General features: G+C 38.5%; 50 protein-coding genes, 1 pseudogene and 1 riboswitch. Of the genes and pseudogenes, 14 read left to right on the top strand and 37 right to left on the bottom strand.

All coding sequences use genetic code 11. The annotated features are described in order from the left end of the window. Positions 1 to 81: 81 nt before the first annotated feature. From ESP02_RS04640 to ESP02_RS04610, 7 genes are all read right to left on the bottom strand, one after another. Entirely contained in the window at positions 82 to 789 is a 708-nt protein-coding gene (locus tag ESP02_RS04640) for a zinc metallopeptidase (RefSeq protein WP_002373878.1), read from the bottom strand. A gap of 78 nt (positions 790 to 867) precedes the next feature. Further along, positions 868 to 1,206, bottom strand: coding sequence for a zinc ribbon domain-containing protein YjdM (locus ESP02_RS04635; RefSeq protein WP_002291014.1), 339 nt, complete (start codon positions 1,204 to 1,206; stop codon positions 868 to 870). 111 nt (positions 1,207 to 1,317) lie between these two features. After that, on the bottom strand, positions 1,318 to 2,280 hold the full coding sequence (locus ESP02_RS04630) for a bifunctional oligoribonuclease/PAP phosphatase NrnA (RefSeq protein ID WP_002291016.1): 963 nt from the start codon (positions 2,278 to 2,280) through the stop codon (positions 1,318 to 1,320). Between the two features lie 14 nt (positions 2,281 to 2,294). Continuing rightward, entirely contained in the window at positions 2,295 to 3,626 is a 1,332-nt protein-coding gene (locus tag ESP02_RS04625) for a DRTGG domain-containing protein (protein WP_002373880.1), read from the bottom strand. Positions 3,627 to 3,633: 7 nt separating this feature from the next. Then, positions 3,634 to 4,314, bottom strand: a complete 681-nt coding sequence (locus ESP02_RS04620; protein ID WP_002373881.1) for a metal-dependent hydrolase — start codon at positions 4,312 to 4,314, stop codon at positions 3,634 to 3,636. 213 nt (positions 4,315 to 4,527) lie between these two features. Beyond that, the gene (locus tag ESP02_RS04615; protein ID WP_002373882.1) at positions 4,528 to 5,007 is read right to left on the bottom strand and encodes a YbaK/EbsC family protein; all 480 of its coding nucleotides are present in this window, start codon (positions 5,005 to 5,007) and stop codon (positions 4,528 to 4,530) included. Positions 5,008 to 5,132: 125 nt separating this feature from the next. After that, positions 5,133 to 6,812 carry a ribonuclease J gene (locus tag ESP02_RS04610; RefSeq protein WP_010732994.1) on the bottom strand — a complete coding sequence of 560 codons (1,680 nt, stop codon included), beginning with the start codon at positions 6,810 to 6,812 and terminating at the stop codon, positions 5,133 to 5,135. 547 nt (positions 6,813 to 7,359) lie between these two features. On the opposite strand from ESP02_RS04610, the gene ESP02_RS04605 reads away from it, so the two are divergent. Then, a complete protein-coding gene (locus ESP02_RS04605) occupies positions 7,360 to 8,856 on the top strand; it encodes an ABC transporter permease (RefSeq protein WP_025478448.1) in 1,497 nt (498 codons plus the stop codon). Positions 8,857 to 8,868: 12 nt separating this feature from the next. Then, positions 8,869 to 9,531 (top strand): ABC transporter ATP-binding protein, encoded by a 663-nt coding sequence (locus ESP02_RS04600; RefSeq protein ID WP_002373886.1) that lies wholly within the window; start codon positions 8,869 to 8,871, stop codon positions 9,529 to 9,531. A 99-nt stretch (positions 9,532 to 9,630) separates the two neighbouring features. Here the strand turns inward: ESP02_RS04600 and ESP02_RS04595 are convergent, their stop codons facing one another. The 8 genes from ESP02_RS04595 to ESP02_RS04550 all read right to left on the bottom strand — a co-directional run bounded on the left by ESP02_RS04595 (position 9,631) and on the right by ESP02_RS04550 (position 20,043). After that, positions 9,631 to 9,834, bottom strand: coding sequence for a CsbD family protein (locus ESP02_RS04595; RefSeq protein WP_002373888.1), 204 nt, complete (start codon positions 9,832 to 9,834; stop codon positions 9,631 to 9,633). 111 nt (positions 9,835 to 9,945) lie between these two features. After that, positions 9,946 to 11,130 (bottom strand): beta-aspartyl-peptidase, encoded by a 1,185-nt coding sequence (gene iadA / locus ESP02_RS04590; RefSeq protein WP_002315780.1) that lies wholly within the window; start codon positions 11,128 to 11,130, stop codon positions 9,946 to 9,948. 159 nt (positions 11,131 to 11,289) lie between these two features. Continuing rightward, the gene (yfcC, locus tag ESP02_RS04585) at positions 11,290 to 13,029 is read right to left on the bottom strand and encodes a putative basic amino acid antiporter YfcC (RefSeq protein WP_002291032.1); all 1,740 of its coding nucleotides are present in this window, start codon (positions 13,027 to 13,029) and stop codon (positions 11,290 to 11,292) included. A 773-nt stretch (positions 13,030 to 13,802) separates the two neighbouring features. Further along, positions 13,803 to 14,417, bottom strand: coding sequence for an SIS domain-containing protein (locus ESP02_RS04570; protein ID WP_002291034.1), 615 nt, complete (start codon positions 14,415 to 14,417; stop codon positions 13,803 to 13,805). 605 nt (positions 14,418 to 15,022) lie between these two features. Beyond that, a complete protein-coding gene (locus ESP02_RS04565; protein WP_002291036.1) occupies positions 15,023 to 15,400 on the bottom strand; it encodes a hypothetical protein in 378 nt (125 codons plus the stop codon). Positions 15,401 to 15,700: 300 nt separating this feature from the next. Further along, positions 15,701 to 16,582: a UTP--glucose-1-phosphate uridylyltransferase GalU gene (gene galU, locus ESP02_RS04560; RefSeq protein ID WP_002373892.1), complete on the bottom strand. Its 882-nt coding sequence runs from the start codon at positions 16,580 to 16,582 to the stop codon at positions 15,701 to 15,703. A 42-nt stretch (positions 16,583 to 16,624) separates the two neighbouring features. Continuing rightward, a complete protein-coding gene (locus ESP02_RS04555) occupies positions 16,625 to 17,644 on the bottom strand; it encodes an NAD(P)H-dependent glycerol-3-phosphate dehydrogenase (RefSeq protein WP_002291040.1) in 1,020 nt (339 codons plus the stop codon). A 662-nt stretch (positions 17,645 to 18,306) separates the two neighbouring features. Then, positions 18,307 to 20,043 carry a fibronectin type III domain-containing protein gene (locus ESP02_RS04550; RefSeq protein WP_002373894.1) on the bottom strand — a complete coding sequence of 579 codons (1,737 nt, stop codon included), beginning with the start codon at positions 20,041 to 20,043 and terminating at the stop codon, positions 18,307 to 18,309. A gap of 206 nt (positions 20,044 to 20,249) precedes the next feature. Here ESP02_RS04550 and ESP02_RS04545 point away from each other — a divergent pair, with 206 nt between their 5' ends. Together ESP02_RS04545 and ESP02_RS04540 are read left to right on the top strand one after the other, a co-directional pair. Then, positions 20,250 to 21,134 (top strand): helix-turn-helix domain-containing protein, encoded by an 885-nt coding sequence (locus ESP02_RS04545; protein WP_010732988.1) that lies wholly within the window; start codon positions 20,250 to 20,252, stop codon positions 21,132 to 21,134. 131 nt (positions 21,135 to 21,265) lie between these two features. Further along, a complete protein-coding gene (locus ESP02_RS04540; RefSeq protein ID WP_002373899.1) occupies positions 21,266 to 21,910 on the top strand; it encodes a lytic polysaccharide monooxygenase in 645 nt (214 codons plus the stop codon). Between the two features lie 63 nt (positions 21,911 to 21,973). Here ESP02_RS04540 and ESP02_RS04535 read toward each other — a convergent pair whose 3' ends face one another. The 7 genes from ESP02_RS04535 to ESP02_RS04505 all read right to left on the bottom strand — a co-directional run bounded on the left by ESP02_RS04535 (position 21,974) and on the right by ESP02_RS04505 (position 29,419). Further along, positions 21,974 to 22,978 carry an SIS domain-containing protein gene (locus tag ESP02_RS04535; protein WP_002373906.1) on the bottom strand — a complete coding sequence of 335 codons (1,005 nt, stop codon included), beginning with the start codon at positions 22,976 to 22,978 and terminating at the stop codon, positions 21,974 to 21,976. Positions 22,979 to 22,990: 12 nt separating this feature from the next. Continuing rightward, positions 22,991 to 24,040, bottom strand: a complete 1,050-nt coding sequence (locus tag ESP02_RS04530) for an SIS domain-containing protein (RefSeq protein WP_002373908.1) — start codon at positions 24,038 to 24,040, stop codon at positions 22,991 to 22,993. A gap of 16 nt (positions 24,041 to 24,056) precedes the next feature. Beyond that, positions 24,057 to 24,878: a PTS system mannose/fructose/sorbose family transporter subunit IID gene (locus ESP02_RS04525; protein WP_002291048.1), complete on the bottom strand. Its 822-nt coding sequence runs from the start codon at positions 24,876 to 24,878 to the stop codon at positions 24,057 to 24,059. After that, positions 24,865 to 25,644 (bottom strand): PTS sugar transporter subunit IIC, encoded by a 780-nt coding sequence (locus ESP02_RS04520; RefSeq protein ID WP_002335477.1) that lies wholly within the window; start codon positions 25,642 to 25,644, stop codon positions 24,865 to 24,867. The genes ESP02_RS04525 and ESP02_RS04520 overlap by 14 nt, the downstream gene beginning before the upstream one ends. A 16-nt stretch (positions 25,645 to 25,660) precedes the next feature. Beyond that, positions 25,661 to 26,131, bottom strand: coding sequence for a PTS sugar transporter subunit IIB (locus ESP02_RS04515; protein WP_002287114.1), 471 nt, complete (start codon positions 26,129 to 26,131; stop codon positions 25,661 to 25,663). 11 nt (positions 26,132 to 26,142) lie between these two features. Next, entirely contained in the window at positions 26,143 to 26,562 is a 420-nt protein-coding gene (locus tag ESP02_RS04510) for a PTS sugar transporter subunit IIA (RefSeq protein ID WP_002373911.1), read from the bottom strand. Between the two features lie 79 nt (positions 26,563 to 26,641). Then, on the bottom strand, positions 26,642 to 29,419 hold the full coding sequence (locus ESP02_RS04505; RefSeq protein WP_002373913.1) for a sigma 54-interacting transcriptional regulator: 2,778 nt from the start codon (positions 29,417 to 29,419) through the stop codon (positions 26,642 to 26,644). A 193-nt stretch (positions 29,420 to 29,612) separates the two neighbouring features. On the opposite strand from ESP02_RS04505, the gene ESP02_RS04500 reads away from it, so the two are divergent. Beyond that, a complete protein-coding gene (locus ESP02_RS04500) occupies positions 29,613 to 29,837 on the top strand; it encodes a hypothetical protein (RefSeq protein WP_038399067.1) in 225 nt (74 codons plus the stop codon). Positions 29,838 to 30,086: 249 nt separating this feature from the next. Here ESP02_RS04500 and ESP02_RS04495 read toward each other — a convergent pair whose 3' ends face one another. Continuing rightward, positions 30,087 to 30,680: a hypothetical protein gene (locus ESP02_RS04495; protein ID WP_228262959.1), complete on the bottom strand. Its 594-nt coding sequence runs from the start codon at positions 30,678 to 30,680 to the stop codon at positions 30,087 to 30,089. A 630-nt stretch (positions 30,681 to 31,310) separates the two neighbouring features. On the opposite strand from ESP02_RS04495, the gene ESP02_RS04485 reads away from it, so the two are divergent. Beyond that, positions 31,311 to 33,026 (top strand): ABC transporter ATP-binding protein, encoded by a 1,716-nt coding sequence (locus ESP02_RS04485; RefSeq protein WP_002373920.1) that lies wholly within the window; start codon positions 31,311 to 31,313, stop codon positions 33,024 to 33,026. A 2-nt stretch (positions 33,027 to 33,028) separates the two neighbouring features. Further along, the gene (locus ESP02_RS04480) at positions 33,029 to 34,792 is read left to right on the top strand and encodes an ABC transporter ATP-binding protein (protein WP_002373922.1); all 1,764 of its coding nucleotides are present in this window, start codon (positions 33,029 to 33,031) and stop codon (positions 34,790 to 34,792) included. Positions 34,793 to 34,831: 39 nt separating this feature from the next. Here ESP02_RS04480 and ESP02_RS04475 read toward each other — a convergent pair whose 3' ends face one another. Further along, positions 34,832 to 35,368 (bottom strand): folate family ECF transporter S component, encoded by a 537-nt coding sequence (locus ESP02_RS04475; protein WP_002289509.1) that lies wholly within the window; start codon positions 35,366 to 35,368, stop codon positions 34,832 to 34,834. A gap of 37 nt (positions 35,369 to 35,405) precedes the next feature. Next, positions 35,406 to 35,504: riboswitch (THF riboswitch) on the bottom strand. A 186-nt stretch (positions 35,505 to 35,690) separates the two neighbouring features. Beyond that, positions 35,691 to 36,113 (bottom strand): methylglyoxal synthase, encoded by a 423-nt coding sequence (gene mgsA, locus ESP02_RS04470; protein WP_002291069.1) that lies wholly within the window; start codon positions 36,111 to 36,113, stop codon positions 35,691 to 35,693. Between the two features lie 208 nt (positions 36,114 to 36,321). Here mgsA and ESP02_RS04465 point away from each other — a divergent pair, with 208 nt between their 5' ends. After that, positions 36,322 to 37,431, top strand: coding sequence for an ABC transporter ATP-binding protein (locus tag ESP02_RS04465; RefSeq protein ID WP_002291070.1), 1,110 nt, complete (start codon positions 36,322 to 36,324; stop codon positions 37,429 to 37,431). Positions 37,432 to 37,549: 118 nt separating this feature from the next. Here the strand turns inward: ESP02_RS04465 and ESP02_RS04460 are convergent, their stop codons facing one another. From ESP02_RS04460 to ESP02_RS04435, 5 genes are all read right to left on the bottom strand, one after another. Beyond that, positions 37,550 to 38,179, bottom strand: coding sequence for a hypothetical protein (locus tag ESP02_RS04460; protein WP_002291071.1), 630 nt, complete (start codon positions 38,177 to 38,179; stop codon positions 37,550 to 37,552). 313 nt (positions 38,180 to 38,492) lie between these two features. After that, positions 38,493 to 39,377, bottom strand: coding sequence for a 16S rRNA (adenine(1518)-N(6)/adenine(1519)-N(6))-dimethyltransferase RsmA (gene rsmA, locus ESP02_RS04450; RefSeq protein ID WP_002373930.1), 885 nt, complete (start codon positions 39,375 to 39,377; stop codon positions 38,493 to 38,495). After that, positions 39,370 to 39,939: a ribonuclease M5 gene (gene rnmV / locus ESP02_RS04445; protein ID WP_002315760.1), complete on the bottom strand. Its 570-nt coding sequence runs from the start codon at positions 39,937 to 39,939 to the stop codon at positions 39,370 to 39,372. The genes rsmA and rnmV overlap by 8 nt, the downstream gene beginning before the upstream one ends. Continuing rightward, positions 39,932 to 40,708 carry a TatD family hydrolase gene (locus tag ESP02_RS04440; RefSeq protein WP_002373932.1) on the bottom strand — a complete coding sequence of 259 codons (777 nt, stop codon included), beginning with the start codon at positions 40,706 to 40,708 and terminating at the stop codon, positions 39,932 to 39,934. The genes rnmV and ESP02_RS04440 overlap by 8 nt, the downstream gene beginning before the upstream one ends. A 154-nt stretch (positions 40,709 to 40,862) precedes the next feature. Further along, positions 40,863 to 42,185 (bottom strand): APC family permease, encoded by a 1,323-nt coding sequence (locus ESP02_RS04435; RefSeq protein WP_010732978.1) that lies wholly within the window; start codon positions 42,183 to 42,185, stop codon positions 40,863 to 40,865. A 174-nt stretch (positions 42,186 to 42,359) separates the two neighbouring features. Between ESP02_RS04435 and ESP02_RS04430 the strand changes: the two genes are divergently transcribed. Next, positions 42,360 to 42,947 carry a hypothetical protein gene (locus ESP02_RS04430; protein ID WP_025478451.1) on the top strand — a complete coding sequence of 196 codons (588 nt, stop codon included), beginning with the start codon at positions 42,360 to 42,362 and terminating at the stop codon, positions 42,945 to 42,947. A 149-nt stretch (positions 42,948 to 43,096) separates the two neighbouring features. Beyond that, a complete protein-coding gene (locus tag ESP02_RS04425) occupies positions 43,097 to 43,369 on the top strand; it encodes a hypothetical protein (protein ID WP_025478452.1) in 273 nt (90 codons plus the stop codon). Positions 43,370 to 43,424: 55 nt separating this feature from the next. On the opposite strand, the gene metG is transcribed toward ESP02_RS04425, so the two are convergent. Next, positions 43,425 to 45,434: a methionine--tRNA ligase gene (gene metG, locus ESP02_RS04420; protein WP_002293583.1), complete on the bottom strand. Its 2,010-nt coding sequence runs from the start codon at positions 45,432 to 45,434 to the stop codon at positions 43,425 to 43,427. A gap of 268 nt (positions 45,435 to 45,702) precedes the next feature. On the opposite strand from metG, the gene ESP02_RS04415 reads away from it, so the two are divergent. Beyond that, positions 45,703 to 45,981: a hypothetical protein gene (locus tag ESP02_RS04415; RefSeq protein ID WP_002293582.1), complete on the top strand. Its 279-nt coding sequence runs from the start codon at positions 45,703 to 45,705 to the stop codon at positions 45,979 to 45,981. Positions 45,982 to 46,078: 97 nt separating this feature from the next. Next, positions 46,079 to 46,900 carry an NUDIX hydrolase gene (locus ESP02_RS04410; RefSeq protein WP_002293580.1) on the top strand — a complete coding sequence of 274 codons (822 nt, stop codon included), beginning with the start codon at positions 46,079 to 46,081 and terminating at the stop codon, positions 46,898 to 46,900. A 282-nt stretch (positions 46,901 to 47,182) separates the two neighbouring features. On the opposite strand, the gene ESP02_RS04405 is transcribed toward ESP02_RS04410, so the two are convergent. The 5 genes from ESP02_RS04405 to opp3b are packed head-to-tail and all read right to left on the bottom strand — an operon-like array spanning position 47,183 to position 52,214. Next, positions 47,183 to 48,193 (bottom strand): RNA-guided endonuclease TnpB family protein, encoded by a 1,011-nt coding sequence (locus tag ESP02_RS04405; RefSeq protein WP_002373941.1) that lies wholly within the window; start codon positions 48,191 to 48,193, stop codon positions 47,183 to 47,185. A gap of 11 nt (positions 48,194 to 48,204) precedes the next feature. Next, the gene (locus ESP02_RS04400) at positions 48,205 to 49,158 is read right to left on the bottom strand and encodes an ABC transporter ATP-binding protein (protein ID WP_038399071.1); all 954 of its coding nucleotides are present in this window, start codon (positions 49,156 to 49,158) and stop codon (positions 48,205 to 48,207) included. After that, on the bottom strand, positions 49,148 to 50,218 hold the full coding sequence (locus ESP02_RS04395; protein WP_002315752.1) for an ABC transporter ATP-binding protein: 1,071 nt from the start codon (positions 50,216 to 50,218) through the stop codon (positions 49,148 to 49,150). The genes ESP02_RS04400 and ESP02_RS04395 overlap by 11 nt, the downstream gene beginning before the upstream one ends. A 10-nt stretch (positions 50,219 to 50,228) precedes the next feature. After that, a complete protein-coding gene (locus tag ESP02_RS04390; RefSeq protein ID WP_002293574.1) occupies positions 50,229 to 51,272 on the bottom strand; it encodes an ABC transporter permease in 1,044 nt (347 codons plus the stop codon). Continuing rightward, complete coding sequence (gene opp3b / locus ESP02_RS04385; protein WP_002325415.1) at positions 51,273 to 52,214, bottom strand: oligopeptide ABC transporter permease; 942 nt, start codon at positions 52,212 to 52,214, stop codon at positions 51,273 to 51,275. An 83-nt stretch (positions 52,215 to 52,297) separates the two neighbouring features. Here opp3b and ESP02_RS04380 point away from each other — a divergent pair, with 83 nt between their 5' ends. Next, entirely contained in the window at positions 52,298 to 52,645 is a 348-nt protein-coding gene (locus tag ESP02_RS04380) for a DUF3899 domain-containing protein (protein WP_002293992.1), read from the top strand. A 69-nt stretch (positions 52,646 to 52,714) separates the two neighbouring features. Here the strand turns inward: ESP02_RS04380 and ESP02_RS04375 are convergent, their stop codons facing one another. Then, positions 52,715 to 54,376 (bottom strand): peptide ABC transporter substrate-binding protein, encoded by a 1,662-nt coding sequence (locus ESP02_RS04375; protein ID WP_002289796.1) that lies wholly within the window; start codon positions 54,374 to 54,376, stop codon positions 52,715 to 52,717. 194 nt (positions 54,377 to 54,570) lie between these two features. Between ESP02_RS04375 and ESP02_RS13585 the strand changes: the two are divergent. Next, a pseudogene (locus ESP02_RS13585) lies at positions 54,571 to 54,675 on the top strand (ribonuclease P); the annotation flags it as partial. Between the last annotated feature and the right edge of the window lie 14 nt (positions 54,676 to 54,689).

Raw genomic sequence — 54,689 nt, 5'->3', positions numbered from 1 at the left:
TTCACAAAAATTTGAAAAGCAATTTTCGCGAATTCCTTCTTATTTCTTGGAGTTAAACGCTTCTGTCCCAGCCTCTTTATGTTAATCTCTTCGGTTACCGCCAAACAATAAAATCAGACGCAGTAGTTGCAAGAATGTCGAAAGCGCCGCTGCAACGTAAGTCAATGCCGCTGCAAACAATACGTGTCTTGCCATCGGTACTTCTTCTTCCGTCAGCAGTCCGCCTTCACTCAAAATTTGGATTGCTCGACGAGATGCGTTGAATTCAACTGGTAATGTCACCAATTGGAAGAGTAACGCTAAAGAAAAAGCAAAAATCCCGATATTGATCAACGTAGAGTTCCAACTAAGCAATACACCTACCATAATCAATGGGAACGAAATCATCGAACCAAAGTTAGCTGCGGGAACAAGTGCCGCACGGATCTTCAATGGGACATACCCCGAAGCATCTTGCACCGCATGTCCACATTCATGTGCTGCTACACCTATCGCAGCAACTGAAGTAGATTGCGCAGTCGCTTGAGACAGGCTCAGCATCTTATTACCTGAATTATAGTTATCTGTGAGATCTCCGGCAATTTGTTGAACGCCAACATTATTTATTTGTTGGCTTTGCAATATATATTGTGCTGCTTGTGTACCAGTCACGTTGTTTTTGCTTCTCACTTGATCATATTTGCGGAAAGTACTATTGACATAAGCTGACGCAATTCCGGAAATGGCTAATCCAAGAATGACCAAAAGAAATGTCGGATCTAAAAAACCATACATTCCATAACCATACATTGTCGTTTCACTCCTTTTTATTTCCTCTATTTTATCATTAGTAGCAAGAAAAGAATGTGAAAAGACCTTGAATATTCTTTAATTTTTTTTCACAAATTCCGATTTCAGTTTCATCGGTCCAAATCCTTCTACCTTGCAATCGATATTATGGTCGCCTTCTACTAAGCGGATGTTCTTGACTTTCGTTCCTTGTTTAATGGCACCTGATGCACCTTTTACTTTCAAATCTTTGATCACTGTCACGCTATCGCCTTCTGACAGACGGTTTCCATTTGCATCTAATACCACTAATCCGTCTTCTATGACAGTTTTTTGTTCTTCTTTGCTCCATTCGTTCCCGCATTCTGGGCAAATCAACAAACCTCGATCTTCATATGTGTACTCTGAGCCGCATTCTGGGCAATTTGGTAATGTCATCTTCTTTCTCCTTTAAAATCTTTAGTGAGCACTATTGTAACGGAAAAAGAAGATGTTGAAAAGATACATTTGTGATTTTTACCACAAAAGGAACGTTTTCGAATGAAGTTGTCACTTCGTTTCTCTACTCTTATACGATTGGCAAATGTCTTGAATCTCTTTATAGATTTCCTCTACTTCTGCTAAATCTTTTGCATTCGCACCACTTGCTAATGGGTGGCCTCCCCCATGATGGCGTTTCGCTAATTCATTGATGACTGGTCCCTTAGAACGTAAGCGTACGCGGTAATGTCCTGAAGGCTGCTGAACAAAAATACCCCAAGCTAGTACTTCGTCGATCACTCCAGGAAGAGAAACGATTGAAGCCGTCTCTGAATCATCGATTCCATATTTATCAAGAATTTCTTGCGGAAGGATTATTCTTCCTGCACCATTTTCATCCACCTGGATATTTTGATAAAGATAACCGGAAAGTTTAGCGACTTTCATCGGCATTTGCTCAATCTCTCTATTCAAAGCACTTGCATCAAATGGATAATTTCTCAATATCGATGCAATCTCTAATGTACGGGACGTCGTGGAGGGATACAAAAAGCGCCCTGTATCTCCGACGATTCCCGCATAAAGTAACCGTGCAGCTTCCACGTTCATCTTAAATAATTCAGGAAACATCAAAGCAAATTCTGCAATCATCTCACTACAACTGCTTGCTTTTGTATTTACCCACACAAGATCTCCATAAGGGTCATCATTGGGATGATGATCAATTTTGATCAGCTTTTCAGCTAACTGATATCTTTGATCACTGATTCTGGGTGAATTAGCTGTATCGGTCACGATGACTAGCGCTCCTTGATAGAAGGCATCTTCAACCTCTTGCATTTCTGCTAAAAAGCGAAGACCTTCAATTGTTTCACCTACTTGTCGTATTTCTTTTTCTGGGAAACTTTCCCGTAATAGTTCGGCTAATCCTACTTGTGATCCTAACGCATCAGGATCAGGACGCAAATGCCTGTGGATAATAATTTTATCGTATTTTTTTATTGTATCTACTATTTCTTGCTGTACTGTCATTTCACTCCTGCTTTCTAAGAACGTTCCATTACTTGACAAACAACGATTGCTTTGGAAACGATGGTATTTTCAATAAATACTTCGATATCCAATTTAGCGGAACGTCTGCCGATTTCCAATACACGTGGACGAATGTCCAACTCGCTTTCCAATTGGATCAGCCGCAAATAATGTAGGTTCACTTGTTCAATCAAGATATTTCGTTTTTGGTTCATCACCATTGTTTTTTGTGCGGCATCAGAAATGATTTCGCTAAGTACACCAAAAGAAATGGTTCCAACACCATTGACCATTTGTGGTGTCACTATAAATTTGAACTTAGGGTTTTCCAAACGGTTCCCTTCGCGATCGGTATCAATTGTATGGATATTTCCAGATATCTGATCTGAAATCGTATCTGCAATCTGCGGTTGTCGCTGGACAAGCTGCATCGCTTTCATTACATCTTGCCGGGTAATCAAGCCTTCCAATGTCAAGTCATCGGAAACGACTGGCATGACTTCCAGCCCATCCCAGATCATTTGATGGCTAACAGAAGCAATACTCATTGTTTTCTTTACACTGATTGGTTCTTTCGTCATCACTCGATCAATGATCTGATTTGGTGATTTCCCTAAAACGTCTTTTGCCGTAACAATCCCCATCAAACGTTGATGGCGGTTAACGACTGGAAAACGTGAATGTTGCGTTTCTTCTGACAAACGTTGATAATCAGAAATCGTATCCATCTGATGCAAATAATGTGTCTTTTCCGCCGGCATGTAGATATCGCTGACAAGCATGATATCTTTTTTGATCAATTGGTCACTTAATGCTCGGTTGATCATGGTAGCGACTGTAAATGTATCATAAGAGGTGCGCAAGATTGGCATTTCAAGTTCATCGGCTAGCTTTGCAATTTCAGCAGTCGTATTGAATCCGCCTGTGATCAATACTGCAGCGCCATCTTCCAATGCTAATTTTTGGACTTCCGCTCGGTTGCCGACGATCATCAGTGATCCTGGTGTAATATAGCGTTCCATGGCATGTTTAGTCATCGCACCGATGACGAATTTATTCAAGACCTTATCTAATCCTGCCGAGCCGCCTAAAACGTCCCCTTCAATGATTCGGACGACTTCGCCAAATGTCAAACGTTCAATATGTTTTTTTAATTTACGTTCGATACGGATCGTTCCTACTCGTTGAATCGTTGAAACTAGTCCGACATTTTCCGCATCTTTGATTGCACGGTACGCTGTTCCTTCACTGACATTCAATTCTTTTGCGATGCTTCTTACAGAAATTCGATTGCCCACAGGTAAACTTTCAATATATTCTAAAATCAAATCATGTTTTGTCGCCATTTTCTGCCTACACTTCCAGCGTTTCCGAGACGCTCATTATTTTTCCTTCGCTACCTTCCAGTAATGCTACAAAAGATTCAGGATCTTGTTCAATAACAGGGAACGTATTGTAATGGATTGGAACGACTTTCTTGGCACGAATTGTTTGTGCAGCCCGAGCCGCATCCTCTGGTCCCATCGTATAGTTATCACCAATCGGCAAGAAAGCAACATCAATATCGAATTCTTCTGCAAGCAATCCTAAATCACTGAAATAAGCTGTATCTCCTGCATGATAAATCGTTTTGCCTTCTGCTTGGATAATGATTCCGCTAGGCTCACCCATATACTGAACGATACCGTCTACTTCATAGCTTGAACTATGCTGTGCATGTACGAATTTTACTGTGCCGAATGGAAATGCATGTTTTCCGCCGATATTCATACCGAATGAATCTACTCCTCTGCTATTTGCATAATCAGCGATCTCAACAATACTGATAACCGTGGCTTGATTTTCTTTTGCAATAGGGATCATATCTCCTATATGGTCACTATGTCCATGAGTAATTAGCAACCAATCTGTCTTTACTTCTTCTGCAGTTAAATCTGACAATGGGTTTCCTGTAATAAACGGGTCAATCATCACACGTTGGCCATTTTCCATTTCAATCGTTAAACAAGAATGTCCATGATACGTAATTTTCATATTCTACACCTCACGTTTTCTCTGTCTCTTTTTTATTAAAACCGATTTCATTACTTGCATATCAATGAAAAAATATAGTTACTAAATATATTTTCATTAGATTGATAGTACAGTATGCACAAAGCAATTGTAACAGATAATACAGGATGCACCAAGTACCAAGCAGATATAATCTCAAGTTTGAGCTCTCTGCTTGGCTCCCCTTCTCGTCACTTAACTAATTAAATCAGCGTAAATAGGATGGACGATTTTTTCTAAATCAGCTACTTTTATCTGGAGGCTTCTCCCGATTTCACCGCTCGACACAATCACTTCTTCTTTTTCTTTTAAAGAACTGTCTGCTAAAAAACAATAATCAGGATGTGCGAGTTTTATTCCAATAGGGGTATTCGCTCCGTGAGGATAGCCTGTATGTGTTAATACAAAATCCATTCCAGGAAAACCGACTTTACGATCTTTCGTCACTTGTCTCGTTTTTTTATAATCTAAATGATCATTCAAAGGAATCAATGCGATGATCACCCCAGTTTTGTTCCCTTTTACTACGAGAGTTTTACATATCAAAGCTGGATCAATCCCTCTTTTTTGTAGTTCTTCTGTGAAAGATCCCTCTACTATATGACTAAAATCAAGTGGTTGATAGCTGATTTTTTGCTCTTCTAAATAACGTTCGACTTTTGTTTGACTCATCATTGATCCACTCCCTTTATTCTATCGTTTATTATAAAGCGAGGGATACTGTATTCAAAAATCATTTGTTTCCCTCAAAAAAAAGAGCAAGACGAGCGCTCTATAGAGAGAGCCATCTTACTCTTTGTTTATTTCTTATTTCGACGTTGAGTAGCTTCCATAATGACTGGCAAGATCACCGGGCGTCGTTTTGTTTGTTCAAATAAGTAACGACCTAATTGATCACGAATGTCTTGCTTTAATTTGCTCCACTCAAAATCATTGCTTTCTAAATGTTTCTCAACGATAGTTTCGATCATACTGCTACTTTCTTTCATCAGATCACGGCTAGCTTTTACGTAAACGAATCCTCGTGAAGTGATTTGAGGTTTTGAGATGATTTTCTTCTCTCTTCTGCTGATAGTGACAACCGCTACGAAAATCCCATCTTCTGATAAGATTTTCCGATCACGTAAAACAATGTTTCCGATATCGCCTATGCCTAAACCATCAATCATTACATTTTCTGCACTTGTAGTTCCTGCAACACTCATACGCTTATTCTTATATTCCAGCACATCTCCGCGTCCAGTAATATAGATATTTTTGTAAGGCATCCCTACTGCATGAGCCAAATCTGCGTGAGCAGCTAATTCCCGATATTCCCCTTGAACTGGCACAAAATATGTCGGCTTCATCAAATTGATCATCAATTGCAAATCATTAGGATTGGCATGACCAGAAACACGCATATTCTCAGAGATCAATTTCACTGTTCCACCAGCTCGATAAATGATATCTTCCGTTTTCGCCACGATTGTTTCCATCGCGATGCTTGGCGTAGTAGTGATATAAACCAAATCGCCTTCTTCGATCTTGACATTACGGTGTGTGCCGTTTGCCATTTTTTGCAGAGACTTGATGGGTTCACCCATTCGGCCAGTTTCTAAAATGATCAGTTCTTCTGGATCATAGTTTTTCATGTCTTTCAATGTAACAAGCAAATCTTCACTTGGTAATTGAAGTTTTTCTAAACGCATCGCTGTTCGAATAATTCGTTCAAAATCTTGACCAGTCAAGACAACTTTTCGTTGTGCTTTTTCTGCTGCGTCCAATACTTGTTGCACTCGTTGCAAATTACTTGCTACACAGGCGACGATGATGCGTCCTTCCCAATATTTGATCGTATCAAATACTTCATCTGCTATCTGAGCTTCAGAAGCTACAGGTTGAGGATTCTCTGCGTTTGCCGATTCACTCAGTAAAGCTAAGACTCCTTCTTTGCCGATTTCTGCCAATCGTGCATAATCTGTTTGATACATCGGGATAGCCGTTTGATCAAATTTAAAATCTCCCGTATAAACGATACTACCTTCTTTTGTTTTCAGATTGATCCCCACTGAATCTGGTATCGTGTGAGTGGTACGGAAAAAGCTCACTACTGTTTCACCAAAGTCGATTTCTGTATGCTCATCTACCACATGGAAATCCTTAAATCCTTTGGCTGCTTCGTTACGACTGACATTCAATTTTGCTAACTCGATCGTCAACTCCGTTCCAAATACTGGTACAGAAATTTTCGACAACAAGTAAGGAAGCGCCCCGATCGCATCTGCGTGCCCATGTGTTAAAAAGACACCAGCTACACGATCAATGTTTTCTTCTAAATACGTAAAATCTGGGATGACGACGTCGATCCCCAACAACTCATTTTCAGGATATTTTAGCCCACAATCTAATATGAAAATATCCTCGCCCACTTCTGCGACATACATGTTTTTTCCATTTTCGCGAACGCCGCCTAATGGGATAATTTTAATGGTACTCACAAATTTCACCTCTTCTTATGACATCCAAGTTTAAAGATGTCGATTTTCTTCTTTATCTAAATTTACGAGCCATTCCAATGAAGCACATGCAAAATCACTAGTTCTCAACTTATGGAGAATCAGCAGGAAAATTACCAGCACATCCGCGTTCTGACAGTTGGATGGGCATTTTATTTTGGATATACTTCATTAACAAAATGGATCTTTTGCGAAACGCTATAGCCAGAATCCTTATATAAGTATTCGGCTGTTCCCCATTATTATACAACAAATGAACTAAATCGCTAGTATCAGCAATTGTTAGAATCACTAAGCAAATGAAAATTCCTCTGTAACATCTAGGATTTCTTTTGCTGTTTCTCTTTCATCTCTTCTTCGTCGGTTTGAAACATACTTTTTTCATTTTACCACATTTTTTGCAATAACTATAGTGACTTTATATATATACAGAACCTCGTGTTGATGATATGCAAACAGCATAAGATTTAAGCTAGCTTTAAGATAGGTTGTCTATTATCAAGTGCATCTACTAGGAGGGATGCAAGATATGAATTTTATGAAACGTGCATGGAAAAGTACAAAAGTAAAATGGGGACGTTCATTGTTATTGTTTGCCGTGTTCACAGCCATTCTTATTTTTGTGCTAGCTGGACTCACGATTCGAAGCGCTGCAGAAGAAGCAGCGAATCAAGCACAAAAAGAAGTTGGAGCAACAGTGACTTTAAGTGCCAATCGAGAAGCTTCATTTAAAAAACAGGAACAAACTTCTTCAAGCAATTCTACCGCTGAAGAACGTCCAGATCCGGGCAGTTTTTCTCTTACCCCAGTATCCTTAACGGACGCGGAAAAAATAGCTAAATTAGATAATGTAAAAAGCTATTCCTTTGAAAGTTCCGCCTCAGCTATGGCAAAAGATGGAATAACTGCCATCACTAGTTCTGATTCAAGTGAAGACAGTTCAGAAACTACCGATGCAGGCGGTGGTCCTGCCGGAGGAATGGGTGGAAATCCGCAAATGACTCAAGCAGATTTTCAAATCAGCGGTGTGTCAGCAACTGCACAAAATAGTACTTTTTCTGATGGAACAGCAAAAATCACGGATGGTGAAGGAATAAATGACAGCGACAAAGGCACAAACAACGTAGTCATTGATTCTACGCTAGCAGAAGCAAATGACCTGACAGTCGGAGATACTTTCACAATCACAAGTACTGAAGATGAAGATACCACTTATGAAATGACGGTCAAAGGAATTTATGAATCTAGCGAAACAAGTAGCAGTATGGGGATGAAATTCAACTTCATGAATCCGTCGAATACACTTTACACCTCTTATACTTTTGCAAATGAACTAAATGGGACATCTGACGATAACACGATAGATTCTGCTGTTTACACTCTATCTGATCCAGATGAAATGGATGAGTTTCTCGAAGGAGCAGAGAAGCTGATCGACACAGATACATTTAGCTTACAATCAAATGATTCCATGTATCAGTCAATGTTGGAACCTTTAAACAATGTGGCAAGTTTTTCTAAAAATGTTGTTTTACTAGTGGCTGTAGCCGGTATTATCATACTTACTCTGATCATTATGATTACCATCCGGGAGCGTCGGCATGAGTTAGGCGTCTTGTTATCTTTAGGAGAATCCAGAAGTAAAATCATTCTCCAATTGTTTACCGAAGTTGCTATTTGTATGATTCTTGCATTAGGAGTTGCTTCGATTAGCGGGAACGTCGTCGCGAATGCCGTGGGGCAGCAGCTACTTGACCAACAGACAGAAACCACGACACAAGACCAACAAGCTCCTGGCGGTGGACAAATGCCAGATAACGGACAAGGCGGTCAACGTGGTGGTCAGCAAGGAAACACGAATAATCCATTTGCTGTTTCTGATCAAGTCAGCGAATTGGAAATCAATGTCAAACCTACACAATTAGGACTACTAGCCGGAGTAGCATTTGGAATCAGCCTGCTTTCTGTCTTTTTAGCTTCTATAGGGATATTAAGATTAAACCCAAGAAAAATCCTATTAAATTAAAGGAGGAATTTGATGTTACGGACAGAACAATTGGGATTTTGGTATCAAGATCCGCAAGATGCGCTTTACAAAGATGTAGAACTGAATTTCGAAGCTGGAAAAATGTACGCTATTTTAGGAGCAAGTGGTTCTGGAAAAACGACTTTTCTTTCTCTTATTTCCGGATTAGATACACCAAAAGAAGGAAAGGTATACTATCAAGATCGTTCACTGAACAAAATCGGATTAAGAAATTATCGTAAAAATGATGTCTCGATTATTTTCCAAGCTTATAACTTGCTTCCTTATTTATCAGCTCTAGACAATGTCATAACAGCAATGGAAATCACTAAGACCAAACACGAGAATTATCGACAAGTTGCTTTAGATCGACTGGCTCGTGTAGGAATTGATGAAGTATTAGCAAAAAAACAGGTGACCAAACTTTCGGGAGGTCAGCAACAGCGAGTCGCTATCGTTCGTGCTATCTGTTGCGAACATCAACTGATTGTAGCTGATGAACCTACTGGGAATCTGGATGAGACCACTTCACAAGATATCGTCAAACTTTTCCAAGAAATCGCCCATGAGCAAAATCGCTGTATTATCATCGTGACCCATGAGGTCGAAGTAGCAAAAAGTTGCGATGAAGTCTTTGAACTAAAAAATAAAGAATTTGAAAAAATAGAAGTTTAAAAAACAGGATAACGTTCAAACAAGAAATCCGAACCATATCTGTGAAGCAGATACGGTTCGGATTTCTATTTGCTTGATTCATTTAGTAATGAACGTTGTTTATTTGTTTTCATCTTTTCGAGAGAATTTGTCTTTGATTTCATCGCCCAAATCACGAGCTTTTTCTTTGATATCAGAACCTAGTGATTGTGCTTTTCCTTCTGTTTCTTTGCTCTTGTCGTCTGTTGCCTTGCCGTATGCTTCTTTTCCTTCACCGACTACTTTGTCTTTCATGTCTTTAGAACGTCCTTTTAAATCTGCCATGGTGTTTCCTCCTCTTAATTTGTTTATTGATCTACTTTCAGGGTAACATCAACAACAGATACAGACAAACAGAACGCTCGTTTTCTAAAAAAGGATGAGTCAGATAGTGGATCAAAAACTTTTTTCGAAAGTTCCCCATACTTTGACTTCTTTTTCTTGGACCATTATTTCTCCTTTAGCAATAACTGTATCGATATCAAGCGTTTCTTTGTCCAAGATACACAAGTCTGCATCTGCGCCAATTTCAATTTTTCCTTTTTTATCTAATTTCAATATACGTGCTGGGTTACTGGTTATAGCTCGCAAGGCGATTTCCAGAGGAATATTTTCTTTTTGCACAGCTTCTTTGATCCCTACTAGCAATGCCTTGGCACTTCCTACTCCTAACCCTAGGAAATGATTGTTTTCATCAAAATAAGGCAAGCTTCCTTGTCCATCTGAGGTCATCGTGAAATTATCTAAAGAAACATCTTCCTCAATCAATCGTTTCAATGCTTTACTGAAGCGCACTTCCCCATCTGTCTTCTCCCAAAAATCAGGATCTTCGCTAGCGGTGAAGTCAATCGTGCCGCCACGTTTAGCAAATGCCACGCAAGCTTCAAATAATTCTGGTGTGCGATTCGCATGAGTAGGCAAAAACTGTGTGATCGGAATTTCTGTTTCTTCTACAATTCGTGTCAATAACTCTAGCTTTCTTTTTCCTCCGCCTAAGTGGACATTGATGATCCCAGCTTTTCCCGACAACATGCCTCCTACACGAGCATCTGCTGCTGCACGGGCAAATTCTTCAAAACTTGGCTGAGAAGAACGGTGATCGGATACTGCGATTTCTCCGATTCCGATGATTTTATCGATTGTTAAAAAGTCTTTAATGATCGAATCTGTTACTGTTTTTACCGGCAATCGGTACGAACCCTCGTACACATAAGTGGAGATTCCTTCTGCTTCAAGTCCTTTCGCTTTGCTGATCAAAGCAGTCATATCTCGACCTTCTCCGTCTGTTCCCAAGCAACCGACAACTGTCGTTACACCAGCTGTAGTCAATTGACTTAATGTAACTTCTGGCGTTCTGTTTTGATAACCGCCTTCTCCTCCTCCGCCTAAAATATGGAAATGACAATCAATGAAACCTGGAGTCAGTACTTTCCCCTCACCTGAAAGTTCTTCTACTTCCACTCCTTCGTAGCCGCCTTCTAACTGTTCTTCTACAGCCAAAATCTTCCCACCGGCAATCAATACGTCCATTTTTCCTAAGTAATCTGGTGCAAACACTTCAATTTGTCGGATGATCTTCATACATTTTTCCTCTTTCTTTAAGTATAGCTGATGATAGGATCTTAAAAAATAATCCAAACGATAGAATCTTTACTCCTTTGATTTTACCGTAAAATGACGGTTCTTGGAGTCATTTATCTACTGTTTGGATTACTTTTTTATTTACTTATGTCTCCAGGACTACTGCAGACCGATCGCAATAGCAATCATGATGAAAATAGTTCCCAAAACAAACAGGAATCCTTGCATCTTGATTTGGAACCTTGCCCATTTTGCCCATTCGATTCGTGCAACACCTAACACACCAATCAAGCTAGCTGATACGGGCGTAAAAGCATCCATGAAACCAGAACCAAGCTGATAAGCAAGAACTGCTACTTGTCTAGATACACCTACTAAATCTGCCAATGGAGCCATAATCGGCATGGTCAAAGCTGCTTGTCCTGAATTTGATGTAACAACCAAGTTGAACAAACTTTGGAAGATATACATCGCCCAAGCGCCAATGACAGCTGGCACACCGGTCAATGCCGTCCCGATTCCATGCAAAATCGTATTCAAAGCTGAAGGAACAGACGCATCGGATCCACCTAAGACGAGAAGGATTCCTTTGGCCATCCCTACTACGATTGCTGTACCAGCTAAATCAGCTGCACCAGATTGGAAAGAAGAAGCGATGTCATTGACTTTCATTCCATCTAATTTGAAAAGAACAGCAATGATTCCGGCAACTAATCCCATCACAAAGAATTGAGAAGCGATTTCGGGGATGTAATAGCCTTTTTGAGTCACGCCCCAAACGATCCAAACAAGAACAGCTAACATCTCTACTAAAATCAGTTTATGCCCAAGCATGAATTTTTTATTTTCATCAGATGTCTTTTTGATATGAGAACGAAAATAATCATCTGATTTGTAAGTCAACGAACTTTCCGGTTTTTTACGGATTTTTTCTGCATATATCATCATATAGCCAGCTGCTAAGGCAGTAACAACTACCCACATAATCAATCGGAATGTCGCACCAGACAACACTGGGATTCCAGCAATCCCTTGAGCCACAGCTACGCTAAACGGGCTCATCCAAGAGGTCGCATTTCCGACTTGAGATGCGACATAAGTCACGGTTACTGCTACGATTGAGTCATATCCTAAGGCAATGACGAATGGAACCATCACCATTGAGAATGGAATCACCTCTTCTGCCATCCCAAATGTAGCGCCCCCGAATGAAAAAGCAAAGAATAATAGCGGTAAAGCTAAACGCTCCAGTCCCTTCGTTTTACTGATAAACGCATAGATTCCTGCATCAATCGCTCCGGTACGCATAATAATACCAAAAGCACCTCCGACAACAAGGATCAATGCAGCAATCCCTACAGCAGATCCATATTTATCTCCAGATACTAGACCTTCAAAAACAAAATTTAAGAAGCCAAAGCCACCAAAATCGTCTGTTCCCCATATTTTGGCTGTTTTATGCAATTTTTTAGAAGTATCATAGATATTTTCGCCATACTCATCGTAAAGAACATCATCTGTTAAGGAAATTTCATCTAGTTTTTCTTGCGTAAGATTTTTTTCTCCGTCAGCAATGACTTTTTCCAATCCTTTTTCAGGAACATCCAATTTTTCACGTTCTGCTGGATGGTCTTGCAGTTCTTCTAATTGATCAAATACATACGATTTATCCAGCTCGTAAGCATAACGGAAGGAATCTTGGCGTAAAACAGTACGAGTACTTGTTTCGCCATTCGCATCTTTATATTCAATGTCTTGCGTGCTGAACTTTCCTGCTGGTACGACAAAAGTCAGTATCCATGCAAAGATGACTACACCAAAAATAATGACATACGTATGCGGTGTCGATAATTTAGTGAAGTCACGTTTCGGTTTTCCTGAAGAATTTGTTTTCTTCAAATTTATTTCTTCCTTTCTTTTCTCAGTAATTTTGATGAATAAAAAATGGATAATCAAATGAATTATACAGTAAAAATGTCTATTCCACATGAATAATTTATTAGAAAATCACTTTTTTCTATTTTGCTTTTTTTCTCATATGTATGACTATTTTTTTCTTTTTCCATTTATATTAAGTATTTTATTTCTCTGTTTTTCCTTAAAATTCTTTTTTCATTTTTAGATTAGCGGAAATCCCGTCCTGATTTTTTCATTTTATAATCGTGAATAAATTGTATTTCATTGCAAAAAAGCAAAAAATAATAATAAATATCCATCTCATATCTTTCATTTTTTGTATATTTTCTTTCTATTAGAAAAAGGAATCTTCTTCGACAATTTTATTATATCAGGTAAACTTCATTGCAATAATGATAACAAATGTACTATAATTACATTGTAAAGAGTTTTGGGGAAGACTCTTTCATCAACGTGTATTAAGAGACAAGAAAGAATCCATGCGGATTCTTTCTTGTCTCTTTTTCCGCTATTTTTTTGTCTATCTAGCATTGCATATTTTTGTAGCTCTTTTTTTCTCATTGTGAAACAACTTATAAAAATAACGTACTTTCGAAAAAAAAGGCTGACATCTAGAGCTAAACAAACTTAAAATAACGAAAAACAAAAGATGATTATTACTGTTTTTCTTGGAAAATCGTTTTCTTTGTTTCAAACACTCCATATTTACGTGGAACACCGTTTTTTTAAAGAAACTTTGGTCATTGTGTGGAAAACTATTTTCCTCTTGTTTCCTGAACTAGCTGTTTTGCTGTAAAATACAAAACCTGTTGAAGCAAAAAGATCGTTGCAAGAGAGGCTGTTCCACAGATTGCTGGATCTAAATTCGGCAAAGTCAAGACTGCATCATGCAGATTGGCATGGTTATCCAAAACTAAATCAGCAAATTCAAATAATCTCAAACCACTGCTATGCTGGGACTTGATGCTTCGTGACAAATCAAATCCAGTAACAATGATCAAAGGATGTCCATTTTCTTTGATCCATTGAGCCAACTCAATGATTGCTGGATTTCTTCCTTCATTCGAAAGAAGAAGAAAAATGTCTTCTGGTTTGACAGAAAGCTCATCAATAATCGCTTGTCCTGCCCCTTCTAGCGTTTCATAGACACCTCCGGCTGGGTTCTCAATCAATATACTTGGCACAAGGTCCGGTGTTTGATCCCAAAATTCAAATGCTACACCACTTAGTGTGCGACTAGCATATATCTGCAATCTTCCGCCTTGATTGATTTGTTTCGCAATCCAAGTTCCTGCTTGAACCATCAACGGCTCTTCTATCCTTAATTTCTCTTCCAATTGGTAATAATAGTCAAAATAACATAAACTCATTTTTCTCTCCCGCCTAGCTATACTTGACATGAATAGAAACAGCTGCCTAATCTAAGGAAATACATAAAAAACAGAAGATAAACAGTAACACATGCGGTCTTTGCTGTTTCAAACGCAAAAAAGGTATTGAACGAATACGCCCAATACCTTGACATAGCAAATAAAACAACGTGCAGACCATAGAAAATCTCTACATAGGGGTAGAATTTTCCCCTTAGATTAGGTACAATAAATAAGGTCGATGCACTGCATTGACTATGGCAAAATGATCGGTCAGGGTGTATGAGTGTGACTGGTCATTCCCTGATTCTTAGCGCCAACTAAGGGTCAGGGAGCCTTTTTTTATTCAGCTGTTTCTATCTGAACTCATTGTAAGTAATCTCTTATTCAAGTGCAAGTACGAAAACACAAAAAAACATTGGTATGATTTTTTTACAAATAAATAACATAAAAAAAAGGAATGACTTGTCCTTATGTAGCAAGCATTCCTTTTTGAAAAGATTCTTTTAAATAAGTAAAAAAAGTTTTTTTCACCAATTAAATAAATCTCTCAATTCAATATTTTATCCATTATTTTATCTTTTTTTGCGTATACATACTAAATATTACCGTCTTCTTCTCGCTCTTCTGCTTTGTTCTGGAGAATCTGTACTAGAAAAAGTAGCGGCATGTCTACCCTTTTTTCCGATTCGAGACTTTCTTTTCCTATAAGGAATATAAATGATCAGATACAATACAGCAAAAAATAAGGCAAATATGCAGGCTTCCCAACTACCTAACGCCAGTTCAATCATCAAGCTAGCAACTGCAACTGACGCTGCATACCAGATAAAAATCAGGAATCTTTCTTTTTTTCTGACCATTTTGAACATGATAAATAGACTAATGAGCAATAGTGGTAACACAAATACCCAATTACTTCCTTCCATCAGCCACTTGAGTATATCAAGTAGCGACTGCGCAACAGCGACTAATTTTCCCATAGTGGACACACACCTTTTTTATAATTAAAAAAATTCGCCTTTTTATTCTACTATGAATCTTCTGGATTGGCTTTCATTTCTCTTATGTAATCATTTTCTTTTATGTAACTTAAAAAAAAATTAAACCATTAGCAGAAAATTTTCTAAATATATTCACGAAAGTCTTTTTTTATCTTTCATTTTTCCTCGTCTTCATTCACTTAGCGTCAAAAAATAAAAACGACAGTTGCGCAAATGATGCACAAGCTGCCGCTTTAATACCCATTTGATTTTTATTCTCAGCAGGTCACTTATTTCCAGTTAATTTTCTGTTCTTAGCTCTTTGCCCAACTGGATAATATAGGCGCTTAACGATGCACCGATTTCCGAATGATGAAGTCCATATTCAATATTTGTCTTCATATATCCTAGCTTATCGCCTACGTCATATCTTTTTCCTTTAAATTCTCTCGCATAGACCGCTTCTGTTTGGTTAAGGGTCTGGAGCGCATCCGTTAGTTGTATCTCGTTCCCTGCTCCTAGTTCTTGAGTTGCTAATATCTCAAATATTTTGGGAGTCAGCAGATAACGTCCGATAATGGCTAAATTGCTTGGTGCTTTTCCAAGTTCAGGTTTTTCTACAAAACCATTTACTCTGCAACGTCCCTTTTCGTTATCCGTTTTAGGATCAATAATTCCATATTTAGAGGTTTCATTTTCTGGTACACGCATGACGGCAACAGCAGAAGATTGTGTTTCTTCATAATCCATCATCAATTGTTGAGTCAGTGGGATATCATCTTTCATCAAATCATCCCCGAGCATGACAACAAATGGTTCATTCCCTATGAATGCTTTTGCTTGAAGCACAGCATCCCCCAGTCCTCTTGGATGAGATTGACGGATGAAGTGAAGATTGACATGAGTCGTTTCTTCAACTAAAGCGAGTAGTTCTGTTTTTTCCTTTTCCCGCAAATTGTTTTCCAATTCGATATTTGCATCAAAATGATCTTCAATGGGTCTCTTTTCTTTTCCCGTTACGATCAAGATATCTTCGATTCCTGAATCCAATGCTTCCTCCACAATAAACTGGATCGTTGGCTTATCCACGATTGGAAGCATTTCTTTTGCCATGGCTTTTGTTGCCGGCAAAAAACGTGTTCCTAGCCCAGCGGCAGGAATAACTGCTTTTTTGACCTTCACTTGCTGTTCCTCCTAAACGACGCTTACCTGTTGATCATCTATTTAACGAAGAGAAAATTCATTCTCCATTTTTCCGTCACGTAGCATGATTTCTTTTGCTGCTTTTTTGATATCTTCCCCATTATACAAAACATTATAGATGGTTTGAGTAATTGGCATCTCAACACCTAGCTGTTGTGCTAGCTCGACTGCTGCTTTTGTCGTTGCCACACCTTCAACGACCATTCCCATGTTTTCCAAAACTTCTTCCAGTTTATGCCCTTGTCCTAATAAGTTACCGGCACGCCAATTACGGGAATGAACACTTGTACAAGTAACAATCAAGTCCCCAACGCCGCTCAAACCGATAAACGTCAGCGGATTGGCCCCCATTGCTACACCAAGACGACTAATTTCTGCTAATCCGCGAGTCATGATTGCCGCTTTTGCATCGTCTCCGAACCCTAGCCCATGGATAGCACCGGCACCAATAGCAATGATATTTTTTAATGCTGCGCCAGTTTCTACACCAATCACATCATTATTTGTATAAATCCTGAAATAATCATTCATGAATAATTCTTGTACATAAGCAGCTGCTTTTTGATCAATACTTGCAGCTGTAATCGTTGTGATATCATGAACTGCTACTTCTTCCGCATGACTAGGGCCAGATAATACGACGATTGCCTGTCGTTTTTCTTCTGGAATTTCTTCAGCCAAAACTTCTGAGATCCGTTTATGCGTATCTTGTTCTAGGCCTTTACTTGCATGGATAATGACGGGCTTAGTATTCATTTTACCAATAAGTTCCTGGGCTACTGAACGGATCGCTTTTGTCGGAACGACAAACAAAATAGCATCTGCGTCATCTACTGCTTCTGCCAATTCTTTATATCCGATAATCGATTCTGGAATCGTCAAATCAGGTAAAAAATGTTGATTTGTATGATACGTATTGATTTCGTCAATCTGTTCAGGTACATTTCCCCAAATCCGGACATCATGCCCGTTTTCTGCCAATGTCTGTGCTAAAGCAGTGCCCCATGATCCAGGACCAAGAACTGCGATTTTTTGTTTCATGGATATTCCTCCAAATAAATAATTGATAATTTCCATTATAGTATACATTTCTTAAAGTTTGGACTAATTTCCATTGTTTTTAAGTGTTTGTTTAATTCTTTTATCGACTTTCACTTGAAATAATCTATTAAATGTTGCAATAGCGTACATTTTAATTTTTTTCTTTTTACACTTGTTATACTTTATTTGTCACTAAGAGAAAGGAGGTTTGACTATGTTTCCATTACCATTACCATTGGGAGGCTGGGAAGTTTCTCCTAACAACCCTTAATTGAAGCTACATACAAGAAGAGGCTGGGACAGAAGCGTTTAACTCCAAGAAATAAAAAGGAGTTGCTTCTGTTTCCGCCGTTTATACGTGTTTAGAGCGTGAGGCAAAAGTAAAGAACACTTTTGCCTCACGCTCTTTGTTTAAGTCAATACATGGTAGAAATTTTGATAAAAGTCATATCCTCCTTATTCCGACACGCAGTTATACATCAGGCTTATCATTTCTTGATACACAGTGTTCAATCAGCTCACCCTCAATATTAGATTAAAAAACGGCAAAATATGAAAAACTATTTTGCCGTTTTATTTCTGTAATACTTAGGTCAAAGTATTGATTTCACAACCGCTTTATAAACGGTGTTACAGAAGTAGCTTCTATCACGACCTCATCATCAACTTATTTTTTGCCATAAAGTGAAGGCCGTATCTGGTGCCCAATGTGCAGCTGCAATATGCGCTTGCAAGCAACGATATTGAATACCATTATATGTGACTATGTCTCCTACTTGATAAAAAGTACCGACCGTCCAAGAATTTCCTTGGCCGTTCTCGTCTAGGGTTCTTGCCGTAACAGACTGGCTTAGTAAAGAAGCGCCTGTCTGATTAACTGCACGAACTTGATAACGATATGCAGTAGAAGCTGTTAAGTTTTGATCTTCAAATACAGCGGTTTGTGAGGTAGCGATCTTCTTGCCATCTCTGTATATTTCATAATAAAGTACTTCTTCCAATAAGCTATTTTCCTGCCATACCAAATGAACTGTTGATTGTGTCACACTGTTGACGCTCAACCCGTTTGGTATAGAAGGTGCTGGTAAAGCTGCTGCTTCTTGCGTACGGATATTCAATCTATCGGAACGTGCAGAAATATTTCCTGATGGATCGACAGCTTCAATCGTATAAGAATAAGTCGTTTCTGGTTGTAAACCTGTATGTATATAATTCGTAGTGTTGCTTGTTCCTACTAATCGATTGTTTTCATAAATATTATAATGTGACACACGAACGTTATCTGTTGACGCAGTCCAAGACAATGTGACTGTCGTACTTGTTGCTGTTCCTCGAAAATTGGTAGGTTTAGAAGGTTTCTCTGTATCTGGTTCTTGTTCCGTAAACAGATTTTGATAAGCTTTCGCAAATGATTCATTATAAGAAATACCAGCTGAGTTTACCCCTTCGTCCCAGTTCACGCTCCAAGTCATCAAACCTTTCAAAGGTGTACGTTCTTTTTCCATTTGTTCGAATACTTGATAGACAACGGATGGATCTTGCACATAACCGTTGGCTGCCGCATCGTTATTTGCTGGAATCCCCAAAGCCAGACGATCTGCTGGTATCCGAATGTATCCACTCTCTCCGTTATGCAAGGCTTTTGACATACCATATAAGAAATCATATTTTCGACTGTCATTGTTCTGAGCAATCCATTCGTCGCCCACGCTTAATCCGTCGCCCGCCTGATTATATAGTTGTGGTGCAATAAAATCATACTCATTTTCTAATGCAGTGATATATGGGACATAGCCTCCCGCTGTTCTCAAATAAGGGAATTCAGGTGCCATAGAAATAATAAAGTGTTTTCCTTGCTTTTTATAATGATCTCGTACGATTTTCAACGCTTCTGGGATCACTTGCTGGTTATCTCCTGCCGTAATGGCGCTTTGTTCTAAATCAATGTCTAAACCATCAAAACCATAAGTTTCTACCAACCGAATCACTTCATCTGCAAATGCTTGTTCTTGTCCTCTGTGCAATTCGATATGAGAATCAGCTCCGCCTAAAGAAATGATAACTGATCGTCCTTCTTCATTTAAGGTGGCCACTTTGCTTCTGAATTCTTCATCACTCATATTAAATGGCTCAAATGTAGGGATTCCTTCGCCTTTCATAAAAGATACTGCGATGACATTGTAAAACGGATTGATCTTTCCTAAGTCTGTCTCTGCTGGTTTCCCACCTCTATATCCCGCACCTTGCTCTGGTACCCAATTATGATAATATCCAACAGCAATTTGCTTTTCTGAGATATCCGGCATCAATGCCGCAGAATCTTGTGCAGCATATATAGTTTGTCCACCTCCAGCGAAACAGCCGATTGCTGCCAATGACAGCCAAAAAATTTTTTTCATTCATCATACCTCCTAATATTTGGTAACTATAGTTTATTTTAACAACGTCTGTTTTTCATTTTTTGTATGTTATTACAACATAAATAAAAATTGCTTTTAAAGCATGTGCACTTTTTATCAAAAATAGTACATAATTGACATTTTCGTCCTTAGATAACAGCCTTGTGTTATCTTATATTCATAAAAAACGTATGGAGGTAACTTACATGATAAAACATGCTTCTTTAATTCGAAAACTAAGAAAAGAACGTGGCCTGACACAAGCTCAATTAACAGAGGGGCTTTCTCAGCGAGGGACATTAGCTGCTTTTGAATCTAGAGGAACAAAAATCAGTTTTGAATTGTTAGTGGATTACCTTGAACGGATGAATGTTACACTTGAAGAATATCAATTTTTGCTGAACAACAATACTCTTACAGGTAAACAAAAACTTTCTAATTACCTGATCACAACAAAATATTTAACAAAAGAGCAAGAGAATGAACTACTAAAAGAATTTAAAAAAACTGGGAATATTTATTATCGCCTGCTATATACGCAACGTATACTAATTGATCAATATCTGGGAAACCGAAAGCTCACTCGTTCGGAAACTTTGACAGAAGTTTCTATTATCAAAAAGTACTTGGAAGGTATCGATACATGGGGACATTATGAACTTTCTATTTTTTCCAATTGTTTATTTATATTCGATGACGAGTATATTTATCATTCTTTTCAGCGTAGTGTCACAAAAATGAAAGCATATGTCGATACTGCTCATTATTCCGAATTATTATCAAATTTTCTTTTGAACGGTATACATCTATCTTTTCATCGTTCTTCTGTTTTTCTTAGAAAACTATTTTTAGGAGAATGGAAAAAAGTAAGTGACCGTTATAAACATACTTTAGACTTGGCCCGTTACCGATCATTCACTGCTTTAGCTCAATTAGCAGATGGCAATGAACGAGCACTAAAAGAAATTGACGAAGCAATCCATTTCTTTGAATGGCTAGGACTAGAGGAAGTGAAAGAAGAGATCATTGAATTGAGAGATTCTCTTTTGAAAAAAACTATACATAAAAATGATAAGGCTATTTATCAATAGTCATTCTTCTAGTTTTTTATTTTTGTTGCAATACCATACAAAAAAATAATATTTAAATAATACATTTTATACTATCTTACGAAAAGGAAACCTTTTCTTAAAATATTTTATCTAACTGGAGGAATTATCAAATGAAAAAAAGTACTTTATTGGGATTAGGAATGTTACTTGCTACAACAGGAATCGCCGCTTTGTCTTCTGTAGATGTCTCGGCTCATGGCTATGTTTCACAACCTATCAGCCGTGGCTATCAAGGTTCTCTAGACAGTAGGAATAATTGGCAAAGTGCTTTTGAAAAGTATGGTCGTATCATCAACGAACCACAATCTTTAGAGGCCCCAAAAGGATTCCCTTCGGCTGGACCTGCAAATGGTCGGATTGCTTCTGCTAATGGTGCAGTAGGTGACTTTGTTTTGGATAAACAAACAGCTACGTTATGGACAAAAAACAACTTAACTACTGGGGCAAACCGATTCACTTGGCATTTCACAGCTGACCACGCAACGACGAAATGGCACTATTACATGACTAAAAATGGTTGGAATCCAAATGCCCCATTGAATAGAAATGACCTGGAATTCATTGGTGAAGTAAATAATGGTGGTAATTCGTCTATTACTAATCCGACTCATACAATCAATATTCCTAGCAATCGTCTGGGGTATCATGTCATTTTAGCAGTTTGGGATGTAGCTGATACAAATAACGCATTTTATAATGTAATCGATGTCAATGTTCAAAATCGTAATGCATTAACTGACTTGGAAAACAACTAAAAAATAAAGGGAGCAGTTGTCGCTGCTCTCTTTATTTTTTATCTTCTTTTCATCCAATCGATCCTAATAATCAAACTGACGATAGTAGCGGCGTATCTCTAATGGATGACAATTCAGCTGTTCGACATGTGCATCGATACGCTGTGTCACTGCATGCATCAATAAGAAAGACAACACACGTCCGCGATATTTTTCGCTGATACCTTCTACTGGATAGTCTTTTGTATCTATCAATGTATAATTACTACAAATTTTTGGCAAAAGTTTAGCTACACGTTCAGATAACACTCTCTGTTCATCTTCGCCTAAAAATAAAGTGACTGGGGTCGTTTCTTCAACGATCTCTAACGTCCCGTGAAGAAACTCGGCAGCATGGATAGATTTCGATGGGAGCCAGCTTTGTTCTTCCCAATAACACATGGCATATGAATAAACTGCTCCCCATTGATTCCCTGCTCCAATAAAATAATGCATGCTATCACGTCGATGCTTTTCTGCAAATGATAAGCCAAATGCATCTGCTTTTTTCTCTGCTTCCACTAACCCTGTTGGCAAATAATGTTCGAGCTGTTCATAGTACTCTGAGTAATCTTCGAATTCCCCATGCAAATACATCAATCGATCTGCTACCATAAAAAATTTGATTTGTTCTGTTCCGGGAGCTGGATAAGTAACCACAAAATCGCATAGTTGAGACAACTTACTCTCCGCTTTATCGATAAATCCAATCAGTGTCGCTCCTACTTTCTTGATTTCTTCTACTGCTTTCACTACTTCTTGGGTTGTCCCAGTAACAGAGGACACGACAACGATAGAATCTTTTGTTAATCTTTTGTTCCCAGTAGTGTAATATTCTGCAGCATGCTGTACAAAGACAGGCAAGTTGCTTTTCCCATTCATATAAGTGACAGCTTGCATCGAAGAAGCATATGTTCCACCAATTCCTAAATAATAGACAGCATCGAATTTTTCCGTATAAAGTTTATCGATGATTTTTTCTACTTGCGGACGTAAAGCTAGTGCACCTTTTATTGCTTTGATTTGTTCTTCTTCATTGAATTTCAACATGATTTCCACCTCTTATAATTTACTTTTCAAGACTGTATCAAAGTCTTCAAAGATCTTTTTGTTCAAGTCGATTCCTTTAGCTACTGCGGTTTTATAAGCGAATAGTTGAAATGGAATGACAAGTGGTAATATAGACAGATATTCATCACATTCTATTGCTAATCCAAGTGTTTTCTCGTTTCTTGCTTTTTTTGTGGTAATTGTGAGAGTCTCTCCAACATACTGACTCATATATCTCCGCAACTTTTGTGAACGTTCCTTATTTTCATTGTCCCCTTCAATAAAGAACAGCAAATGGGAAGCATCAGCCTCTAGATATGGGCCATGCATGTAAGCTTCTAACTCAAAACCTTGTGACGGGACACGGATTGTTTCCGTCAATTTCGTTTCTGCTTCTTTAGCTGTTCCCCAGTTTGGACCATAGCCAATAGTGATGAAGCGTTGTGTTAAACGAAACAAACTTTGATGCTCATCAAAAAATTCTTCCGTTTTTTGAATAATCACTGGTAAATGATCGATTATTTTTTGTAACTGTTGCATGTAGTTTTGTTCTATTTCTTTGCTGATATTATTTTTACTTATCCCAATTCCTAGCCCTAAGAGTAGTAACTGTAAGACAGTAGCAGAATAGCCTTTTGTAACGAAGCCAACTGTTTCTATCCCAGCACCTAAATCAATAATCTGTGTAGCTTCTAAAGCAAGTGGACTTTGTACGTCATTTGTGACAGCAATAATCGGTATTTCTTGTTTTTGGATCATTTTTACTGCTTCAACAGTAGAAGCACTTTTCCCACTTTGTGACACAGCAATCACAGTATCGATTGATGGAGAAAGTTTTCCATAATGAGCAAAATGAAAAGGTTCTTGAATATCGACAGTTAGCTCGCCATAAGATTCCAATGCCGGCTTCGCTGCTAAACAAGCGTTGTAAGAAGAACCCGTTGCTAGCATCAGCAGATTCGTTGTTTTTTTCATTTGTTTTCTTGTCGAAAAATCATTCTTTTTCAAGATCGTACTTAGTACTTCCTTTTCTTCATAAATATAATCTTGCATCGTAACCATTTTCTCTGCTCCTTTTCTAAAAAATCCCTATCCACGAACCAAAAATCCCAAAGAAAGCTAATCCGATCAAAATCGTTAATGGTTTTACTTCTTTTTTCAATAGATAAAACACGACACCAAATGCACCCAGACATAAGATATTTGGGACGATATCATCAAAAATACTTTGAACAGTCACAGCATTTTCTCCTGAACCGATTTTTAAAGGGATATTGATGGTAATCATCGTGGCAGTCATTGCTCCGACGACCATCAACCCAATGATAGACGCGCCTAATGTCAAACTTTCCATCATCCCGTTTGCCTGAATCTTTTTCAAAAAACCCGTTCCTAAGCGATAACCCCAACCTGTTGCTAGATAGCGGAACAGAATGTGCGGAATATTGAAAATCAAAATGAACAAGATAGGTCCTAAAATATTTCCTTGCATAGCTAAAGAGGTGCCCACACCTGTGGCAATCAATCGTAAAGTTCCCCAAAAGAAAGAATCCCCTAACCCTGCAAGTGGTCCCATCAAAGATGTTTTGATACTGTCGATTGCGGTCACATCAAATTCAGGATCATCCTTATTTTCTTCCTCCATTGCAGCCGTGATCCCTAAAATCAATGTAACGATATGTGGGGTCGTGTTGAAAAACTCTAGATGCCGTTTCAAAGCTGCTGCCATTTCTTCTTTCGACTGATATAACTTTTTCAAAATCGGAATCATTGCGTAAACATAAGCCATATTCATCTGTCGTTCATAGTTCCAAGAAAACTCCATTTGAAAAGAACGCCAGAATACATGATTCAGTTCTTTTTTCGTTATTTTGCTATTTTTACTCTCAGAATTCTTCATCTTCTTCGACCTCCCCTGCAGTGGTTTGAAGTGGCAGTTGACGGACATTCATGATATTGACTACCACAACGGCTAAAATTGCACCAAAAATAGCTACTCCGGTCACAGGAATCTTTAAGTAAGAAGCTATAGCGAAACCTAAGAAAAAGTATGGTGCAACTTGTTTGTTAATCAGCAAGCGAGCGAGCATCGCGAAACCAAGAGCTGGAATCAACCCTGTAGCTACTGACAAACCATTCTGAACGAAGTCAGGAATCTTATTGAGTAGATTTCCGATCGTATTGCTTCCCACCATATACGAAACCATTACCACAACACCAAGCATCAAGGAAAGACCGAAACCGGCAAGCAAGTGCATATGCTCGACTCCTTTATAGTTTCCTTCTTCTGCATAACTGTCCGCTTTATGGTTCATAATTGGAATCAAAAGACCTAAGTAAATATTTTTCAATATCAATGTCAACGTAGCAATTGGTAAACCTAGTAAAAGTGCCGTTTCCGTACCAGCTCCAGCTGTGATAGCAAAAGCCGTGCCTAAAATTCCTCCGGTCACCACATCAGGGGGGATCGAAGCACCTACTGAGAATGATCCGATAAATGCTAACTCCAAAGTGGCGCCCATGACGATCCCAGTTTTTACATCACCTAACACGATTCCTGTAAACAGTCCCGTCACAATTGGACGAGAAAGCAGTGATGTCCCTAATGCATATTCTGATTGTGCGATAAATGCAACGATACCTAATAAGACTGCTTGTACAATCATTGAGTTTCTTCCTTTCTTACAAAACTTCCCTTACGTCCACTTTTTTATCTGCCGGTACTTGACGGATCTCCACTTCTATTTGTTTGTCAATCAATCTTTTCAATCGTTCCTCCTCTTCTGGTAAAATATTCACCGCTTTTCCAATACTGCGAGTACCAGGTTTCGCCTTGATCCCTCCTAAGTTGATGGTTTTGATTTCTGGATACGCTTCTGCCAGCTTATATGCGTCCTCGATTGATTCCACTACGATGAATAGCTTGTATTTATCTGTCACCCCGCTTTTCAATGCGGCAATCGAGTCATCAATGGATTTGATTACTAGTTTGACTCCTTGCGGCTTGGCTAATTTGATCGTTGTCTTTCGTATCTCATTAGTAGGCACATCATCATTCGCAATCAAAATACAATCTGCACCTATTGTTTGTGTCCAAGAAAAAGCGACTTGTCCGTGTAATAACCGATGGTCAACTCTTGTCAATACAATCATTCTTCTTCCTCCTAAAATTCGTCTTCTTCTATTTCCTGATTGATCCGTTCGTTACAAAACTGGATCATTTTTTTTGAATCAGTTAGCACCTGCTGGATCAAAACAGTCGTCTCCACTTCAGCGTCTAGCTGAGATACTAGCTCAATCAAGAGTGGCAAATTCAATCCGGCAACAAGATAGACATGATCCTGATTGATATATTGTAAGAATTCATTGTTGACACTTCCTCCAAAAAGATCCGTCAGAACAATGATTTCTTTATCTTTGTACCTCATAAACAGCTGACTTACTGATTCCGTTAAATCAAAATTCTCATCAGTATAGCAGTCCAATGCAGTAATAGAATGATTTTTCCCATAGATTAGCTCTAATGAATCTAGTATCCCTGAAGCAAATTTACCATGGGAAGCTAAGATAATTTCTCTGTCCACTTTTTCATCTCCTCTTTTTACTTACACATACAAAAAAGCAAGTTGCGTGCCAAAGTTAGTGGCCACAACTTGCTTATGTTCAAAATTCTTCTTCTATCGAGAGTAACTCTGTACTTTCACTCAAAATATCACAGATATAGGCAATCTCAGAATGAGGGATCATGACACTATAATGCTCTTCAATGACACTAAACGCAGATTTAATAGCAGATACCTCTTCTATTTGACACTGTTCCCATTTCTCTAATCCTTGATAGGTTTCAATTGGCATTTGTCGGATCAAACGTTCGATTAGACAGCTCACATGGACATATAACGCTAGTTTTTTGGGATTACTGATTCTTCGATTCAACTGCACCTCTAATTCTCGCATAAAATGATCGATTTCCTCCATCACCTTTTCTGTATCTAGAATAGTCACAGAGTCCAGTACTTTCTCCAATGAAAAATTGCGAATGATGTTCTGGTTGAATGTTTCCTTATCTGAAACATTCATAGCAGAATCCAACCATTCTGCTAGTACAGACATCTTCTCTCCTGAGATGAGGTCTTCTAATGAAAGATAGTCGATATCGGTGATAGCAGGATCTGCGGTACCTATGATCCCTACGATTTCGTATATGGAAAACAATGGTTCACTGTTTTTCTTATCTTTTAATCGCTGATATTCATATGGGATGATTTTCAACTGACAAGTCGTAGGCAAGCTTTTCTCTAGCAGTTCACTTAGGTGAGCCGCCGTGCCGATTCCAGTGAAGCAGGTAGTAATGAGTGCTTTGGGTTTATTTTCTTGTGGATAGAGGAGCCGCCATTCTGGTTGGATTTGACGAACGGCCTCTTCTGCTATTTCTTCTAAAGCTGCATTTTTTTGCAAGCATTCCCCTACTGTGATGGCTAAAGGTGTCGTCACATTATTCAAAATCAAAAGTGGTACAGATAATTGTTTTTTAAAAAACTGATGGATTTCTTTCAGAGATCCCATATCTACTAATATGATCAACCCATTTGAAACATCGCTGTTTTCGCAATAATCCACGATTTCTGAAGCAATCTGCTGTGGTGTGACATCTAGCGGCATATCAAATGATTCAAATAGATCTTCTTGTAATAAACGATTGACCACATTTGCCATACTGCTGGCAGTTGCATAACCATGCGCAGCAATCATTGCTTTTGGCAGTCGTTTTTCTTTTGACCATTTTGCTTTTTTTAGATAGATCGTCAGTAAAATCCGATCCATACTAGTGACTTCAATATCTAATTTAATCTTACTCAGTTCCAAGATTCGCTGGATATAATGATAGCTAGATGGATAAGATTGAGAAACCTGTTTTTCTAATTCTTTGATTAGTTGGATAATCGCATGTTCTTCCGGTAACCATTTGACGGTGCTTCGCTGATAAAGATAGTAACTCAAGGCATAGACACTGTTTCCATCGAACTTGATTTGATAGGCAGACTCCATTTGTCGAAAGGTCTCACGGATAGATTGAGTCCAATAAACCAACAGCTCGTGTTTTTCTTGTCTACTGGTCTCAAACAGCAAAAAATCAAATAATTGGATCACTTCTTGTTTTAGCTTTCCTTCGCAAGAATATAGAAGACACTCATTTCTTTTGAAATCAAGTAGGATTTGCTCAAAACTTTTAACGATTCGTTGCTGTTCTGGCTGTTGCTTTTCCATCAATTGTTCTAAGGTCTGCTCTTGCGTGATATAGATTCCTTGCTGTGCTGTATTTTTGGTAATGGGCTGAGTGAGTAGTTCTTTTTGCAAATGATGGATGGTGATATGGATCTCCGACTGTTCACGTTGTTCAGCATACGCTTTTGCCGCTGAAACTTTGACAATATTTTTCAGTTCTCCTATGTTTCCAGATAATTTTTGACCTGCTAGAAGTGACAAAACTGGGCCACTGACTGACAAAGGGCTCCCCATTTTTCTTTGTTCCTCGATAAAAAAAGAGTAAACCAGTTCTAGCCGTTCATTTCGACTACGCTGATTGAGTGCAGGTAGTTCGATTCGGATAGGTATTCTTCGAATGAAAGTGGTTAAGAAATGACTAGTGGCCTCTTCTGTCGTGGCAAAAAAAAGACGTGTTTTGATCCGCCGTGACAAATTAGGTTCTCCCATACGATAAATCACACCTTGATCAAGATAGGTGAATAGTTTTTCCTGCCCTTCTGGTGTTAAGCGATGTACCTCGTCTAAAAACAAGATTCCACCATCTGCTGCTTCGAAAGCCCCTTTTTTATTTTCTTCTGCTCCAGTGTAAGCTCCTTTGACATGTCCAAACAAATTGCTAGTCAGCAGTTCAGGATTATCTGCATATTGTGCACAATTGAAAGTGATGAATGGTGCAGAGTCCTCTAGTAAACCATGAAGCAGACAATACTGATAGACTAAATGGACTAAATAACTTTTACCTGTGCCGCTTTCACCTGTGATCAAAAGTGGCAATCCGCCATCTGGATAGTAAAGAGCTGTTTTGATTTGTTCGATACTTTCTTTCAAACTGGCGTCGTGTCCGATCATAAAAGAGAATAAATCTTTTGGTTGTGCGAAAAAAGGCTGTTCTTCTTTAAGATCATTGATAGAAAAATAAAAATTCGTACGTAACTTAAAAAATTGTTTTTCAAAAGCTTCTTTGTGGAAATAAACCACTGGACGAGAATTGATTTTGACTAGTAGTTTCTCCTCATTCAACTGGTTCAAATAATGACTGACTGTGTTTCTTTTTACCCCAAAATGTTCAGCCAATCTTTTTGCTGTAAAGACCTCGTTCATATGGTTGAGATCGAAAAAGGCTGTCTGGTTCTCTAAGTAGCATAAAATTTCGTGTTTTAACAACTTATCCACCCCTACTCCATCATAGAAAACGGATTCATTTTGTCAATAAAATCTTTAATAAAGGGTTGAAAAATATGTCTTGTTATAGACAGCAGCTCACTTATCCCTTATAATTTTTATTCTAAAAAAGAACAGTTCCTTCCGGTTTTTATACTGGAATTTCCAAACAAGAAAGAAAGAACAAGGAGGCTATGACTATTCAATGAAATCGGATAAATCTAAAAAGAGGAAGTATACTTCTTGGAAAACTTTTCGCGAAATCATCGGATCTTATCTCACTGTGGTTGTGTTTTTACCTTTGCTTTATATGGCTATGACAGAACAAACCCGTTTTATCGATGTAGATACGCAATATATAGCCGAAACAGGATTTTTATTTATCTTTATCTTGATTTTTGCGTTCTATAAATCCTTCCACACAAAATAGGAGGCACAGCTCTCAATTTTTCTGTCTGCTTTTTGTTATTACAAATCCTTATATCTGGTATAACAACAATTTATTGGCGTAACGAGGAAAAACGAGTTATGATGCTTTCAGAGAGTAAAGAGGTACTGTTGTCACCATCCTTTTTATTGATTACGTACACCACTCTTAGTTTTTTCCCATTGATTAAGAAAACAAGGTAGAAACATCACTGTTCCTGCCTTGTTTTCTTTTTCGTGTGCTGTTTTGATATCAAAATCGCAAATGGCTTTCTACATAGCAATATTGATAATGAGAGGTTGTATTCGTTACACCAAACTTAATAGAAGCGTTTCTTCCTACTCCGATATTCACCCCTGCATTCCAAGTTGTCGAACCATTATTGAAGAAGTCGCCATTTACAATGTAAAAAATACGGTTAGCATCTTCTAAATGAACATAAACAGTTCCTCCAAATTGTTTCGACAAACCATTATATCCACGGATCATTTCAACTCGTACGATTCTTTTGATAGCCCTAAAATTTCCACTTTCACTGGTCTCGCAATAAAAGCGCATCGTGGGTCTATAACTAACATTATCTGTCAAAGATTGCGATAATGCTCTGTATGTTGCCCTTGCTGTACGTGCTTGTCTTGCACTTTTAGCCGTGAATCCAAGCTCTTGTTGTGCTTGGATAATAGAGATGCCGTTTTCTTTTGCTACTTCTCGTACCATTTCATCAAAAGTGAGTACGGGACTTATGTTTATCTCTTTATTTTTATTTAATATGTCGATAACTGACGTATCACCATCTACAGTAAACACATGCTGTCCGATATTATTTATCCCCCCTAAAGTTGCCATACATAATAAACCAATCAACAATTTTTTTATTTTCATAGTCCTTCCTTCAACATTAATTAGGTTTCCCTCAAACAATTTGTGACAATAACTTTATAGCATGAGAAGAAAACGATTTCAACAACTTTATAAAAAGAAGAATAAACTATAAAAAACAAACTTTTTATTAGATTTAATAACATCGTTACTTTTAATTTTTTCGCTCAAAAATAACAATAGTTTTCATGAAAAATGAAGCTTCGCCCTCTCCATTTTATGAGATTCTATTCATTACTAAGATCATTTGCTTTATACTCGCTGTTTTTTACTTAAATCATGGAATCACTACTTTTTTATTTTCAAAAAATAAATAGCGCTCCATTGTTGATTCTGTACCTGATCCACCTTTTACACATGATTCATTTATAAGAAATCGGACAAAATAGACGTTTGGAGGACTGAAGAGACCGGGATGATTTTCCCGTTCTCTTTCTTTTTTTCTAAAAAATACTCTATTCAATCTCTAAAATCTCTTCATAATAAAACTTTCATTTATGAAAAGGCTTGTTCTCTTTTCATTCTAAATTTCCTAAGCTACAATGTGGTAGTGCTTGTTTTTTCAACTGTAGACAAATAAATAATAGGAGGAATCATATGATTCAGTTATTACGTTATGCAAAAGATTATCGTAAGCAAATCATTTTGGGTCCGTTCTTCAAGTTTCTTGAGGCTGTCTTCGAACTTGTCCTACCTTTAATGATGGCTTCCTTGATCGATAATGGACTAAAAATGAATGACCGAGGAAAAATCATTGAAATGGGCTTATGGATGGTCGCTATGTCTGTGATTGGTCTGATTTGTGCCATCATTTGTCAATACTACGCTTCAGTAGCTTCACAAGGATTTGGTACAGAGTTACGAAATCAGCTGATCAAAAAAATCAATACTTTCTCTCACAACGAGTTGAATCATTTTGGAACAGATACCTTGATCACTCGAATGACAAACGACATCAATCAGCTTCAACTAGCTTTAGCAATGGTCATTCGTTTATTGATTAGAGCACCATTTTTAAGCATTGGTTCAGTAGTCATGGCTTTTGTGATCGACTGGGAAGTAGGTCTGTTTTTCTTAGCATTATTACCTATTTTCTCCATCATTTTATTTTTTATCATCAGAAAAACTGTTCCTCTCTATCAAAAAGTGCAAGAAAAACTAGATCAGCTCAATGAACACGTCAGCCAGAATCTTAGCGGCGTTCGTGTCATACGTGCATTTGCACAGACAAAAAAAGAAACAGAAAAGTTTGATAAAAGCACAAATGATCTAGCGAACAATTATTTACGTGTTTCCAATATCTCTGCCCTTTTATCACCTGCTACGACCTTGATCATGAATGTCGGAATCATCTGTTTGCTAACAGTCGGCGGGATCAAAGTAAACATTGGCAGTTTGGAACAAGGACAAGTTCTTGCTTTGATCAATTATATGAATCAAATGCTTTTGGCACTGATCGTTGTTTCAAACCTCGTCGTGATCTTCACACGTGCCGAAGCTTCAGGTAATCGAGTAAAAGAGGTTCTAGACACAGAGAATTCGATTCTTGAAGCCGAGGTCAGTACTACTCCCGATTTTTCTTCTGAAGCGATACTCGTTTTTGATCATGTTGACTTTCGTTATACTCCTGATTCTGGGCTTTCTCTTCAAGGGATTACATTTCAGCTGAAGCGAAATACGGTTCTTGGAATCATTGGTCCAACGGGAAGCGGGAAAACGACTTTGACTCAATTGATTCCGCGCTTCTATGATGTCAGTTCCGGTACAGTCATAATGGATGGAATGGACGTTCGTTCTTGGCAGCTGGATCATCTTCGTCAGCAAATCGCCCTTGTTCCCCAAACTTCCGTGTTGTTTACTGGGACTATTCGTGAAAACCTTCAATGGGGTAAGCAAGATGCCACAGAAGATGAGTGTTGGGAAGCCCTGAAAATCGCTCAGGCAGAAGAATTTGTACGTCAGCTTCCAAATGGTTTAGATACAAAAGTCATGGAAAACGGAAAAAATTTCTCCGGCGGTCAAAAACAGCGACTGACGATTGCCAGAGCTTTGATCGCCAAGCCAGAATTACTGATTTTAGATGACTCTTTGAGTGCGTTGGATTATCAGACTGATTTGGATTTGCGTAAGGCGCTGCAGACTTATCTTGGCAGTACAGTGATCATTATCTCCCAACGTGTCCGCTCCATTCAAGAAGCACACCATATCTTAGTGATGGATCAAGGAAAGATTGCTGCTCAAGGTACACATGAAGAATTACTTGCTCAATCAGCGGAATATCAGGAAATCGTCGCATCACAGGAGGAAGAATAGTTATGAAAGTAAAAAAATTATCCTTGCAGACACTCCGTCGCTTCATCCCTTATCTTACTGCTTATGCAAAAGACATTTGGCTAGCTGTACTACTAGGGATCATCAACGGGATCGCAACAGTTGTGATGACGTTACAAATTGGCCAAAGTATCGATCAAATGATCGGAGAAGGACAAGTTCGCTTCAATCGACTATTCCATTTACTGATTCTGTTCGGTGGGATCGTTTTGATCAACGTAGTCAGTCAATGGCTCATCCAAGTATTAAGCAATCGGTTAGCTTACTTGTCCGTTGCAACATTAAGAAAAGATGCTTTTGCCCATTTAAATCGATTGCCACTTCGTTATTATGATCAAAATTCTCATGGAAATATCGTCAGTCGATTTACAAATGATATGGACAACATTTCTATTGCGATTTCTGCAGCCTTCAATCAATTGTTTTCCGGAGTTGCGATCATCCTTCTTTCGTTTATTTTTATGATGCGTCTAAGTCCGCTTCTGACACTGGTCGTTCTTTGTTCCACACCGATTATTTTCCTTGTGAGTTGGATCGTTGCTCGTGCTTCACAAACAAATTTCGATAGACAGCAAAGAATCATTGGGGAGATCTCGGGCTTTGTGACCGAACGAATCGGTAATCAGAAAATCGTGAAAGCTTTTCAGCAAGAAGAAGCTAGTCAACAGCAATTTGAACTGCTAAATGCTGATTTATATCAAAAAGGACAACGGGCACAATTTTCTTCTTCCTTGACAAACCCGTCTTCTCGTTTTGTAGATCACCTTGCTTATTTATCGATTGGTTTAGTTGGCGGCCTATTGGCATTGAAGAGTGGTTCGTCAATCACTGTTGGTGTGATTTCCAGCTTTACGATCTACTCAAGTCAGTTTTCTAAACCATTTATCGAACTTTCGGGAATCACGACACAACTGCAAACCGCTTTTTCTGGTCTAGAACGAGCATTTGATTTGATCGATCAACCAGAAGAAACGCCTGATTTGCCAGATTCTTATGCCTTGGAACCCAAAAATATCATAGGAAAAGTCTCTTTTGATCATGTTTCTTTTTCTTATGACCCCAAACAGCGCTTGATCGAAGATTTCAATTTTACTGCTTATCCAGGTCAAACCATTGCTATAGTAGGAAAAACAGGGGCCGGAAAATCCACACTTGTTAATTTGCTGATGCGTTTTTATGACACAACAAAAGGAACGATTACAATCGATGACCATGACATCCGCTCTATTCAACGTGATACATTACGTAAAAGTTTTGGAATGGTGTTACAAGATACTTGGCTATTTGACAGTACATTGCGAGAAAATCTCCGTTTTGGGAATCCGGAAGCAAATGACACAGAAATCAATGATGCCCTAAAAGCCTCTTATATGTATGAATTTGTAGAACGTTTGCCGGATAAATTAGATACTAAGATTGGCGGTCAAGGGTTAAAGATATCCGATGGACAACGCCAACTGTTGACGATTGCTCGAACGATGATCAGTAATCCGCCTATGTTGATCTTAGATGAAGCTACCAGCTCAGTTGATACATTGACAGAGAAAAAAATCCAACAAGCTTTCTTAGCAATGATGGAAGGAAAAACCAGTTTTGTTATTGCCCATCGCCTGTCCACAATCAAAAATGCGGACCAGATATTAGTGATGGATCAGGGAGCCATTGTCGAAATGGGCACCCATGATGAGTTGCTTCAAAAAGATGGTTATTACCGACAGCTTTATCAAGCACAATTCACAGCACAATAAAAACAAGCAGTCTTCTGGGATGGGAAGACTGCTTGTTTTTTATTTAGCGTGGATCGCTAAACTTCTTAAAATTTTTTTGTAAGGAATACTACGTCCTACGTAATAAATGGCAATTGATTGAATCGGTAACCATATCACTGTTTTTAGCAGGCGGGGCGCCCAAACGACCCAGCTGAACAATGGCACATGGTACATCAACGCAAGCCATAATGGTGTCAAAAATAAGTTTATGATCAGCGTGACACTAAGCGTAGCCAAAATGGCATTTTTCCAAGTGATTTCTTTTCGATAGAAAAAGAATCCGTAGATTGCTCCTTCAATAAATGCATTCAATGTAAATCCAATAAAAAATGCAGATTTCGAGAAGAGAGCCATTCCTACTAAATCAGCTAAAACTGCGCCTATCCCTGACCAAAAAGGACCAAAAAGAATGCCCATGATCACTTGTGGAATAAATGTGACACTGATTTTAATAAATGGGGTCTCGATTGCTACCAGACGGGACAACGTGACCATCAATGCAATCAGTAAGCCCATAATAGCAATCATACGTGCGTCTAACCGGTGTTTCTTCATTTTTAGCATCTCCTTTAAGAGCTGCTACATCGTATCATGCAGCGAATGCGAAAATAAAACCGCGAACATTACGTCCTTCGTCCAAGAGGCAACATCCCATCCTCTTAGCACTTAACGCTTTATTTTCTACTCTGTATTATTTTTGGGATCTTTTCCCACAGAAACTATAGCATATTTTCACATTTACTGCAAACACGAAAAACTAATATTATTGTTTATATTATCCAATACGTTCGTATTATATCGCATATTCTCAGTTCGTTTAGCTTTTATAGCTTCATATAGGCGAACATTAAACGTTATTTTTCCATACACTTGTCCATCAAAATGAAAGTGGACGTTTGTCTATTTCATGGACGATTCTTCGAAAATCTAGGAAGCCGGCTTCCAGCCCTCTTAGCAGCACCTCAGCTGTTCCGATATTTGTAGCCAACGGAATCTCATAAACATCAGATAAACGGATAAGTGCTGTTACATCTGGTTCATGCGGCTGTGCAGCCAGCGGGTCTCGAAGAAAAATCACCAAATCTAACTGGTCCTCCGAGATCATTGCTCCAATTTGCTGATCTCCGCCTAACGGTCCGGATTTAAACCGATGAATGGGCAAGCCGGTTGCTTCCGTGATCCGTTGTCCAGTCGTCCCGGTAGCAAAAAGTTCATGTTTTTCCAATATTGTTTTATACGCTGTTGCTAATTTCACCATCATAGGTTTTTTTCGGTCATGAGCGATCAAAGCGATTTTCATAAAAGACACTCCTTTTGATATGGTTAACATACTTATTTACTTCAGTGTATCAGTTTTTATTTCTTATGGATATTTATTGAAGCTTAAAACTAGCACATTGACAAAAAAAAGAAAAAATTCTTGTTCAACATGACATTGAACTTAGTTAACGCTTTCATTTATACTTTAATCAGTTAATAAAACTAAAAAAGAAAGTGTGGAACGTATTATGGTAGAAATGGCTCTGAAAAACGTATATAAAAAATATGACAATGCAGAAAATTATTCTGTAACTGATTTTAATCTATCAATCAAAGACCGTGAATTCATCGTTTTTGTTGGTCCTTCCGGTTGTGGAAAGTCAACTACTTTGCGAATGATCGCGGGACTGGAAGATATCTCTGAAGGAGAACTAAATATTGGCGGAAAAGTCATGAATGACGTGGCACCTAAAGACCGTGATATTGCCATGGTTTTCCAAAACTATGCATTGTATCCTCACATGACTGTTTATGATAATATGGCTTTTGGTTTGAAATTACGTAAATATGATAAAGCAGACATTAAAAAGCGTGTGGACAATGCAGCAGAGATCCTCGGACTGACAGAATACTTGAAACGAAAACCAGCTGCTTTATCTGGTGGACAACGACAACGTGTAGCATTAGGACGCGCAATCGTTCGGGATGCCAAAGTCTTCTTGATGGATGAACCATTGTCAAACTTAGATGCTAAATTACGTGTAGCCATGCGTGCTGAGATTGCCAAACTTCACCAACGTCTTGAAACAACGACGATCTATGTTACTCATGATCAGACAGAAGCGATGACTATGGCTGACCGAATCGTTATCATGAAAGACGGATTTATCCAGCAAATCGGTACACCGAAAGAAGTTTATGATACACCAGTCAATATGTTCGTTGCCGGCTTTATTGGATCTCCTGCCATGAACTTCTTTAATGTGACATTGAAAAACGGTGTCATCACAGATGGACATGGGCTTAAGCTTCGTATTCCTGAAGGGAAAAACAAAGTATTAGTCGAAAAAGGTTATGAAGGAAAAGAAGTCATCTTCGGCATTCGTCCAGAAGACATCCACAGTGAACAAGTAGCCCTTGAAGCTTCACCTGAAGCCGTAGTGAAATCAGAAGTTGTCGTTTCCGAATTACTTGGTGCTGAAACGATGCTTTACACAAAAACTGGTTCTACTGAGTTTATCTCAAAAGTAGATGCAAGAGATTTCCATAAACCAGGTGAAATGGTTGACCTTGCTTTCAACATCAATAAAGGGCACTTCTTTGATAAAGAAACCGAACAAGTCATCAAACTTCCCTAATCTGCCCCCTTTAGAGCTACGCCAGAAAATAGTGGTGTAGTTCTTTTTAGGACAAAAAACTCTCATCTTAGCGGATTTATTATCCGTTAGTAGATGAGAGTTTTTCTTTGATAGATCATTAGTATGTCGTTTTCTTCGCGTACCCTTGAATCGATTCTTTCCGATTTCCTTTTTTTGCTGCCGTAAATACCGGGATATCAAAATATTTGCTGAGTGTTCCTGCTATAAAATAAGCAATATTATAATCAACCAAACTGTGGATGAGTCCACCAATTCCCATCAAGATGAACACTGTATAAAAATACCCTTGAGAGTAATACGTGTCAGGCATATTACCGATGAAGTAAAAGATGCTGACTACTAGCATTTCTACTAAAGAATGAATCACACCTATCACAAAATTGAACCCTTGGAAACGCCAATTAGTAAAAGTAAACTGTCCATTCTTTAAAACGATACTCGGATGCTTCTGCAAGTACCATGCCCCAATCAATGCAAATACAAGATGTGACAATGCGCGCAATGCAATGATAACTGGCGTTGTCAAAAAGAAACCAAATGTCGTACCTAGTGCAACAGCCACTGCAACTCCTGGTGTAAAAAACATCGCAATAAATAATGGCACATGAGACGCTAATGTAAAAGAAGCAGGTGGGATCATGATTTTAGGCATAACCATTGGGATAATGACCCCCATCCCAATCAATAAAGCAGAAATCGTTAGTTTTCGAACTGAATTTTTTCTCATTTTTTCTCTCTCCTAATATGTCTTGACACATAAATGTCGACTTAGTATAACTCACTTATCAATAACTGTCAAGACACATATTCTTTTCTAAATCCATACAAAATGAGTGTGAGTATCAAGTATAAGAATTTTTTGATCAAGAGACAAAAATAGGAGATGTGACAAAATTTGTGTCACATCTCCTTGTTCATAATGGGAATCAAAAGCTTGCATCTGCGGCGATAAGACCAACCAAATCAAAAATAGGAGAAGCAATTTTCGTAAATTTCTTCTTATTTCTTGAAGCTGATCACTTCTGTCACAACCTCTGTTTTTACTGCTTATTTTCTGACATCGCATTGCTTAATGCGGCAAATTCTTGTAATGACAACGTCTCTCCACGACGTTTTGGATCGATTCCAGCCGTTTCCAAGCTTTTTGCTAACCATGCTTTTGACTGATCATCTTTGCCATACGAATGCTGCAAATTATTCCAAAGCGTTTTTCTTCTTTGCTGAAATGCAGCTTTTGTCAATCGGAAAAATGCTTTTTCGTCCGTCACTTCTACTGCCGGTGTATCTCTTCTTGTCAGTTTCAAAATCGCTGAATCTACATTTGGCTGAGGGACAAATACTGTTTTTGGTACGATGAAGGCTAAACTGGCTTCCATATAATATTGAACAGCAATCGATAATGAACCGTATGCTTTCGTTCCTGGTTCAGCAGAGATTCGATCAGCTACTTCTTTTTGCATCATGACGACTAATTCATCTACGACCAAATCCGATTCAAGAAAATGCATCATGATGGGCGTCGTAATATAATAAGGTAAATTTGCTACGACTTTTAACGGAAGCTCTTCATGAAATGTTTCTCTTACGGCTGTTGATAAATCCGTCTTCAGAATATCTTGATGTATGATGGTCACATTGTCATAGGGTTGCATCGTATCAGCCAATACAGGGATCAAACGATCATCAATCTCAAATGCTACGACTTGCTTTGCATGCATCGCTAATTGTTCTGTCAATGCGCCGATTCCTGGCCCAACTTCGATCACGTTCGTTCGTTCATCTATTTGCGCAGTTTCTACGATTTTTCTTAAAATATTTGGTTCAGTGAGAAAATTTTGTCCTAAACTTTTTTTAAATGAAAAACCATGTTTCAATAAAATCTCTTTTGTTCTAGAGGGTGTCGCGATTTCACGATATTCACTCATGTTGTTCCTCCACTATTTTCATTGCTTGTGCGAGCTCTTTCGGCGTAATACGAAACATCTTCAAACGTTTTTCCAATTGTTTGCCGTTCGTATAACCGATACGCAACTCATCACCTAGTTTTTCTCGTTTTTCTTTTGCTTGTGCTCCAGCTATTAAACCATAGTCTAAAAGGTCTTGTCTAGTGATTTCAGAAACAGCCGTTTGGGAAATGTCTGGCGTCACAACTTTTTTCAATGCTTCTAAAATAGCAGCATCACTTGCATGCTCAACACCAAGACTTCCCTTTTTCTTTGGTTTAGCTTGTGTGCGCGGCAAAAAAGCATGCTTTGCCTGAGGAACAGCTTCCATAATGATTTTCCTTATTTTTTCTCCTGAAAAATCAGGGTCGGTAAAAACGATCACCCCTCGTGTCTCTTGGGCATGTTCAATTTGCATCAGGATATCTTCATTGATAGCAGAACCGATCGTTTCTATCGTATCTGCATCAACTACTTCCCTTAGCCTTCTTGTATCGTCTTTTCCTTCAACGACTATAATCTCTTGGATCCTCATCTTATCCATGTTCGCTTAGACCAAATAATCGGTGCGCATTTGTCCATGTTTGGGCAGCCACTTCTTCTATTGGCAGATTCCGAAGTTCAGCAATCTTTTCTACTGTATAACGAGTATAGCCTGGTTCATTTCGCTTTCCTCTAAAAGGAACTGGTGCCAAATAAGGGGCATCTGTTTCCACAAGTAATCGTTCGATTGGTACATTTGTTGCAGCCTCTTGGACGTCTAATGCTTTTTTGAAAGTGACGACACCGCTAAATGAAATATGCATCCCTAAGTCAAGAAATCGTTTTGCCCATTCATAATCACCGCTGAAACTATGCATGATTCCACCAATATCTCGAACATCTTCTTCTTTTAGGATTTGATACGTGTCTTCAAGTGCTTCTCTAGTATGAATACTGATTGGAAGGTTCATTTCTTTTGCGATAGCAATCTGTCTGCGAAATACTTTATCTTGGACTTCTTTCGGGTCTTCCATCCAATGATAATCCAAGCCAATTTCCCCTAATGCTACAACCTTTGGCAAAGTCAATTGTTCTTGTAATTTAGTTTCGATTTCTTTCGTATAACTGCCAGCCTCTGTCGGATGCCAGCCGAGAATACTGTATATATTTGGATAGTCATGGCTTAATTGCAAAGACTTTTCAATCGTTGGCGTATCGAAGCCCACGACCGCCATTTTCGTTACCCCCATTTCTTGTGCTCGCTGAATCGTTTCTGGAATATCTTCATTGAACTGTTCCGCATTTAAATGGGTATGAGAATCAAATATCATGTTTATCTCTCCTTTTCATTCTTACTTTAGCACATTAGCACTGCTTGCAGAAGTAGCAAAAATCAAAATAGAAGAACTTGTTTTGTTGAAATAGAAAAAGCACGAAGATCCAGAGGACTTAGTTCGTACTTTTTCTGTCTGTTGTTGAAATATTTTACTCTTCTGAGCGTTTTTTCTTTTTTTGATAATAGACTGGGATACCAATTAAGGTAACACCTATACCGATCAATGCTAATTTCGTTTGCGTCATCATCGTCATACCTAAAATGAAAATAGCACCGAGAATCGCAATAATCGGAACGATTGGATAAAGTGGTACTTTATATGGGCGTGGCAATTCCGGCGCTTTTTTTCTTAAAATAAAGACACCGATAAAAATCAGTAAACTGAATAGCCACATCACAAAAATCAACATGTCGGTTAAAAAGTCGAAAGAACCAAGGCTCATCATAACACAAGCTACTGCTAACTGGAAAATCGCAGGAACATAAGGTACCGTAAATTTCTTTGAAAGCTTTGTCAGCTGTTTGCTGAAAGGTAGCTCGTCTTCCAAAGCCATCGCATAAGGCACACGAATCCCAGTTAAGGTATACCCATTCAATGCCCCGTATACCGAAATCAAAATCCCAATAGTGACCAGTTTTCCGCCGATTTCTCCAAAAATAACGTCTGATGCTTCAGAAGCTGCGTTCAAATTACCGGCAAGATGATCAATCGGCAGAGTTTTCAAAAAAACAAAATTGATCAATAAATAAACGACAGTTACAAAACTCAGCCCAAGTATAATCGCTTTAGGCAAATCTTTTTCCGGACGTTTCATTTCACCAGCCATTGCGCCGACGCCTAACCAGCCGTCATAAGCAAACAATGTTGCTAGCAACGCACTGCTCAAGCCTTCGACAAAAGTAACATCTTTTCCAGCTTCGATTGGAAATAGCTGGACAGTTCCTTGTCCTGGTGTCAATAATCCCCATACGACAATCACGGCAATTGGTATCAATTTAACAATCAGCGTCACTGATTGTACAGACGCACCGACTTTTGTTCCTAATAAATTCAATCCTGTCACAGAAACAGCGGTAATCACTGCAATCAACAAAAGGTAGTCGGTAGATAATTGTAATAAGTTCGTCAATTGTGTCGCAAAGATAATCGATAATGCAGCAATATTAGCAGGGAAATAAATCAAGCTTTGCGCCCATCCTAATAAAAAGCTGGGTAGCTTTCCATAAGCTGCTTCAATATATTTGACAGCTCCACCAGTTTCTGGGATCGCTGTAGCTAATTCAGCCACTGTCAATCCAGCACAGATCGTTAAGAAACCACCCAAAAGCCAAGCTAGTAATGTCAAACTTGTAGACTGCGTGCTTGCAGTAACAGCAGCGGTTTTAAAGAAGACCCCTGCGCCAATCACGGTTCCCATAACGGTAGCTAATGCGCCAAACAGATTGATTTCTCGTTTTAGTTTGCCTTTCATTCCCATCCTCTTTCTTCTTTGAAATTTGGTATAATTTTCAGTATAACTGAGAATATTTTAATTTACCATTCTTTTTTCTCCACTTCCAATGAAAAACTCCCTCTTAAGACGGATGTATTTCCTCTTTATTTTGCGTATACTAAACCTACCTTTTCCACGAAGGAGGAACAGTTTATGGATTTTAAGCGTTCTTATCCGAAATTAGCAGATTATTTATCCAACCGAATCGATTTTTCTTGTAAAGAACAGCAGCAGTCCCGTTGGCATTGGTTCACGTTGATTTTATTTGGATTATTGACCATTGCGACGTTATCACAAAAATTGATATTGCTGACTGTGTTCATCGCAATCGTTGCATTGATCAAAGGTCCCGTGATGATTTTGTGGGGGATGTTGTATTCCTTTCTAGTGGGGCTATTCCCACCTATCGGTATTTTGCTTTCAGCGATTTTCTTTTTATTGAACATTGGAACATTTACAAAGAACTGGCGGATGACCTTAGTAGGGATCTATTTTTATTTTTATCCCTTCGGAGTGATGGCACTTCGTGAAGTCATGCATTGGAATAATCATTGGTTTTCAGCTGGTGCCTTGCTTTTAGGATTGATCTTGCTTCATGTGATGTTGACGAAACTGTATCAGCGTTATGGTATTGGAAGAACGATTTTCTGGTACGTCTTTTCGATTCCATTTGCACTGCTTACTGCTCTCTTACCAAGCCGTTTGAAGACAAAAATAAAAGGTTACCATAAAATCAAATAATAGGATTTTTACAAAATAAAGAAAACAATCATCGAGGTCAAAATCGATGATTGTTTTCTTTATTTTAAATACTATTAGTAGATGTAAACAAATTATTGCTTTCAAAATCCTTGGATGTAAGAGACAATAAAATAAAAATGAGTACCCAGATGAATCAATTAAAAACCGCCCGTCCACTTATCATTATGTTGCTTTTTTCTGTCTTTACGATTCCTATCAGCCTTTTTCTTAATCGGCAGACAGATGAAAGGATCACAAATATTTTATTCAACTATTCGCAGCCACTTTTTCTTTTGTTTTTAGGAAGCTGCAGATTCCATCGGTGGGTAAAGCTCGTCCTTCTTTTTCTAGGATACATTTTATATGGTTATATGTGTCTTTATTATATGATTGGCTTCCATAATCACCATTGGGGCAATTGACAGGAATCAAAAAAACCTCGCAAGCAGCATTGTCTTGCGAGGTTTTCTTATGATTTTATGCGATCTCTGATCCATTTGGCATGGATTTTGGTGCTTCAATCACTTGTAAAGAGCCATCTGGTGCTTCTGCGGAAAGGATCATTCCTTGACTGATTTGTCCACGCATCTTTCGTGGTTTCAGATTTGCTACAATAACGACTTTTTTCCCGATCAATTCGCTTGGATCAGGATAGAATTCAGCGATTCCTGACAAAATTTGACGATCTTGGCTGTCTCCAGCATCTAGTCGGAATTGCAACAACTTATCTGCCCCTTCTACTTTTTGGCAGTTGATGACTTCTGCTACTTTTAGTTCAACTTTTTCAAATACATCAAATTTGATTTGTTTTTCTTTCGTTGAAACAAGTTCTGTTTCTTCTGGATCCCATTTGACTGTATCTTCGTTTGTTTGAGTACCTTCAGACATTTTTTCTTGGATAAAAGCAACTTCTTCTTCCATATCTAAACGTGGGAAGATTGGTGTACCTTTTGCAACTACTTTTGTTCCTGAAGGGAATTCGCCAAAGTGCAATCCTTCAAGATTCATCGTTTCAGGGTCCAATCCTAGTTGATTGAAGATCTTCTCTGGCGTTTCTGTCATGATTGGTTGAAGTAAAATCGCGGCGATACGCAAGGATTCAGCTAAATGGATCATGACACTATTCAATTCAGCTTTCTTTTCTTCGTCTTTTGCTAATACCCATGGTTCTGTTTCGTCAATGTATTTGTTTGCACGAGAAATCAGCACCCAGATTTCAGCTAACGCTGTATTGAATTCCATTTTTTCCATTGCATCATGGTAACGTCCGACAACGTTAGCAGCCGTCGTAGACAGTTCACTGTCAAATGGAGTGACAAGTGAGGCATAATCAGGAACGAGACCATCACAATATTTGTTGATCATAGCGATCGTACGATTCAATAAGTTCCCTAGATCATTTGCCAGATCATAATTGACACGAGAAACAAAATCTTCTGGCGTAAAGACGCCATCTGACCCAAATGGCACAGCACGAAGCAAATAATAACGGAGTGCATCTAAACCATAACGTTCCACAAGCATTTCAGGATAAACGACATTTCCTTTTGATTTAGACATTTTTCCATCTTTCATCAATAACCAGCCATGACCAAATACTTTTTTAGGTAGAGGCAAATCAAGAGCCATCAACATGATTGGCCAATAGATCGTATGGAAGCGAACGATTTCTTTACCGACCATCTGAACATCTGCAGGCCAGTATTTTTCGAATAGACTTTCATCCTCGGACCCGTAGCCTAGTGCAGTGATGTAATTGGACAATGCATCGATCCATACATACACCACATGTTTCGGATCACTCTTGACTGGCACCCCCCAAGTAAAGGTTGTTCGTGAAACTGCAAGATCTTCTAATCCTGGTTTGATAAAGTTGTTGATCATTTCATTTTTACGAGATTCTGGTTGGATGAATTCGGGATGTTCTTCATAGTATTCCAACAGACGATCTGCGTATTTGCTCATGCGGAAGAAGTAAGATTCTTCTTTTACCAATTCTACTTCATGTCCGCTTGGCGCTTTACCGCCGATCACATTACCTTCATCATCTTTGTACACTTCTGCAAGTTGTGTTTCTGTAAAGAATTCTTCGTCAGAAACAGAGTACCAGCCTTCATATTCACCTAAGTAAATGTCTCCCTGTTCTAATAAACGATCAAATATTTTTTGAACAGCTGCTTTATGGTAATCATCTGTCGTACGAATGAATTTGTCATAACTGATATCAAGCGTTTTCCATAATTTTTTGACATCAGCCGCCATTTTATCTACGTATTCTTGCGGTTTTACACCTAATTCTTCTGCTTTTGTTTCGATTTTTTGACCATGTTCATCCACTCCAGTGAGATAAAACACATCAAAGCCCATCAACCGTTTATAACGAGCAATTGCGTCACATGCAATCGTAGTATATGAGTTGCCGATATGAAGTTTGCCGCTTGGATAATAGATTGGCGTAGTGATATAAAAAGTTTCCTTTTCTGCCACGGGGCTCTTCCTCCTTTATCGCATGATGCGAATTCGTTTCCTTGCTAGTATACCATAAAAAAAGCATGCTGTTAGCTTTTTTTCAAAATGAAAAAGTCTGGATAAACGACTTGTTCTCTATGATGAATCCCTCCTTCAAAAGGAAGGACAGAGGGAAGAAATGCTATTTTTCATCTTGTTTCATGTTTAGTCGGAAACGGCTTTTTATTTCTTTCCTGACTCGTGGTATAATAAAGACTATCTATTTTAGTAAGGGACTGGAACGATCATGCAGAAGAAACATCTTTTTTTTACACTTAGTATTGCTTTTCTTTCATTAGCACATTTGATATTCAGCTATTTTTATATTCGTATGTATGGTTATTTTAACCTTCATGGGCATTTGAACAGTTTCATGACAGTCGCATGGCTTTTACGTTTTGTCATTGACGCATATATCGTTATTTGCGGCTTCTTTGCCGTTCGTGAAGAGCGGTATAAAGTATTGCCGTTTTATCTGCTTTTCTTTTTATTCAATCTAGTACTTCCATTTATTTTTCATATTTAAGGGAGAACCAAGGATTTTTCAAGTAAATCCTTGGTTTTTTTTCAGAGTCTGCTACAATAAGGTAAAAAGTACTTTTAATGTCAACGGAGGTGGTCTGATGAACCGATTTGCTTCTAAAGAAGAAGAAAAATTATATTATGAACATGAAGCAAGTGAAGAAGATTTTCTTAACTGGTATCAAAAACAGGAACGTCCAGAATATGACAAGCCCTCTTTGACTGTCGATATCGTACTGATGTGCTATAACAAAGAAGAAGATCAGCTGAAAGTATTGCTGATCCAACGAAAAGGGCATCCTTATCGAAATTCATGGGCATTACCTGGTGGTTTTGTCCAAAAGGATGAGTCAACTGGAGAAAGTGTCTTAAGAGAAACAAAGGAAGAAACTGGTGTAGTTATCTCTAAAGAAAACATTGAACAACTGCATACATTCAGTACGCCTAATCGAGATCCGCGAGGCTGGGTCGTCACAGTCAGCTACTTAGCTTTCATTGGAGAAGAACCGCTGATCGCCGGAGATGATGCTAAGGAAGTACGCTGGTTCACATTGGAACGTCACGGCAACAAGATCAATTTATCGAGCGGAGAAGTGGCTATCTCACTTGACTTAGTCACTGGAGAGTCTTCTGGCAAAGATACTTTAGCTTTTGACCATAGTCAAATCATTTTGAAAGCATTCAACCGCGTAGTCAATAAAATGGAACACGAACCGCAAGTTTTGCAAGTTTTAGGTAAAGATTTCACGATTACAGAAGCCCGAAAAGTATTTGCAAAGTTCTTAGGGATCGATTATAAAACGATCGATCATTCCAATTTTAAGAAAGCTATGCTCCAATATTTCGACGAGATTGGCGAACGCCCTGTAGGAATCGGTCGCCCTTCAAAAATCTATCAGCTCAAGCCGGGACATCATGAGTAAGGATTGTGAAAAAAGGGCTCCGTTCTGAACACTCAAGAAAAACGGAAAGCCGCTCTTTGTGTTTTGCGTTTTTTGCTCCATACTTTGGCGTGTCAGTAAAATTCTTCGAATAAAAAAATAACAATAGCAGAAAAAACTCGTACGAATTTTTTCTGCTATTGTTTTATTGGTTTGTCATAATTAGTGAGCTTTTCTTCAAAAGAAAATTCCTAGAAACAAAAGTCAATCAGACTTTTTATTAACAAGGCGAACCCTAACGCTCCTGTCAGTTTCATTCATTTTTTATTCCTTGATAACCGAATGCCTGCCTAGTTGTTCTAACACTTGGCTCTTTCTTACAGAATTGCTTTCTTCTGCTCCGTCGGTATTGATAAAAAGAAATTTTTTATTATACCATTGGGACTTATAACGCAATTTTGTTATTAATTTATGCCAGTCATGAATAGAAAAATCAGCATGTGCTTCTTCTTTTGGAAAAGATTCTACAAATAAGTAGTCATATTGTTTGACCAATTTCCCAGATAATTGTTCAAGATAATCTTCTCGCTGGTTCTTTTGTTTCAGATAAAGATCCATTACTTTTCTCTTTTGTTTCTGATAATTGCTTGCCTGATCTAACCTGGTCTTTCTATGGTGAGCGGAGCGGACTTTTACGCTTAATTTCCGCTGTGCATGCTGAAGTTTTTCTTCTGTCTGGTCAAATTTTGGCAAAGTTACTTCTATGGGCTGCGATGTTTCGATCAATGTTTTTGGATGATAGGCAATCCCAATCCATTTAGCTGAAGATTCTTTTTTTATTGATGAAACATCACAAAGTAGTGCGACATAGAACTCTTCATTATATCGAGCAGAAATCGTAGCGGAACGAATCGTGCCTTCGACTGGACGGTGCTGGTTTATCTTGATCAGTTCTTTTTGTTTTGGTAATTTTAAGTGACCGTTTTTCAGATAGACCGTATGAGTTTGATTATTCGTCGTATAAGATTGCCACATACTTTTTTTCGTTTTAAGCTTTGGAAAGCTGGCACGTCCCTTGAAATAATTGCGAAAAGCTCGGTCCAAATTAAGTTGTGCATTTGCTAAAGCAAGACTGTCTACCTCTTTTAAGAATGGGTATTCTTTTTTTAACGTAGCAGGTGTGAGCGAAAAATCGGCCACTCCTGTTTGTTGCCAACTTTTCTGCCGTTCTTTCAGCAAATGGTTATAGGTAAATCGAACACAGCCAAAAGTACGGATCAATTGCTGTTTTTGTTCTTCTGTCGGATACATACGGAATTTAAAAGCTTTTAGCATCTATGTCCCTCCTAGTTAGCAACCAGAAGAGATTCCTTTTGTCGTTTTAATTTTTTTGCATAATATGGGACTTCCTGCTCAGTTGCATAGACAAAATGTTCTGGTGCGATTTCACGAAGATGACGTACTTGTCCGTCATCTGGTTCGGGTTGATATTTGATTCTTCTGCGCTTTCTCTCATGATCTGGATCTGGCAGAGGAATAGCAGATAACAAACTTTCTGTATAAGGATGGACACCGTGATTATAGATTTCATCACTTTTTCCCATTTCTAATAACAAACCGTTATGCATTACACCGATTCGGTCGCTGATATGTTTAACCATTGATAAATCATGCGCAATAAATAGATAGGTCAATTGATGTTCTCGTTGGAGATCTTGCAATAAATTGACAACTTGGGCTTGGATGGAAACATCTAATGCAGAAATCGGTTCATCGCAAATGATAAATCGCGGTTTTACTGCTAATGCTCGTGCAATACCAATACGCTGGCGCTGTCCTCCTGAAAATTCATGGGGATAACGAGTGCCATGGCTCGGATTCAATCCAACGGTTCTCAATAGATCATCGACTTTTTTGGCACGTTCCTCTGGTGACTTAGCTAACCCATTGACATCAATTCCTTCCGCAATGATATCTCTGACTTTCATCCGAGGATTCAACGAAGCGTATGGATCTTGAAAGATCATCTGAACATCATGTCGGAATTTCGTCAATCCTTTTTTGTCTTTGATCTTCGTTACATCTTGACCGTCGAATAATATCTCACCGTCAGTAGGTTCATTCAAACGAATGATCGTACGGCCAGTAGTGGATTTTCCGCTTCCAGATTCGCCTACTAAACCAAATGTTTCTCCTTCATAGATGTGAAAGCTGATGTCATTTACAGCATGTACTTCATTCTTTTTTCCTACATTGAAATACTGTTTCAGTCCTTTAACTTCAAGTAGTTTATTTGGCATCAGCAATTCCTCCTTGACCATAAGTATGTTTTTGTTTCTCTTTAAAAATAGCCCAGCGACGTTGGATTTCTTCTGGCGGTGTCACTTTAGGCGCTTGTGGAGCAAGTAGCCAAGTTGCTGCCTTGTGTGTTTTTGATAGTTCAAAAAATGGCGGTTCTTGTTCTGCATCGATTTTCATCGCGAATTCATTTCTTGGGTAGAATGCGTCTCCTTTTGGCGGGTTCAATAAATCCGGTGGAGAACCAGGAATGGCATACAATCGGTCGTTCGCACTGTCTAATGTCGGCATTGACCCAAGCAGTCCCCAAGTATAGGGATGTTGCGGGTTGTAGAAAATCTCTTCGGATGTTCCAACTTCAACGATTCTTCCCCCATACATAACAGCTACACGGTCAGCAACGTTCGCTACTACACCAAGGTCATGAGTGATAAAGATGATTGATGTATCGATTTTTGTCTGAATTTCTTTCAGCAGTTCCAAAATTTGTGCTTGGATAGTCACATCAAGTGCTGTTGTGGGTTCATCAGCAATCAGGATTTCCGGATAACATACCAGTGCGATCGCAATCACGATCCGTTGGCGTTGACCTCCTGAAAACTGATGGGGATAACTATTGATACGTTTCTCAGCTTCAGGTATACCAACTAATTTAAGCAGTTCTAATGCAGCTTTTTGTCCCTCTTTTTTCGAAACTTTATTATGCTTTCTAAGTGACTCAGCAACTTGTTTCCCAATAGGCATCGTCGGATCTAAAGAGGTCATTGGATCTTGGAAAATCATTGCTATTTCTTTTCCGCGGATTTTTTGCATCTCTCTTTCTGTCTTTTCAACGATGTCTTTACCTTTAAAGAGGATTTGCCCAGCATCTATATTGGCATTGCTCGACAGCAAACGCATGATGCTTCTGGTCGTCACTGATTTTCCGCTTCCAGATTCCCCAACGATCGCCAATGTTTCTCCTTTATTCAAATGAAAATTGACACCGCGAATCGCTCGTACCTTTCCAGCATACGTATCAAAAGAGATTTCTAAGTCTTTCACTTCTAAAATTTTCGTCATCGTCTCGTCCTCACTCTTTCATTTTAGGATCAAAGGCATCACGCAATCCATCAGCAAGTAAGTTAAAGCCAATCATGATAACCGATAAAGTTACTGCCGGAATCCATAATAGATAAGGCAGATACAGGAATGTCTTGTACCCTTCGCTCAACATCGTTCCTAATGAAGCTGACGGAGGCGTAAGACCTAAACCGATAAAACTTAAAAAGGCTTCAAAGAAAATAGCAGATGGGATACTAAACATCATTTGAATAATAATGACACTGGAGATATTCGGCAAAATATGTTTGAATGCAATTTTCATTCTTGATTCACCTAATGTCAATCCAGCTAGAACATATTCTTGATCTTTTAATTTCATTGTTTGTGCACGAACGATACGTGCCATTGGTATCCAGTTTGTGATGGCCATAGCAGCCACGATGGAAAAAATTCCTGGTTCAAAAACGACCAACATCAAAATCATGACAACGAGGTTTGGAATTCCTGACAAGATTTCCAAAAAACGTTGCATCGCATTATCGACACGTCCGCCTAACAAACCAGATATTAACCCGTAAGCTACACCAATCGTTACATCTAGTAATGCAGCAATAAATGCGATCAGCAACGAGATTCTCGTTCCCATAAATAAACGGCTTAATACATCACGGCCCAAACCGTCTGTTCCTAAAAAGAAACTTACGTTTGAAGGAACGTTTGCTTGAGCATATTTATCAACAAGTTCACCGCCAACCATTGCTTTTCCATTCAATCCATCGATATTGATTCCCGGAATACGAGGAGGCAAATTGATATAAGCCACGTTTTGGGCAGTTGGATCATGTGGAGAAACAAAGATCGTGACCACAGAGATCAAAATGATGACCAACAGTAAAAACATTGAAATAACGGCAGCTTTGTTTTTCTTTAAACGGCGCCATGAATCTTGGATAAAATTCAAAGAAGGTGCAGTAATCTGCTCACGTTCTTCTTCGGTATTTTTTTGTAATGGAAGAAACTCATCCGCAGGAATATCTGCGACTGTTTCATAACGCTTGGGTGTCATTTCCATTTATCCTCGGCTCCCTTCTGAAACACGAATTCTTGGATCAACTAGACCGTACAACAGATCAACGATCAAAATAACAAAAATCAACATAAATGAGTAAAGGATCGTTACAGCCATGATCGTAGGATAATCATTTGTTGTAATCGACTTAACGAATTGTTCACCGATACCAGGAATAGCAAAGATATTTTCTACCACCAGTGATCCGGTCATCAATGCGACAGCCAAGGGTCCTAATAAAGTCATCAATGGGATCAAACTATTTCGAAGACCATGTTTAAAGGCGATTTCCCAACGGCTCAACCCTTTTGCTTTTGCTAATTCCACGTAATCACTATGCAGTACTTCCACCATTTCCGTCCGAATAAATCGAGCAGAATCAGCAAGCGGCGACATGGCCAATGCAATTGTCGGCAAGATCGTGTACACAAAGCCATCCCATTTTGCGATTGGTAAAACTTGTAATTTGATTGCAAAGATATATTGTAGTAAAACAGCAAATACAAAGTTTGGAATGGAACGACCTAATATCGCTACAAGTGTAGAAGATGTATCTGCCCATGTATTTTGCTTCATGGCAGAAATCGTTCCTAAAATCGTTCCTAGGACTGTTCCAAAGATAATTGCCTGTAACCCTAATTGCAAGGATGGTCCGATTCTTCCAGCTAACAAATGTGCGACAGGCTGATTTTTAAATTGGAAGGAAATTCCAAAATCTCCTTGAATCAAATTAGAAAGATAAATCCCATATTGTACGATAACTGGTTTATCCAAACCGACTTGTTTATTTAGCATCTCGATTGTTTCAGGACTCAAACGTTCCTGATTCGTATATGGCGTGCCGGGCAGCAATTGCATCAAGAAGAAGGTGATTGTTGCAATTAACCAAAGCGTGATGATCATGAAAAAGACACGTTTTAATACATATTTGATATAACTATTCACTAATGTTTCCCCCTAGCTTTTGACTTCTGACAGATGTTTCGCTACATTATTAGATAATGAACCAAAAATAAAGGAGCAATCAAATGAAAAAAAAATCTATCCCCTACGCAGTAGCTTTTCTACTGATTCTGGTTATTTTAATAAAAAATCTCATCAACCATTCCTTTACACTCATTCAATTATCTAATGATCTATTCTTATGGTCATTGCCGTTTCTGATTATCGGCGGTTTTTTATGGGTCTTTTCTTCGGGTTTCTTCGATCATTTTCAGCGATCGGTCCATCTTGCACGAACAAGGAACCGAAAGAAAAAACCAGAATTTTCCTCGCTCTCGTCTGCCAGCTACGGTATGTACAGCTTTTGGCTGATCATTGCCGGAATACTAATTGCTCTTTCTGCTATTTTCATGCTTTTTTCTTTGTTAGGATAAGTGAATATGAGAACGAGGTTGCGACATTTGCCGCAGCCTCGTTTTTTCTCATGCTCACGGTATTAACGATTATTCTTCAACGTATGTCCATTTGTAATCCCACGAAGCGCCTGCAGCATGGTGAACGATACCTTTGATTTTTTCATTCACTAGGTGACCTTCTGCTTTTTGGTACACCGGAACGACACCCATATCATCAGAGATGATCTTGATTGCTTTTTGGAAATCATCCCAACGGGCTTGTTCATCGCCAGCATCTGTTGATGAAGCTGCTTTAACTGCTTCGTCATATTCTGCATTGCTCCAGCGACCACGGTTGTATGAATTACCTGTGACAAACAAATCAGTAAAGCTGCTTGGGTCTGCATAGTCAGCAGCCCATCCACCTAGTACTGCGTCAAAATCACCCGAAGTTGAGCGGTCAAGTCGTACAGAGAATGGAACAGGTGTTGGTTTGACTGTTACGCCATCCAAGTTTTCTTGGATTGAGTTTTGAACATATTCGATTACTTTTTTCGATGAATCATCATCAGAAGCCATCAAATCAAATTCTAAAGAATCAACGCCCAATTCTTTTTTCGCTTTTTCCCAATATTCTTTTGCTTTATCTTTGTCATAAGAAACTAATTTTCCAGCTTCTTTTGCAAAGTCTTCGTTCGTTGTTGGACTTTTTACCATATCTGATGGGATCAATCCTGTAGAGACAACTGATCCGTCACCTAGTACTTGTTTTACTAAAGCTTCACGATCGATAGAATAAGAAATAGCTTTTCTTAGGTTCACATTGTTGAATGGTGAATTCTTTTCACGTTGGTTGAATTCGATATAGCTTGTCCGTGCTTCTTTAACAGAAGTATAAGCTGGATCGTTTGCGTTTTGCTGTGCTAATTCACCAGACAAGATCACATCATCTGCTTGGCCATCTTTGAATAAGTTCAACGCAGTAGAAGATTCTTTTACTACACTGACTTTGATTTCAGAAAGTTTTACTGTGTCTTTGTCCCAGTAATGGTCATTTTTCTTATAAGTCCATTCTGTATCTGTTCCTGGTCCATCGAAATCTTCTAATGTGAATGGTCCATTATAAACAGCTTTATCACTTGCAGATGCATAGGCGTCCCCATTTTCTTCCACTACGGATTGTTTTTGTGGGAAAAATGATGGGAAAGCAAGCAGGTATTGGAAATATGGTGTTTGTTTCGTCAATTTGATTTCTAATTCATAGTCGCCAACTGCTTTGATCCCTAGTTCTGATTTATCTTTCTTTCCAGCTGTGATGTCTTCTGCGTTTTCAACTGGCGCATACAGGTAAGCATATTCAGAAGCTGTAGCTGGGTCTACTGTTCGTTGCCAGCCATAAACGTAATCCGCTGCTGTAACAGGATCACCGTTTGACCATTTTGCGTCTTCTCGTAATTTGATTTTGTAAGTTAATCCGTCTTCACTGACTTCTGCCAACTCGCTAGCTCCTGCCGGCTGTGGTTTGCTGTCTTCATCAAGACGGTAGATTCCTTCATAAACGTTATTCAATGCTGTAAAACTGATTGTATCTGTTGCAACTGATAAGTCAGCTGTAGGCATTTCTTGAGGCACGACTAAGTTAAATACGCCTCCTCCATCTGCTGAACCGCTTTTTGCTGAACTACTGCTTGTGGCTGAACTGCCGCCATAACATCCAGCAAGTACAAGGCCGCATACCGCAACCAAACCAAATGTAAATTTCTTTTTCATTTTACGTACCCCTTTATTTGAATTTTCAGAATAATTAATATTTTCTGAAGTTGTTTAAGAGTTTAATGAATAATTATTAAAAAATCAACACTTTTTTTTGTCTTTTTCATAAAATAATGATTTTTTCGTGAGGTTTCAAGGAATTTTTCAGAAAAAAATAGCTTTGTACAAGGTTTTCTATTGTCTTTCAGTAGCCATTAAATAATTTTTGTTATATTGTCTATTATTGCCATACAAAGATAAAAAAGAATAAACAAAAAGGAACTCTGACAAAAGTCTTGTCACAGTTCCTTATCTGAATAAACGGTGTTCT

It is taken from the genome of Enterococcus sp. NBRC 3427 (assembly GCF_007996925.1).
In the GTDB taxonomy this organism is placed as follows: Bacteria; Bacillota; Bacilli; order Lactobacillales; family Enterococcaceae; genus Enterococcus_B; species Enterococcus_B lactis.
This window is presented reverse-complemented; position numbering and strand designations above follow the sequence as displayed.

Excerpts from the sequence above, each read along its gene's own strand:
- ESP02_RS04605 (WP_025478448.1), top strand. The coding sequence starts at position 7,360 with ATGAATTTTATGAAACGTGCATGGAAAAGTACAAAAGTAAAATGGGGA.
- ESP02_RS04600 (WP_002373886.1), top strand. The coding sequence starts at position 8,869 with ATGTTACGGACAGAACAATTGGGATTTTGGTATCAAGATCCGCAAGAT.
- ESP02_RS04460 (WP_002291071.1), bottom strand. The coding sequence starts at position 38,179 with ATGAGAAAAAATTCAGTTCGAAAACTAACGATTTCTGCTTTATTGATT.
- ESP02_RS04535 (WP_002373906.1), bottom strand. The coding sequence starts at position 22,978 with ATGTTGAAATTCAATGAAGAAGAACAAATCAAAGCAATAAAAGGTGCA.
- ESP02_RS04430 (WP_025478451.1), top strand. The coding sequence starts at position 42,360 with ATGGATTTTAAGCGTTCTTATCCGAAATTAGCAGATTATTTATCCAAC.
- ESP02_RS04545 (WP_010732988.1), top strand. The coding sequence starts at position 20,250 with ATGATAAAACATGCTTCTTTAATTCGAAAACTAAGAAAAGAACGTGGC.
- ESP02_RS04630 (WP_002291016.1), bottom strand. The coding sequence starts at position 2,280 with ATGACAGTACAGCAAGAAATAGTAGATACAATAAAAAAATACGATAAA.
- ESP02_RS04390 (WP_002293574.1), bottom strand. The coding sequence starts at position 51,272 with ATGGAAATGACACCCAAGCGTTATGAAACAGTCGCAGATATTCCTGCG.
- rsmA (WP_002373930.1), bottom strand. The coding sequence starts at position 39,377 with ATGAGTGAATATCGTGAAATCGCGACACCCTCTAGAACAAAAGAGATT.
- ESP02_RS04435 (WP_010732978.1), bottom strand. The coding sequence starts at position 42,185 with ATGAAAGGCAAACTAAAACGAGAAATCAATCTGTTTGGCGCATTAGCT.
- ESP02_RS04635 (WP_002291014.1), bottom strand. The coding sequence starts at position 1,206 with ATGACATTACCAAATTGCCCAGAATGCGGCTCAGAGTACACATATGAA.
- ESP02_RS04540 (WP_002373899.1), top strand. The coding sequence starts at position 21,266 with ATGAAAAAAAGTACTTTATTGGGATTAGGAATGTTACTTGCTACAACA.
- ESP02_RS04550 (WP_002373894.1), bottom strand. The coding sequence starts at position 20,043 with ATGAAAAAAATTTTTTGGCTGTCATTGGCAGCAATCGGCTGTTTCGCT.
- ESP02_RS04520 (WP_002335477.1), bottom strand. The coding sequence starts at position 25,644 with ATGATTGTACAAGCAGTCTTATTAGGTATCGTTGCATTTATCGCACAA.
- ESP02_RS04515 (WP_002287114.1), bottom strand. The coding sequence starts at position 26,131 with ATGATTGTATTGACAAGAGTTGACCATCGGTTATTACACGGACAAGTC.
- ESP02_RS04465 (WP_002291070.1), top strand. The coding sequence starts at position 36,322 with ATGGTAGAAATGGCTCTGAAAAACGTATATAAAAAATATGACAATGCA.
- ESP02_RS04525 (WP_002291048.1), bottom strand. The coding sequence starts at position 24,878 with ATGAAGAATTCTGAGAGTAAAAATAGCAAAATAACGAAAAAAGAACTG.
- iadA (WP_002315780.1), bottom strand. The coding sequence starts at position 11,130 with ATGAAGATCATCCGACAAATTGAAGTGTTTGCACCAGATTACTTAGGA.
- ESP02_RS04530 (WP_002373908.1), bottom strand. The coding sequence starts at position 24,040 with ATGGTTACGATGCAAGATTATATTTATGAAGAAAAGGAAGTACTAAGT.
- ESP02_RS04595 (WP_002373888.1), bottom strand. The coding sequence starts at position 9,834 with ATGGCAGATTTAAAAGGACGTTCTAAAGACATGAAAGACAAAGTAGTC.
- ESP02_RS04415 (WP_002293582.1), top strand. The coding sequence starts at position 45,703 with ATGCAGAAGAAACATCTTTTTTTTACACTTAGTATTGCTTTTCTTTCA.
- ESP02_RS04570 (WP_002291034.1), bottom strand. The coding sequence starts at position 14,417 with ATGAGTTTATGTTATTTTGACTATTATTACCAATTGGAAGAGAAATTA.
- ESP02_RS04400 (WP_038399071.1), bottom strand. The coding sequence starts at position 49,158 with ATGCCAAATAAACTACTTGAAGTTAAAGGACTGAAACAGTATTTCAAT.
- ESP02_RS04640 (WP_002373878.1), bottom strand. The coding sequence starts at position 789 with ATGTATGGTTATGGAATGTATGGTTTTTTAGATCCGACATTTCTTTTG.
- ESP02_RS04480 (WP_002373922.1), top strand. The coding sequence starts at position 33,029 with ATGAAAGTAAAAAAATTATCCTTGCAGACACTCCGTCGCTTCATCCCT.
- rnmV (WP_002315760.1), bottom strand. The coding sequence starts at position 39,939 with ATGGATAAGATGAGGATCCAAGAGATTATAGTCGTTGAAGGAAAAGAC.
- ESP02_RS04410 (WP_002293580.1), top strand. The coding sequence starts at position 46,079 with ATGAACCGATTTGCTTCTAAAGAAGAAGAAAAATTATATTATGAACAT.
- ESP02_RS04565 (WP_002291036.1), bottom strand. The coding sequence starts at position 15,400 with ATGGGAAAATTAGTCGCTGTTGCGCAGTCGCTACTTGATATACTCAAG.
- ESP02_RS04440 (WP_002373932.1), bottom strand. The coding sequence starts at position 40,708 with ATGATATTTGATTCTCATACCCATTTAAATGCGGAACAGTTCAATGAA.
- ESP02_RS04405 (WP_002373941.1), bottom strand. The coding sequence starts at position 48,193 with ATGCTAAAAGCTTTTAAATTCCGTATGTATCCGACAGAAGAACAAAAA.
- ESP02_RS04395 (WP_002315752.1), bottom strand. The coding sequence starts at position 50,218 with ATGACGAAAATTTTAGAAGTGAAAGACTTAGAAATCTCTTTTGATACG.
- ESP02_RS04615 (WP_002373882.1), bottom strand. The coding sequence starts at position 5,007 with ATGATGAGTCAAACAAAAGTCGAACGTTATTTAGAAGAGCAAAAAATC.
- ESP02_RS04500 (WP_038399067.1), top strand. The coding sequence starts at position 29,613 with ATGAAATCGGATAAATCTAAAAAGAGGAAGTATACTTCTTGGAAAACT.
- ESP02_RS04625 (WP_002373880.1), bottom strand. The coding sequence starts at position 3,626 with ATGGCGACAAAACATGATTTGATTTTAGAATATATTGAAAGTTTACCT.
- ESP02_RS04555 (WP_002291040.1), bottom strand. The coding sequence starts at position 17,644 with ATGAAACAAAAAATCGCAGTTCTTGGTCCTGGATCATGGGGCACTGCT.
- ESP02_RS04380 (WP_002293992.1), top strand. The coding sequence starts at position 52,298 with ATGAAAAAAAAATCTATCCCCTACGCAGTAGCTTTTCTACTGATTCTG.
- ESP02_RS04475 (WP_002289509.1), bottom strand. The coding sequence starts at position 35,368 with ATGAAGAAACACCGGTTAGACGCACGTATGATTGCTATTATGGGCTTA.
- mgsA (WP_002291069.1), bottom strand. The coding sequence starts at position 36,113 with ATGAAAATCGCTTTGATCGCTCATGACCGAAAAAAACCTATGATGGTG.
- ESP02_RS04425 (WP_025478452.1), top strand. The coding sequence starts at position 43,097 with ATGAATCAATTAAAAACCGCCCGTCCACTTATCATTATGTTGCTTTTT.
- ESP02_RS04485 (WP_002373920.1), top strand. The coding sequence starts at position 31,311 with ATGATTCAGTTATTACGTTATGCAAAAGATTATCGTAAGCAAATCATT.
- ESP02_RS04495 (WP_228262959.1), bottom strand. The coding sequence starts at position 30,680 with ATGGCAACTTTAGGGGGGATAAATAATATCGGACAGCATGTGTTTACT.
- ESP02_RS04375 (WP_002289796.1), bottom strand. The coding sequence starts at position 54,376 with ATGAAAAAGAAATTTACATTTGGTTTGGTTGCGGTATGCGGCCTTGTA.
- ESP02_RS04620 (WP_002373881.1), bottom strand. The coding sequence starts at position 4,314 with ATGAAAATTACGTATCATGGACATTCTTGTTTAACGATTGAAATGGAA.